Source organism: Lelliottia sp. (assembly GCF_045627565.1).
Classification (GTDB): Bacteria; Pseudomonadota; Gammaproteobacteria; order Enterobacterales; family Enterobacteriaceae; genus Enterobacter.
On record NZ_JAZQNX010000037.1, the window covers coordinates 1 to 57,671 of the forward strand.

Genomic DNA, 57,671 nt, shown 5'->3' on the forward strand with positions numbered 1-57,671 from the left:
TGTTAAAGAGCAGTGCAACGCGGCTTTCGCTCACCGTTGCGAGGTCCCGTATAATACGTTTTCCTCATTCAGAGTCAAGCGTTTATTTTCGCTTTTCTCTGCCGGCGTTCATCGCTGAACCCCGCTGACCCGGCGGCTTGTGTTCCGTTGTTCCGTGTCAGTGGAGGCGCATTATAGGGAGTTATTCTGAGGTGACAAGCATAAATTTCAAAAAAGTTTTCGTTCGCTTATTTTTCAAACTTTACGTTTATTAAACCCGCGCATTGGCCGTTAATTGTGCGATATCCCGCGCAAAACTGGCAACCTGCTGCCAGTCGGTATAGACCACTTCTTTACTTGTATCGGTTTCCCCACCCGTCATCTTCATAATTAAACGAATCATAAAACGGTCAAGCCAGCGATAACGAGGGTAACGCAGCGCGCCAGCAAACACGGCGCACAGCGTGGGTTGCCACGGAGAGCTCAGCAGGAACTTGCGCGTATAGCTGTTCGTCTGTGGCGTACGCTTCTCTGCTTTACGCGCTACAAGGTTCACAGAATAGAAAGCGCTCGGCAGCACATTCAGCGTGACAGCATGTTTCTTCACGAAGCGATCAACCGCGGGATGAAAATGTCCGTACCGAATCGACGCGCCGATCACCACACGGTCGTAGTCCTGCCACACAATCTCTTCCGTACGATTCAGATTCACTACGTCGGCATAAACGCCCTGCTCTTTTAATTCAGAGGCCAGATAAGAAGCAATCTCGCGCGTCTGCCCGTCTCGTGTGGAGAATAGTATTAATGTCTTCACCAAATACTTCCTTAATCGCGCCAGAATGTTGGGGTGAACAGCACCAGCAGCGTAAAGACCTCAAGACGCCCAAAAAGCATATTAGCAATCAAGATCCATTTCGCCACCGGATTCATGCTGGCAAAGTTGTCCGCTACGACGCCAAGCCCTGGCCCGAGGTTATTAAGCGTTGCCACGACAGAAGCAAACGCCGAGAAATCATCAACGCCCGTCGCAATAATGGCCAGCATGCTGACGATAAAGACCAGCGCATAAGCAGAGAAGAAACCCCATACCGCTTCGAGGATACGTTCCGGTAACGCGCGGTTACCGAGCTTAATACTGTATACCGCATTCGGATGCACCAGTCGTTTCAGCTCACGATTCCCCTGTTTAAACAGCAGAAGGATACGAATCACCTTCAACCCCCCGCCCGTGGATCCCGCACACCCGCCTATAAAAGCAGAGCATAAAAGCAAGACCGGCAGGAACAGCGGCCAGCGGGAAATACTGTCCGTCGTGAATCCCGCGGTGGTCGCCATCGACACAACCTGGAAGAACGCCTGGTTGACGGTGGTGACGGCCGAACTGTAAACATCGTGGAGCCATAAGACCGATGTACAAATCACCACCAGCGTTAGCTGCACCCCAATAAACATCCTGAATTCCGGGTCGCGCCAGTACACCTTCAAACTACGTCCACTTAATAAAGAGAAGTGAAGACCGTAGTTACAGCCGGAGATCAATAAGAAGACAGCAATAATGGTGTTGATGGTCGGACTGTCGAAATACCCCACGCTGGCGTCGTGCGTGGAGAATCCGCCAATCGCAATCGTCGAGAAGCTGTGTCCAATCGCATCAAACGCAGGCATCCCGGCAAACCACAGGGCCAGCGCGCAGGCAACGGTGAGCAACACATAGATGAACCAGAGGGTTTTGGCCGTCTCGGCGATACGCGGGCGCATCTTATTATCTTTAAGCGGCCCGGGCATTTCCGCGCGGTAGAGCTGCATCCCCCCGACACCCAGAATAGGCAGAATCGCAACGGCTAATACGATGATCCCCATACCGCCGAACCACTGCAGCATCTGACGATAAAAGAGAATCGCATGCGGTAACGAATCTAACCCCACCAGCGTCGTCGCGCCCGTGGTCGTCAACCCGGAAAAAGATTCAAAGAAGGCATCGGTGACCGTCAGATTTGGCTGTTCAGCAAAGATAAACGGCAGCGCCCCTACGCTTCCCAGCACGGTCCAGAACAGAACCACGATCAGGAAGCCTTCACGGGATTTCAATTCGCCCTTTTCACGACGGTTTGGCCACCACAGCATTGAGCCAATCACCAGCGCAGCAAAGAAGGTTTGTGTGAACGCCCGCCCTGCGCCGTCCCGATAGATAAGCGCCACCAGTCCAGGGAGAATCATTGTCCCGGAGAAGAGGATAACCAGCAGTCCAACGATTCGGGTTATGGCACGAAAATGCATCTCTGCCGTTTCCTTTGGTATTCAGAAAGTAAGGTGGGGATTATTCTTCAATCGGCAGCAATTGCAACGCACCGCGACTAAAATCAGCCAGTTTTGCTGAAAAAGCCGAGTGCTCCGCCAGAGGAAGTGCCACGCGTAATTGAACCGTCGCCTGGTAATCACTTTGCACAATCACGCCGTTAAATTGCTTAAGCAGCGTTTCGATGCCGGATAACTGAGCGTAATCACACAACAAAGTATATTCGGTTAATGGCGTTTTGCGGAGGGTGTTGAGCTGATTAAGCGCCTGCTGGACACCGCCGCCGTAAGCCTTAACCAGCCCGCCGGTCCCTAATAATATGCCGCCGTAATAACGAACGACGACCGCGGTAATTTCACCGACGCCACTCCCCATCAGCTGAGAGAGCATCGGTTTACCGGCCGTTCCAGCAGGTTCACCATCATCAGATAACCCCAGCTTTTGCGAATCGTTAGGTGCTCCGGCCACCCACGCCACGCAATGATGGCGTGCGTCGGGATGGTCTGCACGAACTGACTCAACAAACGCTTTCGCCGCCTCCACGCCATCGGTGTGAGCCAACAGCGTGATAAAACGGCTTTTTTTGATCTCTTCAGAGAAGGTGACCGGCTCGGCCGGTATCAGCCAACTGTCCATCACGCCAGCTTCTGATCTCGCGTCATGTTTTCGATATTGTTCTCGTGAACCACCACGTTATCTTCAATACGAATGCCACCAAAAGGTTTCAACGCATCAATTTTCTGCCAGTTGAAGTGCTTGCTGAACTGACCTTCACGCCATGGATTCAGCAGAGAATCAATAAAGTAGATGCCTGGTTCGATAGTCAACACCATGCGCGGTTCCAGCACGCGAGTGCAACGCAGGTACGGGTATTTAGACGGTGCCGCCAGATGCGTTCCCGTATCATCCTGCATAAAACCGGCCACATCATGAACCTGCAGACCCAGCGGATGGCCAATACCGTGCGGCATAAAAGGCCCGGTGAGATCGTTTTCGACCATCGCCTCTTCGCTCATATCCGTCACAATCTGATGCTTACGCAGCAGCTTAGCGATGCGCTGATGGAACTGAATATGATAGTCAACATAGCTCGTACCCGCTTTCATGGTGCTGATAAGCGCCAGCTGTTCGTCGTTCACGTCTTTAATCAGGTGCGCAAAATCGGTATCGCTGTTTGCCGCCCAGGTACGCGTCAGATCCGCCGCGTAACCGTTGTACTCTGCACCCGCATCCAGCAGGAAACTGCGAATTTCCGAAGGCGCGCGGTGATCCAGTTTGGTGTAGTGCAGAACGGAGGCGTGCTCGTTCAGCGCCACAATATTCCCGTAAGGCACGTCGGTATCACGATGACCCGTCGCCGTCAGGTAAGCCTGATTAATATCGAACTCGCTCATGCCGGACAGGAACGCTTCGTGCGCTGCCTGATGACCATTCACTGCGGTTTTCTGTGCTTCGCGCATGCAGGACAGTTCATAGTCGGTCTTATAAGCGCGGTAGTAATGCAAATAATCGATCACACCTTTCGGGTTGATTTTGTCTGCCGGAATATCCAGACCCAACGCGCGCTCAGGAACCGGACCGATGTAGGCGATGTTGCCACGCGCAGCAGGTAACTGGCTGCCAATACCGTCCGCTTTCGGCAGAGCGATCACATCCACTTCTTCCGTCCAGAATGTTGTCGGCAGCGGTTCAACGTTGTGCCAGTAATCGACCGGTAAATAGAACCACAGTTTCGGTTTGTTCACGCCATCAACCAGCAACCAGCAGTTTGGAACCTGCGTCACCGGAACCCAGGCTTTGAACTGTGGATTAACCTTGAACGGATAAGCATGGTCATCGAGGAAGACATTCAATAGCTCACCGGAGTGGATAAGCAGCGCATCGAGTTTAAAACGAGTCAGTACGTCGCGGGTACGTTCTTGCAACGTAACAATATGATTTTTATAAAGTGCTGCCAGTGAGTCCATCATTATTCCTTTCATGTTTGAGCTCTAGTCTTCGCATCTTAGCACACCTCACTTCTCCTGCGTGATCTCCGCCGAGCGTGATCCCTGCAGCAATTTCTTAATGATAAATTTGCATTTTATTAACATAAATCCCACACTCGGTTTCATCTGGTATGACCAGATCCACTTGCTGGATTCAGGAGACTGACATGCTCTACAAAGGTGACACCCTATACGTGGACTGGCTGGAAGATGGCATCGCCGAACTGGTGTTTGATGCCCCCGGCTCAGTCAACAAGCTCGATACTGCGACCGTAGCCAGCCTTGGCCAAGCGCTGGATGTACTCGAAAAACAATCTGACCTCAAAGGTCTGCTGCTGCGTTCTGAAAAAGCCGCCTTTATCGTTGGCGCGGATATCACCGAATTCCTCTCTTTATTCCAGGTCCCGGAAGAACAACTCAGCCAGTGGCTGCATTTTGCCAACAGCGTGTTTAATCGACTGGAAGATTTATCGGTCCCGACAATTTCGGCTGTTAACGGCTATGCACTCGGCGGCGGCTGCGAATGCGTGCTGGCGACCGACTACCGTCTGGCAACGCCAGATCTGCGAATCGGCCTGCCGGAAACCAAACTGGGTATCATGCCAGGCTTTGGCGGCTCTGTTCGTATGCCGCGCATGTTGGGTGCCGATAGCGCACTGGAAATCATTGCCGCCGGGAAAGACGTCGGCGCGGATCAGGCGCTCAAAATCGGTCTGATCGACGGCATCGTGAAAGCCGAAAAACTGCGCGATGGCGCAATCAGCATTTTACGTCAGGCGATCAATGGCGATCTCGACTGGAAAGCCAAACGTCAGCCGAAGCTCGAGCCACTGAAGCTCAGCAAAATCGAAGCGACCATGAGCTTTACCATTGCCAAAGGCATGGTGATGCAGACGGCGGGCAAACACTATCCGGCGCCGATTACCGCCGTGAAAACCATCGAAGCCGCTGCGCGCTTGGGTCGTGAAGAGGCGCTCAAACTCGAAAACCAAAGTTTCGTCCCGCTGGCGCACACCAATGAAGCCCGCGCGCTGGTTGGTATTTTCCTGAACGATCAGTTCGTGAAAGGCAAAGCAAAACAGCTGACAAAAAATGTTGAGATGCCAAAGCAGGCCGCCGTTCTGGGTGCGGGCATCATGGGCGGCGGGATCGCCTATCAGTCCGCCTGGAAAGGCGTGCCGGTGATCATGAAGGACATCAACGACAAATCCCTGACGCTGGGCATGACCGAAGCCGCGAAGCTGCTGAATAAACAGCTGGAGCGCGGAAAAATTGATGGACTGAAACTCTCGGGCGTCATTTCGACTATCCATCCAACACTGGAATACAGCGGTTTTGATCGTGTCGATGTGGTTGTCGAAGCCGTTGTTGAAAACCCGAAAATCAAAAAAGCGGTGCTGGCGGAAACAGAAGATAAAGTTCGTCCGGATACCGTTCTCGCGTCCAATACCTCTACCATTCCCATTGGCGAGCTGGCGAGCGTTCTGAAGCGCCCGGAAAACTTCTGCGGTATGCACTTCTTTAACCCGGTACACCGCATGCCGCTGGTTGAAGTGATTCGCGGAGAAAAAACGTCCGACGCAACCATCGCCAAAGTGGTGGCGTGGGCCAGCAAAATGGGCAAAACACCGATCGTGGTTAACGACTGCCCGGGATTTTTCGTCAACCGCGTGCTGTTCCCTTACTTCGCAGGGTTTAGCCAGCTACTACGCGACGGCGCGGACTTCCGCAAAGTCGATAAAGTGATGGAAAAACAGTTCGGTTGGCCGATGGGCCCTGCCTATTTGCTGGATGTGGTCGGGATTGATACCGCCCATCACGCGCAGGCGGTGATGGCCGCTGGTTTCCCGCAGCGCATGCAAAAAGATTATCGCGACGCTATCGACGCACTATTTGACGCCAATCGCTTCGGGCAGAAAAACGGCCTGGGATTCTGGCGCTATAAAGAAGACAGCAAAGGCAAGCCGAAGAAAGAAGACGATGCTGCGGTAGAGGGTTTACTGGCCGACGTCAGTCAGCCGAAGCGCGATTTCAGCGACGAAGAGATCATTGCGCGCATGATGATCCCGATGGTCAACGAAGTGGTGCGTTGTCTGGAAGAAGGCATTATCGCCAGCCCGGCAGAAGCTGATATGGCGCTGGTTTACGGCCTCGGTTTCCCTCCGTTCCACGGCGGCGCGTTCCGCTGGCTGGATACGCTCGGCAGCGCCAAATATCTCGATATGGCTCAGCAATATCAGCAGCTCGGTCCGCTATACGAAGTGCCGGACGGTCTGCGCAACAAAGCCCGCCATAACGAACCGTATTATCCGCCAGTTGAGCCAGCCCGTCCGGTCGGCGCGCTGAAAACGGCTTAAGGAGTCACAATGGAAAAGGTTGTCATTGTCGATGCAATTCGCACCCCGATGGGCCGTTCAAAGGGTGGCGCATTTCGTCACGTACGTGCGGAAGATCTCTCCGCGCACCTGATGCGGAGCCTGCTGGCGCGCAACCCGGCGCTGGAAGCAAGTGCGATTGATGATATTTACTGGGGCTGCGTGCAGCAAACGCTGGAGCAAGGTTTTAACATTGCGCGTAACGCGTCTCTGCTGGCGGAAATCCCACACTCCGTTCCGGCGGTTACCGTCAACCGCCTGTGCGGATCGTCTATGCAGGCCTTGCATGATGCGGCTCGCATGATCATGACCGGCGATGCGCAGGTCTGCATGGTCGGCGGTGTGGAACATATGGGTCACGTCCCGATGAGCCACGGCGTGGATTTCCATCCGGGCATGAGCCGTAACGTCGCCAAAGCCGCGGGCATGATGGGGCTGACCGCTGAAATGCTCTCACGCATGCACGGTATCAGCCGTGAAATGCAGGACCAGTTCGCCGCGCGTTCTCACGCCCGTGCCTGGGCCGCGACGCAATCCGGTGCATTTAAGAACGAAATACTGCCCACCGGCGGCCATGATGTTGATGGCGTGCTGAAACAATATTACTACGACGAAGTGATTCGTCCGGAAACAACGGTTGAAGCGCTTTCCGCCCTGCGTCCGGCATTCGATCCGGTAACCGGCACGGTTACGGCAGGAACGTCATCGGCGCTTTCCGACGGTGCTGCCGCCATGCTGGTCATGAGTGAAAGTCGTGCTCGTGAATTGGGTCTGACACCCCGCGCGCGAATCCGCTCCATGGCGGTAGTCGGCTGCGATCCTTCGATTATGGGTTACGGTCCGGTTCCGGCGTCAAAACTGGCGCTGAAGAAAGCCGGGCTGACCGCCAGCGATATCGACGTATTTGAGATGAACGAAGCCTTCGCCGCGCAGATCCTGCCGTGCATTAAAGATCTGGGCCTGATGGAGCAGATCGACGAGAAGATCAACCTCAACGGCGGCGCAATTGCGCTGGGGCATCCGCTGGGCTGTTCAGGTGCGCGTATCAGCACCACGCTGATTAACCTGATGGAACGCAAAGACGCTCAATTTGGTCTGGCGACGATGTGCATCGGGCTGGGTCAGGGGATCGCGACGGTATTTGAAAGGGTGTAAATAAAGAATTATCCCCTAAATCATTGGCGTTGCATCGCGGCGGCAACTGAGAGAATCCCCGGTCACATAGTTAACTATGTGACCGGGGTGACCGAAGGCAGCCAACAAAGAGGCAGCGCGAATTATGACGGGGAAGGTTTAGTTGCCGTTCTTCCCGCCTGTCAGGGGCGGGTTTTTTATTCTCAGATAAACGCAAACGCATCGCCGAACAGGCGATCTTCACGCGCATCACGTTCGTTACAGAACAGATCGCGGGCAATTTTTGCCATCTCAAAACGGCCTGCAATATAGATATCGTGTCCCGCCAGCGTGCCGTGATCCTGCAACACCGCCGTCAGAACCGTACCGCTGCGCCCACGCCATCCCTCTTCCGGCTGCTCAACCACTGGCTCGATGCGCAGATTTTGGTGGGTCACGCTCAACGCTTCCAGCTCAGACAAGTCGTACAGGTGTTTTTCTTCACGACCGCCCCAGTAGATGGTGATATCGCGGTCAGGATTCTGCGCCAGCGCGGTAAGCAGAATAGAGCGTACGTAGGAGAACCCTGTACCGCCCGCGATCAGAATCAGCGGACGGTCTTCGTCTTCACGCAGCCACGCTTCGCCGTGCGGAATGTCGACCTGAATTTCATGCTCTTTCAGGATGCGATCCATAACAGCCATGGCATAAAGATTAAGCTCTGACGCACCTATGTGTAACTCAATAAACTCCTGCTCCGCTGGCGTAGACGCCATAGAGAAAGGACGCTTATCACGCTCATCCATCACAACCATCAAATATTGGCCCGCGCGGAAAGAAAATGCCGCCTCAGGAACCAAACGGACGCGATATACGGTGTCGGTAATAGCATCTACCGAGGTCACTTTACAGCTTAAGGTTGTCATTCGCTCTCTCTGTCGGGAAGTCTATAGGGCTTAACGGTCAGTTCCAGGCTTACCGTTATTCATTATGGCCAGTTCGTCCCAGATCGCGTCGATTCGCGCCGTCACTTCTGGGTCTTTTTGAATCGGACGACCCCATTCGCGCGAGGTTTCGCCGGGCCATTTATTGGTGGCATCCAGTCCCATTTTTGAGCCAAGACCGGAAACCGGCGAGGCAAAATCCAGATAATCAATTGGCGTGTTTTCAACTAACACCGTGTCACGCGCCGGGTCCATCCGCGTTGTAATCGCCCAGATAACATCATTCCAGTCACGGGCATTAACGTCATCATCACAGACAATAACAAATTTGGTGTACATAAACTGGCGCAAGAAAGACCATACGCCCATCATTACGCGTTTGGCGTGACCCGCATACTGCTTCTTGATGGTTACAACGGCCAGGCGATATGAACAGCCTTCCGGCGGCAAATAGAAATCGACAATTTCCGGGAACTGTTTTTGCAGAATCGGCACAAACACTTCGTTCAGCGCTACGCCCAGTACGGCGGGCTCATCCGGCGGACGGCCTGTGTATGTCGAGTGATAAATGGCATCGTCACGCTGAGTAATATGGGTAACGGTAAACACAGGGAAATTATCGATTTCATTGTAGTATCCCGTGTGGTCGCCATATGGCCCTTCCGGTGCCATGTCGCCCTGTTCAATATACCCCTCCAGCACGATTTCCGCGCTGGCCGGCACTTCCAGGTCATTGGAAACACACTTCACCACTTCGGTTTTCGTGCCGCGCAGCAGGCCTGCAAAAGCATATTCCGAAAGGGTGTCAGGCACCGGCGTGACCGCCCCGAGAATGGTCGCGGGATCGGCCCCTAACGCGACAGAAACCGGGAAGCGTTCGCCCGGATGTGCCGCACACCACTCCTGGAAATCAAGCGCGCCACCACGATGCGACAGCCAACGCATAATCAGCTTATTTTTGCCGATTAACTGCTGACGATAAATACCCAGATTTTGGCGTTCTTTGTGCGGTCCGCGGGTCACCGTCAAACCCCAGGTAATCAGCGGCGCGGCATCTTCTGGCCAGCACTGCATGATCGGGATACGGGTCAAGTCGACCGCATCGCCTTCGAGGATTTTCTGCTGACACGGCGCGCCGCGCAGGCGTTTGGTTGGCATGTTCAACACTTGTTTGAACTGCGGCAGCTTATCGAACAGATCGCGGAAGCCTTTTGGTGGCTCCGGCTCTTTCAAAAATGCGAGCAATTTGCCGACTTCACGCAACGCCGACACGTCTTCCTGCCCCATGCCCATCGCCACGCGTTTAGGCGTGCCGAACAGGTTACACAGCACCGGCATGGAATAGCCTTTCGGATTTTCAAACAGCAGCGCAGGGCCACCAGCACGCAGTGTGCGGTCAGCGATTTCTGTCATTTCCAGATAGGGATCAACAGGAAGCGTGATGCGTTTGAGTTCGCCCTGCTTTTCCAGCAGCGCCAGGAAGTCGCGTAGATCGTGGTATTTCATGCAGTTAGTCATGGCCTCTCTGTAAGCGCTTCATTATACGGCGTTCGTCACCAGTACGCTGTAATTTTGTTAAATTAGCGTGAACTTCCACGTCATCATCCCCTTTTGGCCATTATAATCACCTTAGCGATCCCGACAGGGTTTTGATATGCTTGCGCCGCAAACAAAGGGAAAGGGTAATTATGCAAGCGTGGTATTTACTGTATTGCAAACGTGGGCAGCTCCAGCGTGCGCAGGAACATCTTGAGCGTCAGGCCGTTAATTGTCTGACCCCTGTTATCACGCTCGAAAAAATCCAGCGCGGTAAGCGCACTATGGTTAGCGAACCCCTTTTTCCGAACTACCTGTTCGTCGAGTTTGACCCGGAAGTGATTCACACCACGACCATCAACGCCACGCGCGGCGTCAGCCACTTCGTTCGCTTTGGTGCGCAACCCGCCACCGTTCCTTTTACGGTTATTCACCAGCTTTCTGTCTATAAACAGCCGGACGATATTACCGATCCCGACACGCCCTTCTGCGGCGATGATGTGGTGATCACCGAAGGCGCATTCGAAGGATTGCAGGCGATATTCTCTGAGCCGGACGGCGAAGCCCGCTCAATGCTGCTGCTCAATTTGCTGAACAAACAAGTGCTCCAGAGCGTTGCAAACACCGCCTTCCGCAAAGTTTAAAATGTTATCCCGAACAGACGACGCACGTTTTCATCGGTCTGCGCGTCAAGCCACTGCATATCTTCTCCGCGCCAGTGCGCAACACGCTCAACAATATGCCCGAGATAAGCCGGTTCATTGCGTCGCGACGCGGGTTTCGGCTTCATATCGCGTGGAAGAAGATACGGCGCATCCGTTTCGACCAACAGGCGATCGACAGGAATTACCGGTAATAGCTCGCGCAATTCGATACCGCGTCGTTCGTCACACACCCAACCGGTAATGCCCAGATAGAGCCCTCGATTCAGGCAATCTACCGCCTCCTGTCGCGAGCCGGTAAAGCAATGCAACACCGCGCCCGGCAGTTTATCCCGCCACGGCTCCAGCAAGGTCAGAAAACGCTCATGCGCATCGCGACAATGCATAAACACCGGCATTTCCAATTCGGCTGCGATGGCGAGCTGAGCGGTAAACGCCGCTGCCTGCTCAACGGGCGTGGAAAAGTTACGATTGAAATCAAGACCGCACTCGCCGATGGCAACGACTTCCTCGGTTTTCGCCAGCTTGTAGAGCGTTTCAGCACTTTCGTCAGTCCACTGGCTGCTGTCATGCGGATGGACTCCCGCCGTTGACCAGCAGCGCTCATAGCCTTGAGCCAACTGTTGTGCATGCTCACTTTCGTGAAGATTCGTTCCCGTTAGCAGCAGTCCTTTTACCCCTGCGGCAAACGCGCGCGCCACAACGTCATCGCGGTCGTTGGCAAATTGAGGGCTGGTCAGATTCAATCCGATATCAAACATGCGGTCTCCCATATGACAACCGCCCTTTCGGGCGGCTGGTTTTATTCTTCTGTCGTTTTTTCTGGCTCGTCTTCTTCGTCTTCCTGCGGACGTCGCTTGCCCACATAGAAGCGCGAGAAGAATACGCCGACTTCAAACAGACAATACATCGGTATGGCCAGCAGCGTTTGCGAGAAAACATCCGGCGGCGTCAGCAGCATGCCGACAACAAATGCGCCAACCAGCATATACGGGCGCTTCTTGCGCAGATCATCAGGCGTTGTCACGCCCATCCAGCACAGGAGAACGATAGCGACGGGCACTTCAAACGCCACGCCGAACGCCATAAACAGCGCCATGACGAAGCTAAGATAGCTGGCGATGTCGGTCGAGACCTGTACTCCTTCTGGCGCAGTATGCGTCAGGAAGCCAAACGCCAGCGGGAAGACCACGAAGTACGCAAAGGCCATGCCGATATAAAACAGCAGCGAACTGGAGACCAACAGCGGGATCACCAGCTTACGTTCGTGCTTATATAACGCCGGTGCCACGAATGCCCACACCTGATACAAAATGACGGGTGCGGAGGCGATCAGCGAAACCCAGAAGGTCAGCTTGATTGGCGTGAAAAACGGCGAGGCCACATCGGTCGCAATCATCGTTGCGCCCAGCGGCATTTGCTTAATCAACGGCGCGGAGACAATCTGATAGATGTCGTTCGCGAAATAAACCAGGCACAGGAAAATCAGCAAAACTGCAATGATGCAGTTTAACAAACGCTTACGCAGCTCAATCAGATGCGCAATGAGTGGTTGAGTATCATCTACTGCCATGTTTACGCTTTATCACTCGACGAGGGGGATGATTCGGAAGCGGGTGCGGTAGCTTTCACTTCTGCGGGCGTCACTTTCGCAACGGATTCTGCCGCAGGTAACGGCTCTTGCCCTTCAGGCGCTTGCGACGGTGCACTGGCCTGATGTTCTGCACCCGCAGGCGTCACGCCTTCATGCTGCGCTTCATTATCCTTCACCAGCGGATTACGAATGGTGTTGGCTTCGTCGCTCGCTTTTTCAGGATCGTTGACGCTGTAGGAACGTTTCATGGATTCCGCGGCCTCGCGCAACTCATCCATCGATGCTTTCAGCTCCGGCGATAAATTGCTCATGCTCGCTTTTTCAACCTTTTTCAGGCTGTCCTGAAACTCCTGCATTTTGAGTTCCTGCGCCAGTTCATTTTGAACCGTCGTCGCCAGCGAGCGCAGCGCGCGTACCCAGCCTGCAACAGTTTTTACTGCTACCGGTAAACGCTGCGGACCTAAAACGATAAGGCCGATCACGAATACCAGTACCAGTTCACCAAAGCCAATGTCGAACACGAATTACACCTGCTCTTTATCGTGGCGTTTAGCGTCTTCCTTTTTGGCTTCGTCTTGTTTATCAGCGATAGACTTGGCCGTGAAATCCGCATCCTGGTTGGATTTATCCTGCTTATCTTCATCATCACTAATGGCTTTCTTAAAGCCCTTGATGGACGCGCCAAGATCGGAACCGATAGAACCGAGCTTTTTGGTACCAAACAGCAGAACGACGATGACGGCAATGATCAACAATTGCCAGATACTGATACCACCCATACAACATCCTCGATAGATGATTAATTAATCAGGTCACATTATACGTATGCAACCCGGTGATAGCGACGCTAATTCAGCGCGTTTTTCGCCACCCAATAAGCCAAACCACAAGGCCGCCGGCCATCAACCAGGCGGGCATCATTTGCCAGTCTGGTCGATTAATGAGTAGCAATGTTCCGCTCAGCAGCAGGGTTGCGCCAATACCAAAGAGGTAGCGCGATTGCCCCTGCCGCACGCGGTTAGACTGAAGCTCGCGGGTGATTTTATCCATACTGTGCTGAAGGTTCTTGCTGTGACGCAAACTGTCATAAATCAGCTCAGGAATCTCCGGCATTTTTTCAATCCAGAACGGGGCTTTCTCTTTAAAAGAGCGCACCAGCGCAGGCAGCCCGACCTGATCCTTGATCCATGACTCAAGGAAAGGTTTCGCTGTTTTCCATAAGTCTAACTGAGGATAGAGCTGTCGGCCTACGCCTTCGACGTAAAGTAATGTTTTCTGAAGTAAAACTAATTGCGGTTGTACTTCCATATTAAAACGTCGAGCCGTGTTAAACAGATTCAGCAGGACGTGACCAAAGGAGATTTCGGAAAGCGGTTTCTCAAAAATGGGCTCACATACGGTGCGAATCGCAAATTCAAACTCTTCAACGTTGGTATCGGGCGGAACCCAACCGGAATCAACGTGCAACTCTGCCACCTTGCGATAATCGCGATTGAAGAAGGCGATAAAGTTCTCTGCCAGGTAGCGCTTATCTTCTTTGTTCAACGAGCCGACGATACCGCAGTCAATGCCAATATATTTCGGATCTTCCGGGTGCTCGTAACTGACAAAGATATTTCCTGGGTGCATGTCGGCATGGAAAAAGCTGTCGCGGAAAACCTGGGTGAAGAAGACCTGCACGCCACGTTCGGCCAGCAGTTTCATGTTCGTTCCCTGGTTTTCAAGCGCCACGATATCCGACACGGGAATACCGTAGATACGCTCCATCACCATCATATTCTGGCTGCAATAGTCAGAATACACTTCCGGCACATACAGCATTGGGCTGTTTTCAAAGTTACGACGCAGCTGGATGGCGTTGGCAGATTCGCGCAGCAAATTCAGTTCATCGATGAGCGTTTTTTCATACTCGCGCACCACTTCCATCGGGCGCAGTCGACGGCCATCCGGCAGCAAACGCGGAACCCAGCGCGCCAGGCGATAAATCAGCTTCATGTCCGCTCTGATAACCGGCAGGATATCCGGGCGAATCACTTTAATAACGATCTCTTTGCCGTTCTCTTTCAGGCGCGCGGTATGAACCTGCGCAATGGAAGCGGACGCTAAAGGCTTAATATCAAAATCATCAAACCAGGTTTCGACGGGGATATTGCCCATCGCCTCTTCGATCTGCTGCTTAGCCCGCGCACCGTCAAAGGGAGCAACGCGGTCCTGAAGCAAGGCCAACTGATCGGCGATTTGTGGCGGGAAAAGGTCGCGACGAGTGGAAAGCATCTGCCCAAACTTAATCCATACCGGGCCAAGCTCCTGTAATGCCAGTCGTAACCGTTCGCCCAGCAGCTTGTCCTTATGACGATTAGGCATCCAGAACAGCATGCGCCGCCAAATCCGCAACGGCAGAGTGATTCGCATTTTGGGAATGAGTTCGTCGAGCCCGTAACTTAAAAAGGTGCGAACGATAAAATAGAGGCGCCGAATTTCACCAGGCGTCATTTGCCCTCCAGTTTTTCCAGCCGTTTGGTTAGCGCGTCGACGGCACGTTCAACGGCAGACGTTTCTTCCGCAAACCATGCTAATTCCAGCGTGCCTGGCGCCATACGCCACTCTTCAGTAATCACCTCAGCAACATAGCGTTGCTGGCGCTGTAACCCTTTACGCAGGAATGACGAGCCGCCACGAAGGACCTTGCTAATGCTTTCGGCCGCAATGTCGCCAATGTAGGGCGCCAGCAGTTCAGCCGGATCAAACTCGGCCAGATCGGCAAGGGCGACAAAGTTCTGCACGACCTGCAGATCGCCTTCCACTTCCAGTTCGCCACTGCGAATCAGCGCGGTGAGTTGCTGACGGTCGCGTAACTTCGGTAACACGCTCATATGGGTGATGACTGAGCAGTCGGCCTCGCCTTCCCACTCGCCGACCACATCAAGCTGACGTTCACTAAAGACCAGCACCAGCGGCGTGGAGAACTCCTTCAATACAATGCGAAGGACCTTACCGTTCAGACGCTGGCGAGCCGTTTTTAGCGCCGGAGAGCGATACAGAAACGTGTTCAGGACATTTTCGATGCCTGCGGTGACTAAGGGTTTAATAGGCATAGGCCGCTTCCACTCAGAACTTGTAGCCGCGATGCAAGGCAACAACACCGGCCGTCAGGTTGAAATACTCAACGTTCTCAAGCCCAGCATCCTGCATCATCGCTTTTAGGGTGTCCTGATCAGGGTGCATACGGATAGATTCCGCCAGATAGCGGTAGCTTTCGCCATCGTTTGCCACCATTTCACCGATACGCGGTAAAACGTGGAATGAATAGGCATCGTAGGCTTTGCTCAGCGGTTCGATAATAGGTTTGGAGAATTCGAGCACCAGTAAACGTCCACCGGGCTTAAGCACGCGATACATAGAACGCAGCGCTTTTTCTTTATCGGTGACGTTACGCAGACCAAAAGAAATAGTGATGCAGTCAAACGTATTGTCCGGGAATGGCAGGGCTTCGGCATTTGCCTGAACATATTCAACGTTGCCGACAACGCCAATGTTACGCAGCTTTTCACGCCCCATTTTCAGCATGGAGTCGTTGATATCTGCCAGCACTACGCGGCCAGTGTCGCCAACCATGCGGGAGAATTTCGCGGTTAAATCACCTGTACCACCCGCCAGATCCAGCACGGTTTGACCACGACGAACGCCGCTACAATCGATAGTGAAGCGCTTCCACAAGCGATGTATTCCGAATGACATCAGGTCATTCATAACATCGTACTTTGCCGCCACGGAATGGAATACGTGGGCAACCATGTCAGCTTTCTGCGCTTTGGCGACAGTCTGAAAGCCAAAGTGTGTTGTATCTTGTGAATCGTCAACCATCTCAGTGCCTGCTAATCCGTCAAATGTTCGTGAAGTGTAACAGATTGGGCGCGTTTGCCCTACGATTCAACCACCCCGAAAGAATCGGTCTGCCTGCGTTTCGGACGACGCTTGTGCAGCTAAATCGTTGTCTTGATTGCCTGTATTTTGCTCACCTGCCCCGTCACGCAGGCGATATTCTTCGTCCTGAGCCGTGGCCTGCTCCGCCAATTCCGGATTAATCTCGCGCTTGACTTCAACACCCAGGCTGCGAAACGCTTCAGCTTGCGAAAGCAGATTTCCTCGGCCAGACGAGAGTTTTTTCATCGCCTGGCGGTAATTATCCTGCGCTCTGTCCAGGCTTTGCCCAACGGATGACATGTCGTCTACAAACAGGCGCATTTTGTCGTACAGCTTGCTGGCGCGATCGGCAATTTGCTGCGCGTTACGGCTTTGATGCTCGTAGCGCCACAGGTTAGCGATGGTGCGCAGCGCCACCAGCAGCGTAGTGGGGCTGACGAGCATAATATTATTTTTCAACGCTTCGGTGATAAGTTCAGGTTGTCTGTCGAGCGCCAGCAAAAATGCCGGCTCGACCGGAATAAACATCAGCACATAATCCAGCGAGCGTAAGCCTGGCAACTGCTGATAATCTTTTCGCCCCAGCAGGCGAATGTGATTTCGCATGGAGGCGATGTGCTCCAGGAGCGCGGATTCTCGGGTGAAGTCATCTTCGGCATTGAAGTAACGTTCGTAGGCCACCAGCGTCATTTTGGCGTCAATCACCACGTCTTTACCTTGCGGGAGACGCACGATGACATCAGGCTGCATCCGCGACCGAGTGTCGGTTTCTATGCTGACCTGCGTTTCGTATTCGTATCCCTCTCGCAGACCAGAGGCTTCCAGCACGCGGGTAAGCACCACTTCGCCCCAGTTACCCTGCGTTTTATTGTCGCCCTTGAGCGCACGGGTCAGGTTGACCGCCTCTTGCGCCATCTGCGCATTCAGTTGCTGGAGGTTACGGATCTCATGCGCCAGCGTGTGGCGTTCGCGCGACTCCTGGCCAAAGCTGTCCTGCACCTGGCGACGAAAACCATCCAGTTGTTCACGCAAGGGGGTCAGCAAACCATTCAGGCTCTGGCGATTCTGCTCATCAACGCGGCGATTGCTCTGCTCAAAGATACGGTTAGCCAGATTTTCAAACTGCTCGCTCAGGCGCTGTTCGCTGTTGATCATCTGACGGATTTTGTCTTCAGCATGCAGCTGGGTGGATTCCAGACGGGTGGTGACTTCGCGCAGATCGGCTTCTAAAGAGGTGTTGATATCACGCAGATTACGCAATTCGTTGTTGAGCAATTCGCACTCATCACGCCAGTGTGCGCTCTGGGTAAGCTGTTGTTTTGCAGCGCTGAGCTCAGCCACCATCTCTTCACGATCGGCCAGCTGATCGGCTTTATGTTGCGCATGCTGGTAACTGGACATCAGCCAGCCCACACCCGCGCCCACCAGCGCAATCACTGCATAAATTAGGATTGAGATATCCACAACGCCCCCTGCATCAAACCATTACCCGCACAAAATAGAATTGTGCTGTATAAACGTCCAGTTTGAAAGGGGTTTCCTGCGAGGCGCTACGCAAAAAGAAAAGGCCGAACGCGTCGGCCTTTTCTCTGAAAGGGGAAACTAGATCAGGCGGCGAGCCGCTTCAACCACGATTTTCACCGCATGGCTTTCGGTTTTCTTCATGGTTTCTGCATTTGGAATTTCTTGCTGGGTGCGGTTAACGATAACACCCGCCACCATACCGGCACGCAGACCCTGGCTTGCGCACATGGTCAGCAGCGTTGCAGATTCCATTTCGTAGTTCATTACGCCCATGGACTGCCACTCTTCCATTGAACCCTTGAAGCGGTTCACTACGCGACCGGAGAAGGTGTCGTAACGTTCCTGGCCTGGGTAGAAGGTATCAGAAGAGGCGGTCACGCCGATGTGGGTCGTTGCGCCCACGGATTTCGCGGCTTCAACCAGCGCAGTGGTACATTCAAAGTCCGCTACGGCTGGATATTCCATTGGCGCAAAGTGCAGGCTTGCCCCGTCCAGACGCACAGAAGCCGTGGTCACCAGCACGTCGCCGACGTTGATATGCGGCTGAATAGCGCCAGTCGTCCCGATACGCAGGAAAGTACGAATGCCCAGCTGTGCCAGCTCTTCAACAGCGATAGAAGTAGACGGGCCGCCGATACCGGTCGAACACACGATAACCGCTTTGCCATCCAGCTCAGCACGCCAGGTGGTGAATTCGCGATGCGCAGCCAGCTTAACCGGCTTATCCATCAGCGCGGCGATCTTTTCCACACGCTCAGGATCGCCAGGGACGATAGCCAGCGTAGCCCCTTGTAAATCGTTTTTAGTGAGGCCGAGATGAAAAACATCAGACTTAGACATAGGTGACTCCTCTGTGGGTCGGGTTGTCAGAAGAAGTAAAACGGTACTTTACAGAAGCACCGGGTACATTTTCGTGACAGACCTCACCACGAATGAAAATGATTGCAGTTAATTACCATAAAATAGTGACATGAATCACACTAACAAGTTATATCGTTTACTACTGCACAAAAGATAGCCCGTTTCGGGCACTGTGAATTGTTAACTTGAGGTCTATATTTATTTGCACCAACGGGTACGGAGAATACCATGACTCAAAAAACGAATTTTGCACCTGCCGCCGCCCCTCTCGCGTCAACCATTGTTTCAACGTCTGAAGACGCCATCACGGCAGGCGAAACCTCGATCCCCTCACAGGGTGAAAACATGCCCGCGTATCACGCGCGTCCAAAGAATGCGGACGGGCCTTTGCCGATCGTCATTGTGGTTCAGGAGATTTTTGGCGTTCACGAACATATTCGGGACGTCTGCCGTCGCCTGGCGCTGGAGGGTTATCTGGCCGTCGCGCCGGAGCTGTACTTCCGTCAGGGCGACCCCAATGAATACAGTGATATCCCCACCCTGTTCAGCAATCTGGTCAGCAAAGTACCGGATGCACAAGTGCTGGCCGATCTCGATCATGTCGCCAGTTGGGCGGCGCGTAACGGCGGCGATGCGCATCGATTAATGGTTACGGGTTTCTGCTGGGGCGGACGTATCACCTGGCTCTACGCCGCGCACAATCCGCAATTGAAAGCCGCCGTGGCCTGGTACGGCAAGCTGGTTGGCGAAAAAACGCTGAATTCACCTAAGCATCCGGTGGATATCGCGGTCGATCTCAACGCGCCCGTTCTTGGCCTGTATGGTGGCGAAGATACGGGGATTTCGCTGGAGAGCGTGGAGACCATGCGTCAGGCGCTGCGAGCCGCAAATGCCAAAGCAGAAATCGTGGTTTATCCGGAGGCGGGACATGCGTTTAATGCCGATTATCGCCCAAGCTATCACGAAGAGTCTGCCAAAGATGGCTGGCAGCGAATGCTGGCGTGGTTTCGGCAGTATGGCGCGAAAAAGAGTTAAGCCGCTCACAATTTAGCGCACGAAGCACAACGGTTGTTTGACTTTTAAACAGCTTTTGGCCGTTATAAAAAGCACAGGCGTGTCACTACGTTCCGTAGGCAAGACCTGAAGCCCATTTCTCCTCCCCGGGGGAAATGGGCTTCAGGTCTTTTTTTTTGCTCTGGAGACAGGGGCCAGACATGAATCATTTGCAGACAGCACTGGACGTCATCGCCCATGTGGGTGGCGCTGAGAATATCGAACATATCGAACATTGCTCTACCCGCTTGCGGTTGAGCCTGTACGACAACAGCAAAGTGAATGAAACCGCGCTGGCGAAAATTGACGGCGTGCTGGGCGTGCGCGTCAACGTGCAGTGCCAGGTGATTATCGGACATGAAGTGGTTCAGGTTTTTGAGGCGGTGCGTTCTCTGGTCGGCACGACGCAGGGAAGTGCCCACCCACACGCCAATAAACCCAACCGCTGGGCGCAAGCCGTTGATTTTGTGATCAGCGTTTTCCAGCCTTTGGTTCCCGCCATTGCCGGCGGCGGCGTACTGAAATCACTGCTGCTGTTGCTGGATGTAGTGGGTTGGCTCAGCCGCGACAGCTCCACATACAAAGTGCTGGATAATATCGGCTCTGCCCCACTCTATTTCCTGCCAATCCTGGTGGCTATCACCACCGCAACCAAGCTCAAGGTCAACGTGCTGGTTGCCGTCTCAGCCGTTGCGGTCATGGTATTACCAGCGATGACCAAACAGCTGGCCGATGGTGCAGAATTCATGTCCTTCGATCTGCGCAACGTGGCCTATGCCTCGCAGGTTTTCCCGGCCATTCTTTGCGTGCTGTTTTATGCTCAGACGGAAAAATTCTTCAACCGTTACTCACCCGGCGCGCTGCGCATTTTCCTTTCGCCAATGCTGTCGTTACTGGTCACCGTTCCCGTCACACTGCTGATTTTGGGGCCGTTAGGTTATGAACTCGGCGCGGGTCTGGCAACGGTGATTCTGTGGCTTTACGGAAAATTAGGGTTTGTGGCGACAGGATTACTCGCCGCCGCCCTACCGTTTATGGTCGCGTCCGGAATGCACAAACCAATGCTGCCCTACGCCGTGGCATCCATGAGCCAGTTTGGCCGCGAATTGCTGTATCTCCCCGCGTCGCTGGCGCACAACATTGCTGAATCGGGTGCGTGCCTGGCCATTGCGCTGAAAAGTAAAGACAAGGTCCTGAAATCGACCGCGTTTTCGGCGGGCATTTCCGCGCTGTTTGGCATTACGGAACCCGCGCTTTACGGAGTCACGCTGCTGAATAAAAAAGCGCTCTACAGCGTGATCCTCGGCAGCATCGTGGGGGGCGCTTTTATCGGCTGGATGGCGGTTGAAGCCTTTGCGATTGTGGGGCCAGGCCTCGCCAGTATCTCCATGTTCGTCTCGCCAGATAACCCACTGAACATCCTGTGGGCGTTTGCCGGTGCGGGTCTGTCATTCGCCATCGCCTTTATCAGCGCCCTGCTGTTGTGGCGCGATAAAGTCACTGAGCAAACCAAAGAACTGACGTTCACCCGTCCGATAGAAGGGCAAATCATTGCGCTGGAAAACGTGAATGACGATGTTTTCTCACGCAAAATCATGGGTGATGGTATCGCGATTGTCCCTTCTCAGGGCGTGCTGCGTGCCCCGGCGGACGGCACCATCGTTAACGTGTTTGAGAGCGGCCACGCACTGAGTCTACTCACCGATGCGGGTGTGGAACTGATTTTCCACATCGGGATCGACACCATCAAGCTGCAAGGCGAAGGGTTTTCCCCAAAAGTGCAGGAAGGCCAACACGTCAAAAGCGGCGAAACGCTGATTGAATTCTCTCTGGATACCCTCACCGCAGCAGGTCTCGATCCGGTGGTAATAATGGTGGTCACTAACGGCGAACGTTTCTCGCTCACGCCACATAGCCACAACGACAACAATCCAAATCCTCACATCATCATGACGCTAAAGGAGTCCGTGTAATGGATAAATCCCTCCCGTTCCCGCAAGGTTTTTTATGGGGCGGCGCAATTGCCGCCAATCAGGCCGAAGGGGCCTGGAACGTTGATGGCAAAGGACCGTCGGTGGCTGATGCCATCACCTGGAAACCCAATCTGTCGCTGAAAGATTATGACGGCCACATGGCGCTGACGGATGAAAATATTCAGGATGCGTTTGAAGGCAAAAATGACACACTTTATCCGAAGCGTCGCGGCATCGATTTCTATCACCACTATAAAGACGATATCGCGCTGTTTGCCGAGATGGGCTTTAAAGTGCTGCGCGTGTCCATCGCCTGGTCGCGTATTTTCCCGGATGGCGAAGACGCGGCGCCGAATGAAGCGGGCCTGAAATTTTACGAAGAGATGTTCCGCGAACTGCGTCGCCATCACATCGAGCCGCTGGTGACGCTTTCTCACTACGAAATGCCGCTGGCGCTGAGTGAACGATATAACGGCTGGGTGCACCGCAACGTGGTGGACGCGTTCGTACGCTTCAGCAATGTCTGCTTCGACCGCTATAAAGATCTGGTGCGCTACTGGCTCACGTTTAACGAAATCGACAGCATCCACCGCCACCCGTTTACCACCGCCGGTATCCGCGAAGAGAAAAGCGCGCCGGGCAAAGCGAAACAGGATATTTATCAGGGGCTGCATCATCAGTTTGTCGCCTCGGCGCTGGTCACGCGTGACTGCCACGCCAAAATCCCTGGCAGCCAGGTCGGGTGTATGCTCACCAAACTCACCACCTATCCGCACAGCTGCCGCCCGGAAGACGTTGAAGCGACGCTGAAAAAGAATCTCGAAAACTATTTCTATGCGGATGTGCAGGTCTTTGGGGAATATCCGCCGCTGATCCTGCGCGATCTGGCGAGCCGCGATATTCAGATTGAAATGCAGGCCAACGATCAGCGCATTTTAAAAGATCATACCGTCGATTTCGTCTCGTTCAGCTACTACATGTCGCTGACCGAATCGACGCAACCGGACGTTGAACGCATCCCAGGCAACACCATTCTTGGGGTGAAAAACCCGTATCTGCCTGCGTCTGAGTGGGGATGGCAAATCGATCCGGTCGGGCTAAAAATTTCCTTACTCGAACTGTACGACCGTTATCAAAAGCCGCTGTTTATCGTTGAAAACGGGCTGGGTGCGAAGGATATCGTTGAAGATGGCCAGATTCACGACAGCTACCGCATCGACTATTTCCGCGCCCATTTCGAGCAAACTTTGGCGGCTATCAATGAAGGGGTGGATGTGATGGGATTCACCACCTGGGGATGCATCGACATTATTAGCGCAGGCACGTCGCAGATGTCCAAACGCTATGGCTTTATCTATGTCGATCAGGATGACGAAGGCAACGGCACGTTAAAGCGCCTGAAAAAAGATTCTTTTGGGTGGTATCAGAAAGTGATCGCCAGCAATGGCGCTGACATGAGCTAAACGGCCAGGCCGCAGGAATAACCGTGATTACGATAAAAAAATCGCTCAATAACAGCATGCTGCTGGTCGACAACGATCAGCGGGAGATGATTTTGTTTGGCAAAGGGATTGGCTTTGGCGCGAAAGCGGGGAGCCAAATCGACCTAGCGCAGGTGGAGAAAGTCTTCCTGCCGCTGAGCGATCTCAAGTCCCGTCACTTTTTATCGCTCACGGACACCATTCCTGCGGCATTCTTTGAAATAAGCCACGAGATTTTGACGCTCGCCCGCACGCTATGCGGCGACAAACTCAACTCGGTGCTGCTTTTCACTCTCGCAGAGCATCTGCACTTTGCGGTAGAACGCAGCCGCAGCGGGCAGGTGATTCTCAATAAGCTGAGCTGGGAAGTGAAGCGCTACTACCCGCAAGAATACAGCGTTGGGATGCAGGCGCGGGCAAACGTGAACGCGCAGTTTGGCGTTGGCCTGCCGGAGGACGAAGCGGTGAACATCGCTTTTCACCTGATTAATGCCAGCGGTCAGACTGACGACAATTCGGCGCATCAGCAGGTTGAGTTGGTCAATCGCATCGCCGAGATCGTGCGCTATAAATTGAGCAAAACCATTGATACGCAGTCGGTCAACTACATGCGGTTTATTACCCATCTGCGCTACTTTGCCGAGCGGGTATTGACCGGGAAAATTGTGGTAAGCGAGACCGAGGATTTTTATCAGGAATTAATGCGTCATCGCCCGGATGCCATGACCGTGGCGTGGGTGATTCGCGATTATGTACAGGAAAAATATCAACTCACGCTGCCAAAAGATGAACTGACCTGGCTGAGCATTCATATTAGCCGATTGATGGAAGGCCAGGCGTAGGGCTGGCGTTTTCGCCCCCTGCCGCCTGTTTCCCCTCCTCCCAAAGAGGAGAGGGTCATTCGGGCAATTAACCCTGACGCAGGTTCTGCGCGGCTTTCACCATATTCGCGAGCGCGGCGCGGGTTTCCGGCCAGCCACGGGTTTTCAGGCCGCAGTCCGGGTTCACCCACAAGCGCTCTGCCGGAATACGCTGAGCGGCTTTCGCCAGCAACGCCTCGATCCATTCTACGCTTGGCACATTCGGCGAATGAATGTCGTACACGCCCGGACCGATTTCGTTCGGATAGTCGAACTCTTCGAATGACTCCAGCAGTTCCATATCGGAACGCGAGGTTTCGATGGTGATCACATCGGCATCCAGCGCTGCGATGGAATCCATGATGTCGTTAAATTCGCAGTAACACATATGGGTATGAATCTGCGTATCGTTCTTTGCCACCGCGGCGTTGATGCGGAAAGCCTCCACGCCCCATTGCAGGTAAGCGTCCCAGTCGCTACGGCGCAGCGGCAACCCTTCGCGCAGGGCCGGTTCGTCAATCTGGATGATGCCGATGCCTGCGGCTTCGAGATCCGCCACTTCGTCACGCAGCGCCAGTGCGATCTGCCTGGCGATGGTTTCACGCGTCACATCTTCACGCGGGAATGACCAGCAAAGAATGGTCACCGGGCCGGTCAACATGCCTTTCACCGGTTTGTCGGTCAGAGACTGCGCGTACTTCGCCCACTCCACGGTAATCGCTTCCGGACGACTGACATCGCCAATCACGACCGGCGGCTTCACGCAGCGGGAACCATAGCTCTGCACCCAGCCGTTTTGGGTAAACACAAAACCGTCGAGGTGCTCACCGAAGTATTCCACCATGTCATTACGCTCGGCTTCGCCGTGCACCAGCACGTCCAGACCCAAACGTTCCTGCTCGATAATCGCCTGTTTGATATGTTCCGCAATGCCGGTACGGTAGTTGTTAGCGTCGAGATTGCCTTTTTTGAAGTCCAGACGCAGGCCGCGGATTTCAGTGGTCTGCGGGAATGAACCGATCGTGGTGGTCGGCCACGCAGGCAAGTTAAAGCGCGCACGCTGTGCTTCGGCACGAACTTCATAGGCATTTTCACGTTGGCTGTCTTTCGCGGTGATCGCCGCCAGACGTTTTTCTACCGCCGCATTATGCACACGAGTCGAATGACGGCGTGCCTGAATCGGCGCACTCCACTCGACCAGGTTCGCGGTGTCGCCGCTATTCAGCGCATCGCGCAGCAGAGCCAGTTCTTCACATTTTTGCAGGGCGAAGGCGAACCAGCTTTTCACTTCCGCATCCAGTCGCGTTTCGACGTTCAGATCGATCGGGCTGTGCAGCAGAGAGCACGAAGAGGCAACCCACAGATCGCGTTTGCCTACGATGTCTTTAATCTGCGCGTATTTCTCGGTCAGATCGGCGCGCCAGACGTTACGCCCGTTCACCAGGCCCGCAGACAGTAGCCAGTCGGACGGCAGACGTTTGTTGAGTTCAGCCACCTCATCTTTGCCGTGAACCAGATCCACGTGCAGACCCTGCACTGGCAGCGCGGTGATGGTATCGAGATTCGGCGTGACGCCTTCGAAATAGGTGGTCAGCAGCAGTTTGGTCTGGCCCGTTAGTGCGTCGTAAGCTGGTTTAAACGCATCCAGCCATTCCTGCGGCAACTCCAGCACCAGCGCGGGTTCGTCGATTTGTACCCACTCAACGCCGCGTTTTGCCAGTTCAGCCAGCACCTGTTGGTACACCGGCAAAATGTCGCTCAGCAGGCTCAGGCGGTCAAACTGCTCGCCTTTCACTTTACCCAGCCACAGATACGTGACCGGTCCGAGCAGAACCGGTTTAATGCTGTGGCCCAGCGCCAGCGCTTCGTCAACTTCATCCAGTAGCTGCGTCCAGGTCAGTTTGAACTGCTGGCCTTTCACGAACTCTGGAACCATATAGTGATAGTTGGTGTTAAACCATTTGGTCATTTCTGCCGCCGCCGCTGGCTCGCCGGTTGGCGCACGTCCACGGCCCAGGCGGAACAGGGTGTCGATATCCACCGATCCATCTTTGTTCTGATGACGAGCCGGCACGTTGCCAAGCAGCAGGCTGGTGGTCAGAACATGGTCGTACCAGGCAAAATCGCCCACCGGCAGCAGATCAATCCCCGCCTGTTTTTGCTGATCCCAGTGGCGAGCACGCAGCTCGCGGCCAACGGCCAGCAGCTCTTCGCGGGTGGATTGACCCGCCCAGTAACTTTCTTGTGCTTTTTTCAGTTCGCGGCGCAAGCCAACACGAGGGAAACCGAGAGTGTGGTTGATTACAGTCATGTGTCATTCCTCTAAGAATTCATTGAATCTGAAGGCAAACTCTAAACAGTTCGGCTGGCAGGAAGGCGGCCCCGCAGCGCATCCCCAGGAGCTTACTGAAGTAAGTGACTGGGGTAAGCGAGGACGCCAACGCATCTGCAAGTCGAAATATGACGAGTTTGGACGTCCAGATGTTTACACATCCATAATTGGCGGTTACTGTATATTCCTCAAGCGCAAAATACTCATGCCGAAGTGAAGGACTTTCATGATCGAGATAAAACACCTGAAAACGCTACAAGCGTTGCGGAATTGCGGGTCGCTCGCTGCGGCGGCGGCCACGCTGCATCAGACGCAATCTGCGCTGTCACACCAGTTCAGCGATCTGGAACAACGCCTTGGCTTTCGCCTGTTCGTGCGTAAGAGTCAGCCGCTGCGCTTTACGCCGCAGGGTGAAATTTTGCTCCAGCTCGCCAATCAGGTGTTGCCGCAGATCGCCACCGCGCTGCAGTCCTGCAATGAGCCACAGCAAACGAAATTGCGCATCGCCATTGAGTGTCACAGCTGTATTCAGTGGCTGACGCCCGCGCTTGAGAATTTCCGCCAGCACTGGCCGCAGGTGGAGATGGACTTTAAATCGGGAATGACGTTTGACCCCCAGCCGTCGCTTCAGCAGGGCGAACTGGATCTGGTGATGACATCCGATATTCTGCCGCGCAGTGGGCTGCACTACTCACCGATGTTTGATTATGAAGTGCGTCTGGTGTTGGCTCCGGACCATCCGCTGGCGGCGAAAACGCGCGTCACGCCGGAAGATTTGGCGACCGAAACGCTGCTGATTTATCCGGTACAGCGCAGTCGTCTGGATATCTGGCGGCATTTCCTGCAGCCGGCGGGCATCAGCCCGAATCTGAAAAGCGTCGATAACACGCTGCTATTGATTCAGATGGTGGCGGCGAGAATGGGTATTGCGGCGCTGCCGCACTGGGTGGTAGAGAGTTTTGAGCGCCAGGGTCTGGTGGTCACCAAAACCCTGGGCGAGGGATTATGGAGCCGGCTGTACTCCGCCGTGCGCGATGGCGAGCAGCGTCAGCCGGTCACGGAAGCGTTTATTCGTTCAGCGCGGAATCACGCTTGCGACCATCTGCCGTTTGTTCGGAGCGCGGAGCGACCCAATGGCGATGCACCCACAGTGAAGCCAGGATCACCGTTCCCCCAATGATAAAGCTCGGCCAGTGCGGCTGTTCCTGCCAGATGGCCAGGTTCACCAGCAGGCCTGCGGGCACGTGAACGTTGTTCATAATACCCAGCGTTCCGGCGTCTACCTGCGTAGCGCCGTAGTTCCACATAAAATAGCCCAGCCCCGACGCGACCACGCCCAGCCAAATCAGCACGCTCCACTGCACCGTGGTAGTTGGCAATTTCTGCGGATTACCCAGCATGAACCACGCAACAACCGCGACAATAAGCGCCCCCATATAGAACCACGCAAAGGCATTGTGCTGCGGCATCGGGCGGGTTTCCATCAGGCGTTTATAGCCAACCATGCCAATCGCAAAGCTGATGTTCGCGAGCTGAACGAACATCAGCCCGGTCCAGAAGTGATCGCTCACTTTGTCGTAGCGAATAATCGCTGCGCCCGCCACGGCCAACAGCGCGCTCAGCACGTAGCCCCAGCGTAAGCGTCGCTTGCTCAGCAAATCATAAATGAGCGTGATATAGAGCGGCGTCAGCACGGTGAACAGCAGGAATTCTGATACCGACAGATAGACATACGCGCGGAAGCTGAACAGATACATGATGCCGAGCTGCATCGCGCCCACCAGCATATACAGCAGAATGGTTTTGAACGTTTGCCCGCGCAGACGCAGAAAGGGCAGGAACACCAGCGCCGCCAGCCCTACGCGCATCAGCACGGAGAAATAGCTATCGACATGCCCGGCAAGATATTCACCGATCAGGCTGAACGAGAAGGCCCACAGAATAGTGGTGATAATGAGTAGCGCCACAATGCTTGTCTCTCAGGAAGAAGGACAGGCATTGTAGCGGACTCTTCGGTTGACAACTGAGCGTTAATTAGTCAGTTATGACGATTATTCAAGAAACAGCTTACGCAGATAATTCGGTACGGCGTTGTCGCCGTTGGTGCCGATCACTTCCAGCTCCGGGTGCAGATCTTTCAAACGCTGGTGCGCGTTTTCCATGATGCAGCCTTTGCCCGCCATGGAGAGCATTTCAGCGTCGTTCATGCCGTCGCCAAAGGCGATGCAATCTTTCAGCTCAAAGCCCATGCGTTTGGCAACCGCTTCCAGGGCATGGCCTTTAGACACACCGCCCGCCATCACTTCAAGACAGGTCAGCGTGGAGAAGCTAACGTTCACGCGGTCGCCCCACCGCGCGTTAATCGCCTGCTCCAGCGGCAGCAGCTCTTCGTGGGTTTCGCAGACGAAAAACACTTTACTGATCCCTTCCGGCTCCAGTAACGCTGGCTCATACAGCGTGTAGTTAAACACTGCTTCTTTGAAGAAACGCATCTCATCCGGGCGATGACGGTTCATAAACCAGTCGTCGTTGCGATAGACGTTAGTGACGATATTCGGGTTGTCATGCACAACGCCGAACAGATCGGCAGCGATATCGCGATCCAAATCGTGAGTGAAAATCAAATTGCCATCGGTATCGTGCACGCGCGCACCGTTGGAGGTGATCATGTACGCCTTAATCTCCAGGCCGTCGCGGATTTGACCGACGTCAACATGGTGGCGACCTGTCGCGAAGACAAAATTCACGCCACGCGCGGTCAGGAGTTTTAAGGTCTCTTTCGCGTACGGCGATAGGGTGTGATCGGGGGAAAGCAACGTGCCATCTAAGTCAGATGCAACAACCTGGTACATAGGGAAATTTAACCTCAATAGAAAATCAGTTATGCCTGTCGAAAAATTCAACAATGGCGTTTAGCGCGACTGAGCGCATGGCGTCCTTTTCAAAAAGGATCTCATGGAACGCACCGTGTATAACCAGCGGTTTTCCCCCTTCGCAAGGGTGACCCGCCGCAGCGCGCAGTTCGCAAAAGCGTTCATGCATGCGGTTATCCACCACACGCTCCTCTTCTGCCTGAATCAATAGTGTCGGCGTATTATCGTCACCCACGCCTGCCAGCGCAGACTCACCCGCGAGAATACCTTCACGCACCCAGTGATACGTTGGGCCGCCCACGCGCAAACGCGGTTCATCGGCATAGAAACGCAGATTTCGGCGATAACGTTGCCGACTGTGTGTCAGCACGTTAATCGCAAAGGGCAACGCGCGCCAGCGTCCGGTTCCGATAGCGTAGCCCTCGCGAATGCGCTGATGGCCCTCAGCCCAGTCGAGAATATGGCGCACCATCCAGTCTGGAAAGCGCATGACGATGCCGAACATGGGCGCCGAGAGCGCAATGGCGTCGCACTGATGATGGGGAAAGCGCTGTAAAAACAGCGTGGCGATCGCGCCGCCCATAGAGTGCGCAAGAATATAACGTTTACGCCACGGGCCTGGCTGCACTTCCTGCTGCCAGAACGCGGCGAGATCGTCGACATAATCACTGAAATGATCAACGTGGCCGCGATGCGAGTCCGACAGCAAACGCCCGGACCGCCCTTGCCCACGATGGTCGATAATCAGGACATCAAAACCCTGATGGAACAGGTCGTAAGCCAGTTCAGCGTACTTGACGTAGCTTTCAATACGACCGGGGCACACGACGATCACGCGATCGTTTTTGCTGTCCCGAAAACGCACAAAGCGAACCGGGACATTGTCCACGCCCATGATCTCGGCTTCTTCGCGCTGACGCCAGAAATCGGTCAGCGGCCCCATGGAGAAAGCAGCAAATGCGTTCTCGCGTGTTTCCCAGTCCTTTTTCTGCTGAAACATTGGGTTTCCACCCCTGTAAGCCATGGAATATCGTTTTTTCGTGACGCATCACAAAATGCGCTAACAATAGCGTATTGTGGCATAAAAATAGACGATTCGGGAGTTTCAAATGACCTTCGAGTGGTGGTTCGCTTACCTGCTGACATCCATTATCCTGAGCCTTTCACCGGGTTCTGGCGCAATCAATACCATGACCACCTCTATTAGCCACGGTTATCGCGGCGCAGCGGCGTCAATCGCCGGTTTGCAGACGGGCTTGGGGATCCATATCGTGCTGGTCGGCATCGGTTTGGGCACGCTTTTCTCGCAATCGATTCTGGCCTTTGAAGTACTGAAATGGGCGGGTGCGGCCTATCTGATTTGGCTGGGCATCCAGCAGTGGCGCGCGGCGGGCTCCATCAACCTGAATACGCTCGCTCAGACGCAAAACCGCGGTCATCTGTTTAAGCGCGCGGTGTTCGTCAACCTGACCAACCCGAAAAGCATCGTCTTTTTGGCCGCGCTGTTCCCGCAGTTTATCGTCCCGCATCAGCCGCAGGTGATGCAATACGTGGTGCTCGGGGCGACGACCATCATTGTTGATATTATCGTGATGATTGGTTATGCGACGCTGGCGCAGCGAATAGCGGCATGGATTAAAGGGCCTAAGCAGATGAAGGCCCTGAATAAAGTCTTTGGTTCGCTGTTTATGCTGGTTGGCGCGCTGCTTGCGTCAGCGCGTCATGCTTAGCGAGAGATGATGAGATGAATGCCAAAGCCGGCGAACAGTGCGCCGGCAAAGCCGTCGATCCATTTCGCCAGGCGCTGATAGCCACGACGCATTGTCGGGAGCGCGAACAGACTTGCCACCACGGTAAACCAGGCGAACGTTTCCACCACGATCAGCAGGAAAATCCCCCAACGCGCACCTGCTCCCACGTCATCACCGACAAACAGGGAGAAGACGGAACCAAAATAGATAATCGCTTTCGGGTTCGCCAGATTGGTCAGCAGACCTTTCAAAAAGCTGCGGCCACCCGTTGCCAGTTCGACATGAGGTTCGTCCGCCACTTTCTCTTCTTTCTTCAGCGCCCCGCGCAGCATCTGATAACCCATCCAGCACAGGTACAATCCGCCGCCGACCATAATAATGTTATGCAGCCAGGCCATTTTGGCGAGGATCAGATTCAGGCCAAGCAGCGCGACAGCGGCCCACACCATAACGCCCATGGTAATGCCGAGCACACCCATCATTGCTTCTTTGCGGGAACGGCTGACGGCGGTCTGGGATACGAAGAAAAAGTCTGGGCCAGGGCTCATCAGCGCAACGATATGCACCAATGCCACGGTGAGAAAAAGCATTAACATAGTTAACTCGCGGGGAAATAATTCACAGAGCAATCATCCTGGCACTTTTTCGCCGGTCTGACTACTCCTCATCATCACCGTCGGCATGCGAACGAATCAGCGCCATAAACTCTTTACCAAAGCGCTCGAGTTTGCGCGTGCCGACACCGTTGACGCTGAGCATTTCGCTGGCGCTGAGCGGCATCTGCTCGGCCATTTCGATAAGCGTTGCATCGTTGAACACCACATACGGCGGAATGTTCTCTTCATCGGCAATGGCTTTACGCAGCTTGCGCAGTTTGGCGAAAAGCTTGCGGTCGTAGTTTCCGCCGTAGGATTTCTGCATCACGCGTGGTTTCAGGGCGATAACGCGCGGCACGGCGAGCTGTAGCTCAATCTCACCGCGCAGCACCGGACGTGCGGCTTCGGTCAGCTGAAGCGCAGAGTGCTGGGCAATATTCTGTGTCGCGAAACCCAGGTGAATCAGTTGGCGAATAATGCTCACCCAGTGCTCGTGGCTTTGCTCTTTGCCGATGCCGTAGACAGGCAATTTATCGTGGCCCATCTCGCGAATACGCTGATTGTTTGCGCCACGCAGGACTTCTACCACGTAGCCCATCCCGAAGCGCTGATTGACGCGCCCGATAGTCGACAGCGCCTTACGCGCATCCATTAAGCCATCGTACTGCTTCGGCGGATCGAGGCAGACATCGCAGTTGCCGCACGGCTCCTGACGCCCTTCGCCAAAGTAGTTGAGCAGCACCAGACGGCGGCAGGTTTGTGCTTCGGCAAACGCACCCATCGCGTTGAGCTTGTGACGCTCGATATCCAGCATTTGCCCTTGCGGTTTCTCTTCAAGACAGCGACGCAGCCAGGCCATATCCGCCGGATCGTAAAACAGCATCGCTTCCGCAGGCAGGCCGTCACGCCCGGCACGGCCCGTTTCCTGATAGTAGGATTCGATATTGCGCGGGATGTCGAAATGCACCACAAAGCGCACGTTGGGTTTGTTGATCCCCATCCCGAAGGCGACCGTTGCAACCACGATCTGCAGGTCGTCGCGCTGGAATTTCTCCTGCACGTCGGCACGGATGTGGTTCTCTAACCCTGCGTGATAGGCCGCGGCGCTAAAGCCACGGGTTTGTAAACGCGCGGCGGTGTCTTCCACCTTCGCACGGCTATTGCAGTAGATGATGCCCGATTTGCCGCGCTGCTCCTGCACATAGCGCAACAGCTGATCCAGCGGCTTGAATTTTTCCATCAGCATGTAGCGGATGTTGGGGCGGTCAAAGCTGCTGACCTGGATAAACGGATCGTTAAGTCCAAGAAGACGGACGATATCCTGACGGGTTGTGTCGTCAGCCGTGGCGGTAAGCGCCATAAACGGCAGTTCGGGGAAGCGCTGACGCAGCTGACCGAGGGCGGCATACTCCGGGCGGAAATCGTGCCCCCACTGCGAGATACAGTGCGCTTCATCCACCGCCAACAGAACCGGGTTCCAGTGCGCGAGATGATCGAGGAAGTTATCCAGCATCAGGCGTTCCGGCGCGATATACAGCAGGCGGATCTGCCCGGTGCGACAACCCGCCATCACCTCTTGCTGCTGCTCGCGAGTTTGCGTCGAGTTCAGACAGGCCGCCGCCACGCCGTTGGCGAGGAGCTGATCCACCTGGTCTTTCATCAGAGAAATAAGGGGAGAGACCACAACCGTCAGGCCATTAAGCACCAGCGCGGGCACCTGATAGCAGAGCGATTTCCCGCCACCGGTCGGCATCACCACCAGGCAATCACGGCCTTCCAGCACGGTTTCAATGATGGTTTCCTGGCCAGGACGGAACTGCTGATAGCCAAAGGTTTCCTGCAAAACCTGTTTAGCCAGCGATTCCTGATTCAATACTTCCGCCTGCGCCACGTTAACTCCATATGCCAGAAATAAGACTTTGAACGAGCAAAAATCATCCCAAAGGACGAGCATGATAAACGCTCGCCAGAAGAATATCGACTTGGTTTTGACTCAAAGCAGAAATTTGCGAGGCCGCAAGCATCGGGTCACGCGCCTCGCGTGACGCATCAAACCCTGCTCACAAAAGTATTCGCCATACATATTTAACCAACTGATTTATATTAAATTTTGATAACACAAAATGGTTACCTTATATGATGGATTTGGGCGTTTATTACTCATCTTTATTGCCTGTAGAAAGGACAGATTATGAGATGGAACCCTATTAAAGCATCGGACTATGCCAGGCAACATGCGATGAGTTCATCCCACAGATTATGCGCGACTTACGTGCGTCACGCACTTCAAGCTGGTGGAATTATTATCTCTGGGGTGCGCTTAGCGAAAGATTATGGACCAGCTCTGGAAAGCGCGGGGTTTGTTGCGATGGGACCAGGGCAAACCCTGTTAGCTGGCGATATCATCGTCATTCAACCCTAGCCTGGAGGGAACCGCGCGGGGCATATCGCAATTTATGATGGGAGTACATGGTACTCAGACTTTAAACAGCGTGATATGTGGGCAGGCCCCGGCTACAGAACGACTCGCCCCCCGCACAAAATCTACAGGAAAAAATAATGTTAAAAGGACTTTTCCTCACCGTGCTGTCGCTAATGTTGTTTGCCTGCGGTAGTTATCAAAACGATAATCCCGAAACCACAACGCGATTGTTTTACCAGCAGTACCTACATGCGTTTGCCGATTTTGATCCCGCGGATGCGGAACATTCCCCCCTGGCCGATAACTCGCCCCTCCTCAGAGAGTTTGTAGCCTCTGATACACGATCCAGGATCGCTGAGATTCAACAGATTTACGAACAGGAGATTCTGGAAGCCGATTATTTCACTTACAGTCAGGACTACGCGCCAGAATGGGTTGAACTGCTGGAGGTTGGTAAAGCACATATGCAGCTCGGAGGGGCTACTCTTCAGGTCAATCTTGGGATCGGTGAAAAAAAGCCACTACAATTAATGGTCTATCTCAGACGAGAGGACGACAGGTGGAAAATATACCGGGTCAGAGACATCACCAATAATTACGAACAGACTATTTTTGACGATGCTGCAATCAAGGCTGCCAGAGCTTATTCACGATAACGCCCGGAGGCGCTGCGCTTACCGGGCCTACGATTTCATATCCAGGCCGGGCAAACACACCGCCTCACGGGTGCTCTCTGTCAGAAAATATCGTTCAGCATTACGCCCACACCCACACGGGTCTGGTTGAAGTTATAGTCGATGAGCGATTCACCGTAACCGCTGTAAACCTGCGTGTAGATGCGCATATGCCTGGTCACCGGATAGCTCAGGCCCAGTTCCGCGCCGCCGTAGCCAGTGTTCCAGTTATATTGCCCCTTCGCACTCAGTACCGCATCACCCAGCTGATAGCCCACTTTAAGTTGATAGTAGCCCATGTACTTGGTGATATCTGGATTATCGTCGGTGCTTCCCAGCACGTACCACGGCTTAACTTCCAGCATCCAGTTACCGTTTTGCGCCATCAAACGCGTATAGAGACGGTTCCAGCTGCGGGAAGTGGGGTCGGCGCGGCCATTCGAATCGTGGTTATAACCAAATTCAACGTCGCGTAAGGTCCAGCCAGCAAACTCGTCATCCGTTGCAAAACCAAGGAACAGCTGTGGCTCGTAGTTGGTTTCGCGGAAGGGGGAAGACTCACCGCTGTTAGACAGCTGCCACCAGGATTTCTGCGTGTAAGACGCGCCCAGCACTGAACTCGGCCCTAAAATACCGCGCCAGAGCGGAAACGCCAGGCTGAGCTGGAATTTAACTTCATCTTTACGCGCATTATCTGACCAGCTGTAAGAGCTAATGGCCTCTTTATTGATGTCGCTGGTTTGAGTGTAAATCAGATAATTAGTGTCATACGGGTAAAGCGTGAACGGATTGTCATGCTCCTGAAGAAGGTTCGCAATAATGCTGCCGTGAACGGCGGGCTTATCATGAACTTCCTTAATCGTGGCTTCCTGCGCAAATGCCGTAAAAGGCAGCGCAATCGCCGCCAGTAACCAACCCAGATACGTCCGCATCGGTGGTGCTCTCCTGCGAAATAAAATTTTGTGAATATTATGAGCAGCTCATTCTACCTATTTCTTCGTTTACGTCTCCCCCTCGTTTCCGAAAGTGGAAATTCGTATGTCAGAAGCATAAAATCAACATCTCATTAACAATAAGGATGTGATTTCTGATGTCAGCCACGCTTACCGCTGAAGACGCTTTGAAACTTGTGGGCGAGATTTTTGTTTACCATATGCCTTTTAACCGTGCGCTCGGGCTTGAACTGGAGCGTTACGAGAAAGGGTTTGCCCAACTCAGTTTCAACAATCAGCCCATGATGGTCGGCAACTGGGCGCAAAGTATTTTGCATGGTGGCGTGATCGCCTCCGCGCTGGATGTCGCCGCAGGGCTGGTTTGCGTCGGCAGTACGCTGGCGCGTCACGACACCATCAACGAAGATGAGTTGCGCCAGCGCTTATCAAGGATGGGCACCATCGATTTACGCGTGGACTATTTACGCCCAGGCCGTGGCAATCGCTTCACCGCCACCAGCAGTTTGCTGCGCGCGGGCAATAAAGTCGCCGTCGCCCGCGTCGAATTGCACAATGAAGAACAAGTTTACATCGCCAGCGCAACGGCCACTTATATGGTGGGTTGAGGCGCCAAAATCGGGTAAAATTACTTCACTTTCTTGTCACGGATTTTATCGATGGATGCTAAACAGACGCGGCAGGGCGTTTTACTCGCTCTTGCCGCTTATTTTATTTGGGGTATCGCACCCGCCTACTTCAAGCTGATTTACTACGTACCAGCCGACGAAATCCTTACCCACCGCGTAATCTGGTCATTTTTCTTTATGGTGGCGCTGATGAGCGTCAGCCGCCAGTGGTCAGGCGTGAAAAAGCTGCTGCAAACGCCGAAGAAAATTTTTCTGCTCGCCCTTTCAGCAGTGCTGATTGGTGGAAACTGGCTGCTGTTTATCTGGGCGGTTAACAATCATCACATGCTCGAAGCCAGCCTCGGTTACTTTATCAACCCGCTGGTGAATATCGTGTTGGGGATGCTGTTCCTCGGCGAACGTTTCCGCCGCATGCAGTGGGTGGCAGTACTGCTGGCGCTGTGCGGCGTGCTGGTTCAGCTCTGGACGTTTGGGTCGCTGCCGGTCATCGCGTTGGGCCTGGCGTTTAGCTTTGCATTTTATGGTCTGGTGCGGAAAAAAATCGCCGTCGAAGCGCAAACCGGGATGCTGTTCGAAACCTTGTGGTTGCTCCCGCTGGCAGCGATTTACCTGTTCGGGATTGCCGACAGCAGCACCAGCCATATGGGCAGCAATCCGTGGTCGCTGAATTTGATGCTGATCGCCGCCGGGGTGGTCACCACCATTCCGCTGCTGTGCTTTACCGGCGCGGCGACGCGTTTGCGCCTGTCCACGCTGGGCTTCTTCCAGTATATCGGCCCAACGCTGATGTTCCTGTTGGCGGTAATGTTCTACGGGGAAGTGCCGGGGGCCGATAAAATGGTGACGTTTGCGTTCATCTGGGTCGCGTTGGCGGTATTCGTTGCCGATGCGCTTTATACCCAACGCAGAATGAAGAAAGGATTGTAGGGTTTAGCCCTCTCCTGCTCGGGAGAGGGCATCTGCCTTAAAGCCAGTTGCGGCGCTTGAAGTACAGATACGGCGCCAGCCCGGCAAGCAGCATAAAGATAATCGCGCCAGGGTAGCCAAAGCTCCACTTCAGTTCCGGCATAAACTCAAAGTTCATCCCGTAGCTGGATGCCACCAGCGTTGGCGGCAGGAACACCACGGAGACCACCGAGAAGATTTTGATGATGCGGTTCTGCTCGATGTTGATAAAGCCCATCGCCGCCTGCATCAGGAAGTTCACCTTCTGGAACAAGGATTCGTTGTGTGGCAACAGGGATTCGATATCGCGCAAAATTTCACGCGCCTGCTCAAGCTGACCACTCGGTAAACGCGCCTTACGCACCAGGAAGTTCAACGCACGCTGGGTATCCATCAGACATAAACGCACTTTCCAGCCGATATCTTCCTGCTCCGCCAACGTCGACAGCGCTTCGTCATATTCATCGCCCTGATGGCCTTCCATGATCACGCGGCTCAGCTTTTCCAGATCGCTGTAGATGTTTTCGATTTCATCCGCCAGCTGTTCAATTTTGGTTTCGAACAGATCGAGCAGCAGCTCGTAGGCGTTGCCGTCGACCATCGCCTGGCTACGGGCGCGCATGCGGTAGAGCCGAAATGCCGGCAGTTCACGCTCACGTAAGGTGAACAAGCGGCCATCGCGAATGGTAAATGCCACGGTGGAGTTACCGGCGTGGTCGTCCGCATCTTCATAAAAGAAAAAGGAGTGAATATGCAGGCCGTCTTCGTCTTCAAAAAATCGCGCGGATGCTTCGATATCTTCCAGTTCAGGACGGGTTGCCAGGCTTTGTCCGAGTTCTGATTGTACGCGCAAGCGTTCATCGTCGTCCGGCTCGACCAGATCCACCCATACGGCATCAATGAGGGGCTGTGACTCTTCAGCTTCAAGCCGAATCAGTCGGTTTTTTTCGAGTTGAAATGCGCTCAACATGACCGGGACTCCCAATGCAAAAAATATCGGACAGTTCGGTGGGCACACAGAAACAATAAGGGTTTCAGACCATTAAACAGCCTGACTCAGCGCGACGGGAAAAAACAGATCGCTGACAACCACTAAGGCCATCAGCAAGAGGAGATAGCCTTAGGAGTTGTTCCTGGATGACAGGGAATTGAGCCAGTATGTACTGGGTGTGTCCAAGGCGAATGTCCTCTTAGCGTAATCGTGCGCGCATGTTACGCCAGCTATAATAGTGGCGTCAACACGCAGCGGAACGCTGAAGGGCATTTAATAGCCGCCAGCTATTAAGGCTAGCAGATTATTACAAAATAATGATATTTTTCTGAACGTTACACATTTTCCAGCCGCGCATAAGCGGCGACCAGCCATTTGATACCCTGTCCCTGGAACGCCACCTGCAGGCGACTGTGTTCGCCGCTCCCTTCCAGATTCACAATAGTGCCTTCACCAAATTTCGAATGGCGGACGCGCTGGCCAAGCTTGTAGCCGGTGTCATTTTCCGAGATCGGCGTTCCCATCCGCTGATGGTTAACCGGACGGCTGATGCTGGCGCGCAGGCGCACCTCTTCGACGCAGGCTTCCGGTAGTTCGCCGATAAAGCGCGACGGACGGTGATAGACCTCTTTGCCATACAGACGACGCGTTTCGGCGTAGGTCAGCGTCAGCTTCTCCATCGCACGCGTCACGCCCACATAGGCCAGACGACGCTCCTCTTCCAGACGTCCGCCTTCATCCAGCGACATCTGGCTCGGGAACATCCCCTCTTCCATCCCGACAATAAACACTTGCGGGAACTCCAGCCCTTTGGCGGAGTGCAGCGTCATCAATTGAACCGCATCCTGCCAGGTATCCGCCTGCCCTTCGCCCGCTTCCAGCGCCGCGTGGGAGAGGAATGCCTGCAGCGGCATCAAATCTTCGTCTTCTTCGTTGTAGCTGAACTGACGCGTTGCCGTCACCAGTTCCTCTAAGTTCTCGATACGCGTCTGGCCCTTTTCGCCCTTTTCCTGTTCATACATCATGCGCAGGCCCGAATCCTTCACCACACGGTCCGTCTGAACGTGCAGCGGCATATCGGCGGTTTCTTGTGCCAGGGCGTCAATCAGTTCAATAAAACGCTGTAACGCGCTAGCTGCGCGCCCGGCCAATGCTTTTTCCTGCAATAGCTCGCGGCAGGATTGCCATAGCGTGAGCTGGCGCTCACGAGCAGCCTGACGCACCACGTCCAGGGTGCGATCGCCGATTCCGCGCGTTGGGGTATTCACGACACGCTCAAACGCCGCATCGTCGTTACGGTTAGCAATCAGACGCAGATACGACAGCGCGTCTTTGATTTCCTGACGTTCAAAGAAGCGCATGCCGCCATAGATGCGGTATGGCATGCTGACTTGCAACAGCGCCTCTTCGAGCACGCGCGACTGGGCGTTACTGCGATAGAGAATGGCGCATTTTTCCAGCGCGCCGCCGTTGTCCTGCCAGGTTTTGATGCGATTAACCACAAAACGCGCTTCGTCCAGTTCGTTGAACGCGCAGTAGATTGAAATCGGTTCGCCGTCGACGCCGTCGGTCCACAGCTTTTTGCCCAGTCGCCCGTTGTTATTCTCAATCAGGGCGTTGGCGGCGCTCAGAATATTGTTCGTCGAGCGGTAGTTTTGCTCCAGACGAATAGTTTCTGCGCCAGGGAAATCATTGAGAAAGCGCTGAATGTTTTCGACCTGCGCGCCACGCCAGCCGTAAATCGACTGGTCATCATCGCCCACGATCATCACTTTACCGGTGTCACCCGCCAGCATGCGGATCCACGCGTACTGAATGTTGTTGGTATCCTGGAATTCATCCACAAGGATGTTGGTAAAGCGTTCGCGATAATGCTGAAGAATATGCGGCTTGTTCAGCCACAGCTCATGCGCGCGCAGCAGCAGCTCGGCGAAATCCACCAGACCCGCACGATCGCATGCTTCCTGATAAGCCTGATAAACCTTCTGCCAGGTTTGCTCAACCGGATTGCCAAAGCTCTGAATATGGTGCGGACGCAGCCCTTCGTCTTTTTGACCGTTGATGTACCACATCGCCTGACGCGGCGGCCATTGCTTCTCGTCGAGGTTCATCGCCTTGATCAGACGTTTCAGCAAACGCAGCTGGTCTTCGCTGTCGAGGATCTGGAAATCCTGTGGCAGATTAGCGTCCATATGGTGCGCACGCAGCAGTCGGTGCGCCAGCCCGTGGAACGTGCCCACCCACATGCCGCCTTGGCTGGTGCCCATCAACTGGGCAATACGATGGCGCATCTCCGCCGCCGCTTTGTTGGTAAACGTCACGGCCATAATGGAATACGGCGAGCTGTTTTCTACGCTCTGCAACCACGCGATGCGGTGAACCAGAACACGCGTCTTACCACTGCCCGCCCCTGCCAGCACCAGCATATTGGTCCGCGTCGCGGCGACCGCTTCACGTTGTTTGTCATTAAGGCTGTCGAGCAGGTAAGAAACGTCCATTGGCACCGCCAGAAGTCATCTGCCCGGCGGCGTTTTATCTGCCGGACATACTGTTGATTTATACAATACTGCTGGTGATTATATCAGCGTGGTGAGGGATGCCAACCGCGAAATTTCTACGTGTGGTAACAGGCGGCTGTCGACGGTCTGCATCAGGTCGGCGTTTTCAGGTTTGATCCAGCAGGCCTGCATGCCGCAGCGGATCGCCCCGGCGACATCAGTCGTCAGATCGTCGCCGACGTGCAGAATTTCGCCCAGCGGCAACGCCAATTTTTCTGCCGCCAGATGATACATATCGCTAAACGGTTTTGAACGCCCGTGCGGACCGGCGCGGAAGACAAACGTAAAATAGTCGCCAAGCCCGAACAGCTCCGGCTGGGCGTTGCCGTTGGTGATCGCCACCAGCGGCCATTTTTCGGCCAGTTTCGCCAGCGTGTCGTGCGTCTCTTGCGGCACGTCGATTCGGCTGCGCCATTTGGCAAAATTGGCCATTGACGCTTGCGCGCCCAGCGCGGCTTCGGCTGCCGTGAGACCCGCATTGATCATCGCCTGTTCCACCGCACGACGACGCCATTCGGTCACATCGTGATAAATGTCCGGCTCCGTCTCGCGCAACGCCTGACGCAAACGCTGAAAATCGGTGTTTTGCAGGGTTTTTAAGGAAGGATGATAATTTTGTACAAACGCCAGCGCTTCCTTTTCGGTGCGTAAAATCACCTGACGGTTGTCATAAAGCGTGTCATCAAGATCAAAAGTCAGCGCAGAAATCTGACCTAATAGGCGGTAAAAACGCATTATTTCCCCCGTTTGGCGCGCGGATGCGCCGAGTCATAGACTGACGCAAGATGTTGAAAATCAAGATGGGTATAGATCTGGGTGGTGGATAAATTGGCGTGACCTAACAGCTCCTGCACGCCGCGCAGGTCACCGCTGGATTCAAGCATATGCGTCGCAAACGAATGGCGCAGTTTGTGCGGATGGACATGGCTGTTCAGCCCCTGCTTTATGCCCCACTCGGCAAACCGTTTTTGCACGTTGCGCGCCGAAATTCGCTTCCCCAGCTTCGAGAGAAACAGCGCGTTTTCCTCTGCGCCAAACAGCCCACGCAGATCCAGCCAGTGTTCAATCCAGGCCACCGCATTGCGGCCAATCGGCAAGCGTCGCTCTTTGCTGCCTTTGCCCATTACCCACACTTCGCCGGTATCCAGATCGAGGTGTTTGAGATCTAAATTCACCAGTTCAGACAGACGCAATCCCGCACCGTACATCACTTCCAGCATGGCGCGATCGCGCACTGCCAGCGGATCGTTAAGGTCGATATTGAGCAGGCGATTCACATCATCAACGTCGATATTTTTCGGCAGATGACGCGGGGCTTTGGGGGTAGAAATACCTTTTGCCGGATTGGCTTTGAGTTCGCCCTGGCTGACCAGCCAGTCGAAGAAACTGCGCAACGCCGACAGACGTAGCGCCAGGCTCGCCGGACCCAGACCTTTACGACGACTGCGCACAACAAGCGCCCGCACGGTCGCGGCATCGCATAGCGGCCAGCTTTTCAGGCCAATCTCTTCCGCCAGCTGCATGATCGCATCCAACTGGCGCTGATAGTTCAGCAGCGTAATCGGGCTGAGCTGGCGTTCGACGCCGAGATAGCGCAGAAAACGCGCGACGAAGGAGCTAAGAGGAGCGTCCGTCATACGCGCTCAATCCAGCGCTCCAGCAGCTCCGGCAGCATCAGGGCAATTTCCTGCAGCAAATGCGTGCCCTGCCCCTGTTCGTAATGGTGCGCGTCGCGGCTGGTGAATAACATCACGCCCAGATCCCCTTCGCGCCCCATCAGCGACATCGCCACTGAGCCAATCGCTTTGGCTTCCGGCAGTACCACCAGCAGCTCAGGTCCGTTCAGTGGCCCAAGATAGTGATGCTCATGCCCAAGACGCTGGATGCGCAGCGGTTCAAACGTTTGACGATTCAAGGCCAGATGGGTAAAACCGGACGGCGCGCCGATGCGCCAGCGATCGGGGAACAGACGAATGGTCGCCCCCGCCAGGCCTATTTCGCGCGCCCAGCGGTGGAAACGGCTGAGAAACTCTTCCAGGCTGTGCGCCGACGCCAGCCGCGCCTGCAAATTCAGCAGACGATAAAACAGGCTTTCGTTATTACTGGCCTGTTCCATCAGCAGCGTCATGTTTTCTTCGAGTTGATCGATGTGTTTACGCGAACGCGCCATGTGCCATTCAACCAGCGACACGGTATCGCGCACGGGATGCGGCACGCGCATTTGTTCAACCACGCGTGCATTGCGGATAAAAAACTCAGGATTGCGCAGCAGATAATCAACAACAGCCCGGTCATCCAGTTCCGTCATTATTTCCTGCAGTTCTTCCCCTGGTTGTTTCATAGATGGATAAACCCGTCATAAACATGTGCCGCCGGGCCAGTCATAAACAGCGGATGACCCGGACCTTTCCAGGCGATATCAAGACGACCGCCCGGCAATTCCACGCGAACCTCTTCTGCCAGTAAACCTTGCGATATACCAACAGCCACGGCCGCACAAGCGCCGCTGCCACAGGCCCGCGTTTCGCCCGCGCCGCGCTCGTAGACGCGCAGGCGGATGTGTTCACGCTTCATCACCTGCATAAATCCGATATTCGCCCGCTCCGGAAAGCGCTCGTGGCTTTCCATGATGGGGCCGAGGATTTCCACGGCGGCCGTATCAACATCATCCACCTGAATCACGCAGTGGGGATTTCCCATCGAGACGACGCCGCACAATACTGTCTGCTCGGACGCGCGCATAATATAGGTCTTTTCCGCTTTGATGGCGCGAAACGGTACGGCTGATGGCTCGAAGTTGGGCTCGCCCATGTTCACGCGCACCAGCTCATCGTCTGTGACGCTTAATACCATGCGGCCATTCGCCGTGCTCACGCAGATATCGCGCTTGTTGGTCAGGCCTTTCAGACGCACAAAGCGGGCGAAACAGCGCGCGCCGTTGCCGCACTGCGAGACTTCACTGCCGTCAGCATTAAAGATGCGATAGTGAAAATCGAGATCCGGATCGTACGGCGGTTCGACCACCAGCAGTTGATCAAAACCGACGCCCACATGCCGATCCGCCAGGCGGCGAATCAGCTCTGGTGAGAAAAAGACATTCTGCGTTACCGCGTCGACGACCATAAAATCGTTGCCAAGGCCATGCATTTTAGAGAACTGCATCATCTACTCCATTGCGCGGGTACCGAAACTGGTTCTCAGTAATTGACCTGGCTTGGGCCACCGTTATCGCCGCGATCGTTGCTCACAGGCGTGGATGACTCAATCTGGCTGTTCACCGGTTTCGTCGGCGGTGGCGCGGATTTATCCGCAGGCGGGAAATAGAGCGGTCCCTTCAGTCCACAGCCGGTCAGGCTAAACAGAGTGACGAGAACGGCAAGCGTTCGAAAAACGTTTTTCATTAGTGGTGGCCCGTAAGTTCATGCTTTCTGTTTCTATCATCGCAGGAGAAGACACAAAAGCAAGAGTTTGCCGCTTTCCTGCAACGGGATTTATTTAGCGTTATACTCCCGCCATCACGAAAAACAGGAACAAAACCATGAATGACAGTGAATTTCATCGCCTTGCCGATAACTTGTGGCAGACCATTGAAGCGCGTCTGGACGACTGGGAGGGCGACAGCGATATAGATTGTGAGATCAACGGCGGCGTGCTGACACTAAGCTTTGAGAACGGCAGCAAAATTATTATTAATCGCCAGGAGCCGCTTCATCAGGTGTGGCTGGCAACAAAACAGGGCGGCTACCATTTCAATCTGAAAGGGGACGACTGGATTTGCGACCGTAGCGGCGAGATGTTCTGGGATTTGCTGGAACAGGCGGCGACGCAACAGGCAGGCGAAGAGATCAGTTTCCGAGGTTAACAGTCACGAGCTTCTCGTCAGAGACGGTTTTTGCTGTTAGCACCCTCTCCCGTGGGAGAGGGTCGGCCCGCACTCAGGAAAAATACTGCTGTAACAGCGGCTGGTTTTCGTCCAGGTTCTCCGGAGGGGCTGCAACCATCTGATTGCGGAACGGAAGCACCTGTGCCCGCCCATCGACTTTCACGATCTGATAGAACTGCGGCAGGTTGAAGTTGATGAAGCTTGAGCCGTAGGTAAAGCGATCGTGCGATGACGAATAGAAGCGGCTCACATCGCGAACCAAATCTTCTTTGCTCCCTTCGCAGTGGTGATAAACCTCTGCACGGTTGGTCTCATCCAGAATGTAAATGTTAAATCCAGATTGATCATCCGCTTCTTCGAAGAAGAACTGAATAATCCCTTCGCTGGCAAAGCCATCCACCACCTGCGGCAGACTCACTGGATTGGTTTCGACCTGAACGGACAGGCTGTGCAGCTTGTTGTGCGATATGGCACCATAAAACTCGATCGCGTTTTCCAGTTTTTGCACGGACACATTCAGGCGTTCGAAGAACAGGCCCCAGGTCTGGCCGGAAACGCGCAGCGCTTTGAAACGCCCGGTTTCATGGCGGGTGCTCGAAAGGCGCAGTTCAATACACTCAGAGACGAGCTGCTGGACGCGAGTACGGATCAGGCCCCGCAGATGCTGGCTGTAGCAGAACACTTCGACGCTGTCTGGCGGCGCGGCATCCTGATGCATCTTCCCGAGAATCGTTTTTAACGCCTCAATCATCGCCTGCTCGCCGTTGAAATGCAGGGTTCGTACTTCGTTCCACGAGTTGCGATACAGCAAGTCAACGCTGCCAATCAGGCAATTTTGCTGCTCGCCAAAGCTGAAGACATCCAGCTTACGGAAATCAAAATGGACTACCTGATTGCGGAATGCCGCCGTCGGGTCGTATTCCAGGTTGACGATAATCGCCAGATGACGAATTTCACACGGGCTGTAGAGCGCCTTCGGCGTCGGCGCAGGCAGACGCAGCGGGAAGTGATGCGACACGTCCGCGACCATCTCCTGCAGCTTGGCTAAATCAACAACGTCGTTGCCCTTAATAAACAGGCGAGTGCGAGAGGTCAGCAGGCCGTTAAACCAGGCCCAGGCCACCAGCTTGTTAAGATAGCGGTTATATTCCAGCGGCTGATGGCTAACGATCGAATCCATGCTTGGCGCACGGTTGTAGAGATACCAGCCGGTGCGGTTCGCGCGACCTGGCGGGACATAAATAAAGGTCAGATTAAGCTCTGAAAGATCCGGTGAAATCTGCGGGTTAACCAGCGTGACTTTGCCAGGCAGCGCTTCAAACGCCGCGTACAGTTTACGGGTCAAAACACCGATATCCTGCGGGCTGGCGGAAACACTGAGGTTATTGCGGCGGGCAAAGCGAATCAGGTTACGGTAGCTCTGCATCATCGCATCAAGCAATTCGTTGTGCGCTTCACGTACCTGATCGATTTTCCAGTTGGCGCGGTTATCGAGCATGGACAGACGTTCTTCGTCCCATCCCCACTCTTTGACAAGCTGACTGACCACTTCACGACGCCAGCCAACGCATGCGCGTTCGCGGCTGAGTTTTTCACAGACTTTGAGATAGAAACATCGACGCACCAGATCGAGACGCGTGTGGTCATCGATGGCTTTCAGGTATTCGGTGACGCGTTCCAGCATCATGCAGTAGGCATCAAGCCCGAAGGAGACAATTTCCCCATCATGCAGACGCTGTTTGATATCTTTTGCCAGCAGGCGTGGCGTGGGGTATTCCCAGGAATACGCCTCAAGCAGCAGCGTTTTTAACACCGCTTTGTACGGTGAATCGATACTTTTATAGAGCTGCCACAGGCTTGCGCCAAAGTATTCTTCAGCAGACAGGGAGCTTAAGCCGCCCAGATCCAGCCATTCGTTTGGCGTTAATACACCCTGCGAATAGAGCGACATGACGTAATCGTCGTAATGCTCTTCTTCTTCGCACGGCACCATATTCCACAGAATACGCTTACCGGCGAGGCGCACAGCACTGCGATAAAATTCATCCAGCAGTAAAATGTGCTGCGTTGAGCCGCAGTCTTCACCACCCAGACTGCCACTTTCATTATGGCGGAAACGGTTTTCATCAATCAGGAAGAAACTGACTTCCACACCCAGCGACGCCGCCCAGCTTTCGAGCAGGCTGCATTTACGCTGCAACAGCTGACGCTCTTCGTTATCAAGCCAGGACTGATGGCAAACCCAAATATCCAGATCAGAAGAACAGCTTTGCCCTACCGATGAGGTACTCCCCATGGTGTAAATGCCGGTAATAGGCAACTCACCTTCTGGAGATTCCTGCGTCGGCATACCGCGGTAGAGTTCGAGTTCGCTGAGGTAATGCTGTTGGGTTTCATCAGGCGTGTAGATGCAGATGCCCTTGGGAACGTTACCGTCAAGGTAGCCCGGCATCAGCGGATGGTGGTAGTGCAATAATGTAGGCAGCAGACTGTAAACCTGTTGGAAAGCAGGCCCCATGGCAGCAAGCGCACGATCCACGCGCAATTGATTTATGGCATCCAGTCTCTGTTTCAGAGTCTCAATATAGAGGTACAAGACATATCGCCTGATGTTTCCGGACGTAGCAACCGTTCAATAAAGCGAAAGATTACGAGCCCGCAGTATTTCAAAAAAGAACCGTTACCCTTTTTCGTCCTTATCATTATGGTGGCACAGACGAAAAAATGGTCTAAAACGTGATCAATCTAACACCTTGCCGATTGACCGTAAAGAAAGATGCGCTACAGACAAGTGTAGCATCGATCTTAACGTGTAAATTCCTTAATACGGCTGCGGATGGGCAGAGCACCGCCTCGTCCCTCTCCCCCTCATCGACCGTAAAACTGACATCCCAGAGTCAACAATGTTAGGATGGGCGGCGGACGATAAGGACGGTAACAAGCATGTTAGACAATGTTTTGAGAATTGCCACACGCCAAAGCCCACTCGCGCTTTGGCAGGCACAATATGTTAAGCAGCGCCTCGAAGCCTGCCATCAGGGGTTGCGTGTTGAACTGGTACCGATGGTGACGCGCGGCGATGTGATTCTTGATACGCCACTGGCAAAAGTGGGCGGAAAAGGCTTGTTTGTCAAAGAGCTGGAAATCGCACTGCTTGAGAACCGCGCCGATATCGCTGTCCATTCTATGAAGGATGTTCCGGTCGAATTCCCAGAAGGATTAGGGCTGGTGACAATTTGCGAGCGCGAAGATCCCCGCGATGCTTTCGTTTCAAACCACTACGCTTCCCTGGACGATTTGCCGGCAGGAAGCGTGGTTGGCACGTCAAGTTTACGCCGTCAGTGTCAGCTGGCTGAACGCCGCCCAGATTTGGTTATCCGCTCTCTGCGCGGAAACGTCGGAACGCGCCTCGGCAAGCTCGATAATGGTGATTATGATGCCATTATTCTGGCGGTCGCTGGCCTTAAACGCCTTGGGCTGGAATCACGAGTTCGCGTCGCGATGCCACCAGAACTGTGCCTGCCCGCCGTCGGTCAGGGCGCCGTGGGGATTGAATGTCGTCTCGATGACGACCGCACCCGCGCGCTGCTCTCTCCGCTAAATCATGATGAAACCGCCATTCGCGTCCAGGCTGAGCGGGCAATGAATATGCGTCTTGAAGGCGGCTGTCAGGTTCCGATTGGCAGCTATGCTGAATTGATTAACGGTGAACTTTGGCTGCGCGCATTAGTGGGCGCGCCGGACGGAACACAAATGGTGCGCGGTGAGCGCCGCGGCTTGCCACAAGATGCCGAAATCCTGGGTGTATCACTGGCCGAAGAGCTGCTTGATAACGGCGCGCGCGCGATCCTGGCAGACGTTTATAACGGAGAACCCCCAGCATGAATATTCTCGTCACCCGCCCGTCTCCCGCAGGAGAGCAATTAGTGAGCCGTCTGCGCGCACTTGGGCAGGTGGCATGGAGCTTTCCGCTGATTGAGTTCTCCCCGGGTCGCGAGCTTTCCACGCTCGCCGACTCGCTTTATGCCCTGCAGGAAGGCGATCTCGTTTTCGCTTTGTCACAACATGCCGTGGAGTTTGCGCATGCCCAGTTGCAGCAAGAAAACACGCGCTGGCCGACTGCACCGCACTATTTTGCCATCGGGCGTACCACCGCTCTGGCATTGCATACCGTCAGTGGAATTGACGTTCGCTATCCATTAGATCGGGAAATCAGCGAAGTCTTGCTACAATTACCTGAATTACAAACTGTTGCTGGAAAGCGCGCGCTGGTTCTTCGCGGAAACGGTGGGCGTGAATTATTGGGCGAAACCTTAACGGATCGCGGCGCAGAGGTCACTTTTTGCGAGTGCTATCAGCGCTGTGCGAAATATTATGATGGGGCAGAAGAGGCGATGCGCTGGCACCTGCGCGGCGTGGATACGCTGGTGGTCACCAGCGGCGAAATGCTGCAACAGCTCTGGTCGCTGATTCCGCAATGGTATCGTGAAAATTGGTTACTCCGCTGCCGACTGCTGGTCGTCAGTGAGCGTCTGGCGAACCTCGCCCGGGAATTGGGCTGGCAAGAGATTCGGATCGCTGATAACGCCGACAACGATGCGCTGCTGCGCGCATTACAATAACTCTCATAATGGGAAGCCATAATGACGGAACACGAAAAATCCTCCGCCGTGGTTGAAGAGACCAGGGAGACTGTGGAGATCACGCCACAGCCAGAGACGACTGAGAAAACAGTTGAGAAGAAAAACGGCAATAACAAAACCAGTCTGGCGCTGAGCGCTATCGCCATTGCCATTGCGCTGGCGGCAGGCGTTGGCTTGTATGGCGTGGTGAAAAAACAAGCGACAAATCAGTCGGCGACCAGCGATGCGCTGGTGAATCAGATAACGGCCCTGCAAAAAGCGCAAGAAACGCAGAAAGCCGAGCTGGAAAGCGTGATTAAGCAGCAATCAACGCAGCTTGCCGAAGCGAATACGAAGCAAGAAGAGCTGACCAAACAGCTGGGTGAAGTGCAAGAAAAAGTCGCGACGATTTCGGGAACGGATGCCAAAACCTGGCTGCTTTCGCAGGCGGATTTCCTGGTGAAACTGGCCGGGCGCAAGCTGTGGAGCGATCAGGATGTCACCACTGCTGCTGCGCTGCTGAAGAGCGCGGACGCCAGCCTGGCTGACATGAACGATCCGAGTCTTATCACCGCTCGCCGTGCCATTACCGAAGATATCGCCAGCCTGGGTGCCGTCTCGCAAGTTGATTACGACGGTATTATTCTCAAAGTCAATCAGTTGTCGAATCAGATAGATAATCTGCGTCTGGCCGATAACAACGACGACGACACCCCGATGGATTCTGACGGCACTGAGCTGTCGAGTTCCCTGAGGGAGTGGCGCATCAACCTGCAAAAAAGCTGGCAGAACTTTATGGACAGCTTCATTACTGTCCGCCGACGTGACGAGACCGCCGTGCCGCTGTTAGCCCCGAACCAGGATGTCTATCTGCGCGAAAACATTCGTTCCCGCCTGCTGGTCGCCGCACAGGCCGTACCGCGCCATCAGGAAGAGACGTACAAACAGGCGCTGGATAATGTGTCTACGTGGGTACGTGCTTACTACGACACCAGCGATGCCACCACGACGGCGTTTTTGGATGATGTTGATAAGCTGAGTCAGCAGAACATCACAATGAACGTGCCGGATCAGCTCGAAAGCCAGCCAATTCTGGAAAAGCTGATGCAAACTCGCGTGCGTAACTTGCTGGCACAGCCCGGCGTTGCCGCACCGCAGGATGCAGCAGCCCCTGCGCCCGAAAGCGCGCCTCAAGGAGAGTAATCATGTTAAAAGTCTTATTACTCTTCTTATTGTTGATCGGCGGGATCGTCCTGGGCCCGATGCTGGCAGGCCATCAAGGCTACGTGCTGATCCAGACCGATAACTACAACATCGAAACGAGCGTCACGGGGCTGGTGATCATCTTGATCCTCACCATGGTGGTGCTTTTTGCCATCGAATGGATCCTGCGCCATATTTTCCGCACGGGTGCACATACCCGCAGTTGGTTTGTTGGCCGCAAACGCCGTCGCGCACGCAAGCAGACCGAACAGGCGCTGCTGAAACTGGCTGAAGGCGATTATCAGCAAGTTGAAAAGCTGATGACCAAAAACGCCGATCACGCTGAGCAGCCGGTGGTTAACTATCTGTTAGCCGCAGAAGCCGCCCAGCAGCGCGGCGATGAAATGCGTGCCAATCAGCATCTTGAGCGTGCGTCCGAACTGGCTTCTAACGACCAGATTCCGGTTGAAATTACACGCGTGCGTCTGCAACTGGCGCGAGGTGAAAACCACGCAGCGCGTCACGGTGTTGACCGTCTGCTGGAAATCACGCCACGCCATCCGGAAGTGTTGCGTCTGGCAGAGCAGGCGTATATCCGCACCGGCGCCTGGGGTTCATTACTGGATATTATTCCTTCCATGGCGAAAGCCGATGTGGGCGATGATGAACACCGCGATGCACTGCAACGTCAGGCGTGGATTGGTTTGATGGATCAGGCGCGTGCCGATCTGGGTAGCGACGGTCTGAAAACCTGGTGGAAAAATCAGAGCCGTAAGACGCGCCAGCAAGTTCCATTGCAGGTGGCGATGGCAGAACATCTCATCGAATGTGACGATCATGACACCGCGCAGGCGATCATTCTTGATGGCCTGAAGCGTCAGTATGACGATCGTCTGGTGATGGTGATCCCGCGTCTCAAGACCAACAATCCTGAGCAGATGGAAAAAATGTTACGCCAGCAGATCAAGACGGTGGGCGATCGTCCGCTGCTATGGAGTACGCTGGGTCAGTCGCTGATGAAGCACGGCGAATGGCAGGAGGCGAGCCTCGCCTTCCGCGCTGCGTTAAAACAGCGCCCGGATGCGTTTGATTATGCATGGCTTGCCGACTCGCTGGACAAACAGCACAAGCCAGAAGAAGCCGCAGCGATGCGTCGTGATGGCCTGCTGCTCACGTTGCAAAATAACGGCAGTCAGGTTTAAGCATCCATCATGTGTAAACATTCAAAGGGAGGCCAAACGGCCTCCTTTTTTTATTCCCTTTCTCCTGCTACATTCTTTGCAACGTCATTAGAGAACTCTCCCGCCAATGTAACGATGTCTTTTCATTAACTTTTTTCCCTACACGCGCATTCTGCTGCGTGGAATAAATCGTTCTTGAAAGGACCGTTTTTATGAACACCCTTTTGTATGCGCTCTTTGAAGCGCTGCGACGCCATCGTTGGCTTCGCATGCTGGCCTGTGCGTTCGTCTTTACCTCTCTGGGGAATGGCTTAACGCAGGTCGTTATCTTTGGCTTGCTGTTGAGCTGGAAAGCGCCCGCCTCATTGCTCACAGTCGCTTATCTTTTCGCGACCTTACCGGGATTTATTGGCAGCCTGATAGGGGAAAAACTCTGCCGGTTTTACTCACCTGTTCATCTGTTGATACTGACGGAGCTTTTAGGCCTGACGGCTCTACTCTTTCCCCTGCTGGGCATTCATTATCACAGCGTGACGGCGTTATTAGCCGTTCAGTCAACGGAAGCTCTGCTTACCGGGATGAGCTGGCCTGCCCTCACCCTGCTGTTCAAGCGAGCTTTAACCGCAGACGAACTCCCTGCCGCAACCTGTCTGGAAAATGTGATTTTTGCTTCGCAAGTGCTGTTAGGAATGGGGTTGGGGATTGTGCTGTTTGACTATCTGTCGGTACTGACACTGTTGGCAATAGACGCCGCCAGCTTTGTCGGTTCTCTCGTGATGTTATCGCTGGCGGGAAGCGCGCTGACGGTAACTGCTACGGATCCTGTAAAAATCACGACGCCTGACCCGTTGCACTGGAAGAGACTTTCCCGACGACAAAAACGTAGCCTCCTGCTGCTTCCGGCTCTGGCAGCCGTGGGTGCGCCCGCGATGGCACTTCTACCGGCGCTCGCGCAGCAAATCCACCCGACCAACGCCGCGGGGCTAGCACTCCCCTTGCTGTTCGCCCGTAGCCTCGGGCAACTGTGCGGACCGATGCTGTTGAATAGAGACAGCCTTCCGCGCTACGCAAATCGCAATCGTCCTTTGCTAACCTGCCTGAGCATCTTTTTACTGGCTTATGGACTGCTCCCGCTTTTTGCGGAAGTGCAGACGGCGGCCCTCGGGATGATTTTTGTCGCGCATCTGGCATCAAACATTGTGTTTGCAGCCGGAACGTACGGGGTATTGAGCCATTTTGAGACGCGACAGGTTTCAGCCGCGAGCGGTAAGGCATGGCGATGGCAAACCCTTAGCGCGTCAGTGTTTACCTGTTTTGCAGCAACGCTTGCCTCAACGCTTGGGGCGGTTCAGGCGTTGTATATCGTGTCCGCCAGCGCGTTAATAATGGTGGCAGCAGTGATGGCGTGTTACCGGGAATAATCCATAAAAAAACGCCTGCTAAAAAGCAGGCGTTAAACAGATCTATTCGACAACATATTTGGTGCTTCACTCAACGTTGTGTCCATGGTGTTTGATGAGGCCGAAGCGACATCTGTCGGTGGACGATAAGCACCGTAAATGGCTCTGCGTCATTCCTGAGTTTATGAGGCACTAAGGCGAACATAAGAGGTGGAATGAGCATCTACATGTATATTATTGCATGTTACGTGCCAGGGTTGCATCCAGAACTTATTCGTTTTGCAACATTTTAAGAATTAAGGAATTTTTTCTTTTTGGAGTGAGTACGTACAGAAAGAGAGAGCGCAAAGCTAACCAAGATGTCTCCTGGCAGAGACACTATAATCCAGTTATGATAATTACCTTATAAATCAGATAATTATGCGTCTCTGAATGGCGACAAACCGTGATAACGTTGTCGGGAATTGACTACAGATGAAGGAATCGCAGAAAACAAAAAACCCCGCCGAAGCGGGGTTCAAAATTGGTCGGCGAGAGAGGATTCGAACCTCCGACCCACTGGTCCCAAACCAGTTGCGCTACCAAGCTGCGCTACTCGCCGAAATACTGCTTTTTTTGAATTTCTAGTTCAACTCTTTAAGTCGTGGTGCGAGGGGGGGGACTTGAACCCCCACGTCCGTTAAGACACTAACACCTGAAGCTAGCGCGTCTACCAATTCCGCCACCGTCGCATGTCACAACTTATAATAATGGGGTGGCTAATGGGACTCGAACCCACGACAACTGGAATCACAATCCAGGGCTCTACCAACTGAGCTATAGCCACCACAACTTATTCTTTCACGCGGTTCTGTCTACTTAACAGACCACCGCAGCTCTAGCACCGGGTAAATGGTGCGCCCGACAGGATTCGAACCTGAGACCTCTGCCTCCGGAGGGCAGCGCTCTATCCAGCTGAGCTACGGGCGCTTAGCGCCGTTGCGGGGCTGGATATTACGGAGGTCTCGGCCTGCTGTCTAGTGCTTTTTCAAAATAAATGCGCGTTTGGTTATGCTTTGCGCATTTTGCTGTTTCTAACGCTACTTTTTAGCGTTGAGCGTGTCGACTCAGTCCAAAAAGCTTATACGCGACCGATACCGCAGCCATGAAGATCATGCCGACAAACAGCGACATGCGAGTGTCTTCATTGAAATACATGCCGATCAAAACGCAAACCAGGAATGCCATCGTTAAATAGTTCGCCCACGGGAACATAATGGAGCGGAACGGGTGGCTGGCAATCGCATCTTTATGCGCCTGGCGGAAACGCAGCTGGCTGATCAGGATAACAAACCACGGCACCATGCCCGGCAATACGCTTGCGCTATAGACGTAGACAAACACGCGCTGCGGATTCGGAATAATGTAATTCAGGCACGACCCTATCAGCAGAATGGCAATAGAAATAGCCACGCCCGCAACCGGTACGCCAGCGCGAGAGACTTTTCCGACGGCTGCCGGAAGCTGACGATTGTTGGCTAATGTGTAGAGCATACGCCCGCAGCTGTACATTCCGCTGTTGCAGCCTGAGAGCGCCGCAGTCAGCACCACAAAGTTAATGATACCTGCTGCTGCAGTGATACCGATTTTGGCGAAGGTCAGCACAAACGGGCTGCCGGTGGTGCCAATTTGGTTCCATGGGAAGATCGTGACGATAACGAAAATCGCGCCCACATAGAAAATCAGAATACGCCACAGAACTTTGCCCACTGCGCTGCGCAGCGTGACCTGTGGGTTTTTCGCTTCACCGGCGGTGATCCCAATCAGCTCTACGCCCTGATAGGACGCAACCACAATGCAGAGCGCCGTCAGGAAGCCTTTCCAGCCGCCCGCAAAGAAACCGCCGTGCTCGGTCAGATTGCCAAAACCAATCGCCTGACCGCCGTTACCAAAGCCGAAGAAAATCACGCCAAGGCCCACGACAATCATCACGATAATTGTCGTGACCTTGATCATCGCAAACCAAAACTCAATTTCACCGTATAAACGCACGGCAGCGAGGTTCGCTAATGCCACCAACCCCACGGCTATCAAGGCGGGTATCCACTGCACCATATCCGGGAACCAGAACTGGACGTAGACCCCTATCGCGGTAATTTCTGATATCCCCACCGCCATCCACATAAACCAGTAGGACCAGGCCGTGAGATAGCCAAAGAAGGGGCTCATGTAGCGATGTGCGTAGACGGCAAATGACCCGGCAACCGGCTCAAGGAACAGCATCTCGCCCATCGATCGCATGATAAAGAAGACGAACAGCCCGGCGACAATATACGCCAGCAAAACGGACGGACCAGCCCATTTCAGCGTACTGGCGGAGCCCATAAACAGGCCAACGCCGATGGTGCCGCCAAGCGCTATTAATTCAATGTGTCGAGCTTCCAGCCCACGCTGTAGCTCAGGTTTTTTCTCTGCCATAAATCCTCGGTTGTGTTTGCTTCTTCCGGGCCTACGCCGGTTATTGTTATGGGTAAAGATTTCGCCATAACAGGCCATGCGGCACCGACCGTCGAAATTAACGGTAGGCGCAAAAACACCATGGCACTGCGATGAGCGTGAGAATGGTTTCTTAAATTCTGCCAAATGGCAAACGATGCATTAAATAAATGAATGCATTGCACACAAACGCAGCAGTTTTGCAGGGGAGTTGCAGCGCGAATAGCATATCGCGCTACATTTTGATTACATTTTGCCGGTGTAATGCCAGGCGAGGTATCGCAGGAGTTTAATCTGTCGTGTGATGCGGCTTGGCTGAGATAAGAGACGATACAGCCACTCAAGCCCTAAGTTTTGCCACACTTTCGGTGCACGCTTTACATGACCGGTAAAGACATCGTACGTACCGCCCACGCCCATATAGAGCGCATCGGGGCAAATCAGCCGGCAGTCGCGCATCAGGATCTCCTGACGCGGTGAGCCCATCGCGACGGTCACAATCTTTGCACCGCTGTCACGGACGCGTTCAAAAAGCGCCAGACGATCTTCCGGTTTGAAGTAGCCGTCCTGACTTCCGACGATATTCACGTTCCACTGCGCACGCAGTTTTTGCTCTGTTTGTGACAGCACCTCTGGCTTGCCACCGATAAGGAATACTGGCGTATTGGCAGCGCCGGCACGTGCCATTAACGCTTCCCACAGATCCGCGCCTGCCACGCGCGAGACGCGTGCCTGCGGGTATTTCTTACGTATCGAGCGCACAACGCTGATGCCATCGGCATATTTGAACTCTGCCGCCTCGATGAGGCCTTTCACTTCAGCGTTATCCTCAATGGCCAGCATCTTTTCCGCGTTAATCGCCACCAGCGTACCGGATTTAATCTGTCCATCTGCAGCGCATAAAAAATCCAGCGCATGCTGCATATCACGCCAGCCAATGAGTTGTAGGCCGCGCAACGTGTACATTGGCGCAGAAGTATTGTCAGTCATTATTATCCTTACTCAGACTTGGGAAAGCGTCCTGGCAGGCCGCAGCTCACGTTTGTGAACCAGACCAGCAACGTCAAACAGCCAGTACAACAGCTTCGCCAGTAGCAGGCAGACGCCGAAAACCACCATAAAGAACACCACGCGCGAAACGAATGAATCCAGCCCTTCACGCGCCAAAACAATCATATTGAAAATGGCACCAAAGCAGAAACTGTGCAAAATCGCTGCCTTGTAGCGATTTGGCTCCTCGTTTCCACGGAGGTATAACCAGTCAAACCATTTGATGATTAGACCGACCGCCACCGCACCGGGCAGGATAAACCAGACGCCTCCCATGACGACCAGAGAGCCGATTAACGTGGGGGAGATCGCCAGCCCAGAGTGGTTGTTCAGCACTTCCCAGGTGAAATAATTCGCCGTGTTCAGCACAATTCCTGGTCGGTCTGGCCATAGCCAGGTGGGGATGAAGACGTAGAAATCGCGCACGATTGGCGCCAGCCCCTGAAATTCGATTTTGTCGTAATTTTGCAGCAGCAACGCCAGGTTTTCCCACGGAGAGAAAGTGTCACGGGTGAGGTACAGGAAGGTATAAAACGCTTCGTCACCGCTCACGTCCAGGCTATAGCGTTTCAAGGCGAGCCAGAACATCCCGACAATGCCAAATACGCCTGCCGCGACCAGCATCCACAGTGAAATCCAGCCGCGAATGATGCCGATAAACAGGAAGATGGCGAAGGCGATGATGATGTTTGCGCGTGTGCCGCCGACAATCATGTAGGTGAGCATGCCAAATGCCACGGTGCTGACCAGGAAAAACAGCCACGCCTTGCTGTCCTGACGCAGAAAATAGACCACCAGCATCGCCGGAATGAAGAAGTAGAAGAAGCGCTTAAGCGCTACGCCGGAGACTTCTGCGGAGAAAATCTGGCTATACGAATGCAGCTTAAACAGCAAAAAGCCGTTATGCATAAAGAAGATACCGACGCTAACCAGCGCGATAATCATCAGCATTACCCACGTCAGGTGCGTTTCC

52 protein-coding genes, 4 tRNA genes and 1 pseudogene (1 of these 57 running past the window's edge) are annotated in these 57,671 nt (G+C 54.1%); 19 read left to right on the top strand and 38 right to left on the bottom strand.

The window, feature by feature from the left end:
• Positions 1-250: 250 nt before the first annotated feature.
• From hemG to pepQ, 4 genes are read right to left on the bottom strand one after another with little or no spacing between them, the layout of a single operon-like run.
• On the bottom strand, positions 251-793 hold the full coding sequence (hemG, locus tag ACKI5T_RS17770; RefSeq protein ID WP_407439159.1) for a menaquinone-dependent protoporphyrinogen IX dehydrogenase: 543 nt from the start codon (positions 791-793) through the stop codon (positions 251-253).
• An 11-nt stretch (positions 794-804) separates the two neighbouring features.
• A complete protein-coding gene (trkH, locus tag ACKI5T_RS17775) occupies positions 805-2,256 on the bottom strand; it encodes a Trk system potassium transporter TrkH (RefSeq protein ID WP_015960906.1) in 1,452 nt (483 codons plus the stop codon).
• Between the two features lie 40 nt (positions 2,257-2,296).
• Positions 2,297-2,911, bottom strand: coding sequence for an IMPACT family protein (locus ACKI5T_RS17780; protein WP_407439247.1), 615 nt, complete (start codon positions 2,909-2,911; stop codon positions 2,297-2,299).
• Positions 2,911-4,242, bottom strand: a complete 1,332-nt coding sequence (pepQ, locus tag ACKI5T_RS17785; RefSeq protein ID WP_015960908.1) for a Xaa-Pro dipeptidase — start codon at positions 4,240-4,242, stop codon at positions 2,911-2,913. Before pepQ ends, ACKI5T_RS17780 begins: the two co-directional genes overlap by 1 nt.
• A gap of 188 nt (positions 4,243-4,430) precedes the next feature.
• Here pepQ and fadB point away from each other — a divergent pair, with 188 nt between their 5' ends.
• Positions 4,431-6,620, top strand: coding sequence for a fatty acid oxidation complex subunit alpha FadB (fadB, locus tag ACKI5T_RS17790; protein WP_407439161.1), 2,190 nt, complete (start codon positions 4,431-4,433; stop codon positions 6,618-6,620).
• 9 nt (positions 6,621-6,629) lie between these two features.
• The gene (gene fadA, locus ACKI5T_RS17795; protein ID WP_407439163.1) at positions 6,630-7,793 is read left to right on the top strand and encodes an acetyl-CoA C-acyltransferase FadA; all 1,164 of its coding nucleotides are present in this window, start codon (positions 6,630-6,632) and stop codon (positions 7,791-7,793) included.
• 182 nt (positions 7,794-7,975) lie between these two features.
• Here fadA and fre read toward each other — a convergent pair whose 3' ends face one another.
• Positions 7,976-8,677: an NAD(P)H-flavin reductase gene (fre, locus tag ACKI5T_RS17800; RefSeq protein ID WP_015960911.1), complete on the bottom strand. Its 702-nt coding sequence runs from the start codon at positions 8,675-8,677 to the stop codon at positions 7,976-7,978.
• Between the two features lie 30 nt (positions 8,678-8,707).
• Positions 8,708-10,213: a 4-hydroxy-3-polyprenylbenzoate decarboxylase gene (ubiD, locus tag ACKI5T_RS17805; RefSeq protein ID WP_407439165.1), complete on the bottom strand. Its 1,506-nt coding sequence runs from the start codon at positions 10,211-10,213 to the stop codon at positions 8,708-8,710.
• Between the two features lie 170 nt (positions 10,214-10,383).
• On the opposite strand from ubiD, the gene rfaH reads away from it, so the two are divergent.
• Entirely contained in the window at positions 10,384-10,875 is a 492-nt protein-coding gene (gene rfaH, locus ACKI5T_RS17810) for a transcription/translation regulatory transformer protein RfaH (protein ID WP_407439167.1), read from the top strand.
• Here rfaH and tatD read toward each other — a convergent pair.
• The 9 genes from tatD to udp all read right to left on the bottom strand — a co-directional run bounded on the left by tatD (position 10,872) and on the right by udp (position 18,775).
• The gene (tatD, locus tag ACKI5T_RS17815; RefSeq protein ID WP_407439169.1) at positions 10,872-11,654 is read right to left on the bottom strand and encodes a 3'-5' ssDNA/RNA exonuclease TatD; all 783 of its coding nucleotides are present in this window, start codon (positions 11,652-11,654) and stop codon (positions 10,872-10,874) included. The genes rfaH and tatD overlap by 4 nt on opposite strands.
• Positions 11,655-11,695: 41 nt before the next feature.
• The gene (tatC, locus tag ACKI5T_RS17820) at positions 11,696-12,466 is read right to left on the bottom strand and encodes a Sec-independent protein translocase subunit TatC (RefSeq protein WP_015960915.1); all 771 of its coding nucleotides are present in this window, start codon (positions 12,464-12,466) and stop codon (positions 11,696-11,698) included.
• A gap of 2 nt (positions 12,467-12,468) precedes the next feature.
• Positions 12,469-13,008 carry a Sec-independent protein translocase protein TatB gene (gene tatB / locus ACKI5T_RS17825; protein WP_407439172.1) on the bottom strand — a complete coding sequence of 180 codons (540 nt, stop codon included), beginning with the start codon at positions 13,006-13,008 and terminating at the stop codon, positions 12,469-12,471.
• A gap of 3 nt (positions 13,009-13,011) precedes the next feature.
• On the bottom strand, positions 13,012-13,266 hold the full coding sequence (gene tatA, locus ACKI5T_RS17830) for a Sec-independent protein translocase subunit TatA (RefSeq protein ID WP_015960917.1): 255 nt from the start codon (positions 13,264-13,266) through the stop codon (positions 13,012-13,014).
• A gap of 73 nt (positions 13,267-13,339) precedes the next feature.
• Positions 13,340-14,980 (bottom strand): ubiquinone biosynthesis regulatory protein kinase UbiB, encoded by a 1,641-nt coding sequence (gene ubiB, locus ACKI5T_RS17835; RefSeq protein WP_015960918.1) that lies wholly within the window; start codon positions 14,978-14,980, stop codon positions 13,340-13,342.
• Positions 14,977-15,582 (bottom strand): ubiquinone biosynthesis protein UbiJ, encoded by a 606-nt coding sequence (gene ubiJ / locus ACKI5T_RS17840; RefSeq protein WP_015960919.1) that lies wholly within the window; start codon positions 15,580-15,582, stop codon positions 14,977-14,979. Before ubiJ ends, ubiB begins: the two co-directional genes overlap by 4 nt.
• 13 nt (positions 15,583-15,595) lie before the next feature.
• Positions 15,596-16,351: a bifunctional demethylmenaquinone methyltransferase/2-methoxy-6-polyprenyl-1,4-benzoquinol methylase UbiE gene (gene ubiE, locus ACKI5T_RS17845; protein ID WP_015960920.1), complete on the bottom strand. Its 756-nt coding sequence runs from the start codon at positions 16,349-16,351 to the stop codon at positions 15,596-15,598.
• A gap of 66 nt (positions 16,352-16,417) precedes the next feature.
• On the bottom strand, positions 16,418-17,875 hold the full coding sequence (gene rmuC / locus ACKI5T_RS17850) for a DNA recombination protein RmuC (RefSeq protein ID WP_407439175.1): 1,458 nt from the start codon (positions 17,873-17,875) through the stop codon (positions 16,418-16,420).
• Positions 17,876-18,013: 138 nt separating this feature from the next.
• Positions 18,014-18,775 carry a uridine phosphorylase gene (gene udp / locus ACKI5T_RS17855; RefSeq protein WP_015960922.1) on the bottom strand — a complete coding sequence of 254 codons (762 nt, stop codon included), beginning with the start codon at positions 18,773-18,775 and terminating at the stop codon, positions 18,014-18,016.
• Positions 18,776-19,024: 249 nt separating this feature from the next.
• Between udp and ACKI5T_RS17860 the strand changes: the two genes are divergently transcribed.
• The 4 genes from ACKI5T_RS17860 to ACKI5T_RS17875 all read left to right on the top strand — a co-directional run bounded on the left by ACKI5T_RS17860 (position 19,025) and on the right by ACKI5T_RS17875 (position 24,145).
• A complete protein-coding gene (locus ACKI5T_RS17860; protein ID WP_407439177.1) occupies positions 19,025-19,831 on the top strand; it encodes a dienelactone hydrolase family protein in 807 nt (268 codons plus the stop codon).
• A 179-nt stretch (positions 19,832-20,010) separates the two neighbouring features.
• Positions 20,011-21,822 (top strand): beta-glucoside-specific PTS transporter subunit IIABC, encoded by a 1,812-nt coding sequence (locus ACKI5T_RS17865; protein WP_407439179.1) that lies wholly within the window; start codon positions 20,011-20,013, stop codon positions 21,820-21,822.
• Complete coding sequence (locus ACKI5T_RS17870; RefSeq protein ID WP_407439181.1) at positions 21,822-23,285, top strand: glycoside hydrolase family 1 protein; 1,464 nt, start codon at positions 21,822-21,824, stop codon at positions 23,283-23,285. Before ACKI5T_RS17865 ends, ACKI5T_RS17870 begins: the two co-directional genes overlap by 1 nt.
• A 23-nt stretch (positions 23,286-23,308) precedes the next feature.
• Positions 23,309-24,145: a PRD domain-containing protein gene (locus ACKI5T_RS17875; protein ID WP_407439182.1), complete on the top strand. Its 837-nt coding sequence runs from the start codon at positions 23,309-23,311 to the stop codon at positions 24,143-24,145.
• A 67-nt stretch (positions 24,146-24,212) separates the two neighbouring features.
• Here ACKI5T_RS17875 and metE read toward each other — a convergent pair whose 3' ends face one another.
• Positions 24,213-26,474, bottom strand: a complete 2,262-nt coding sequence (gene metE / locus ACKI5T_RS17880; protein WP_407439183.1) for a 5-methyltetrahydropteroyltriglutamate--homocysteine S-methyltransferase — start codon at positions 26,472-26,474, stop codon at positions 24,213-24,215.
• A gap of 247 nt (positions 26,475-26,721) precedes the next feature.
• Between metE and metR the strand changes: the two genes are divergently transcribed.
• Complete coding sequence (gene metR / locus ACKI5T_RS17885) at positions 26,722-27,675, top strand: HTH-type transcriptional regulator MetR (RefSeq protein ID WP_015960928.1); 954 nt, start codon at positions 26,722-26,724, stop codon at positions 27,673-27,675.
• Here metR and ACKI5T_RS17890 read toward each other — a convergent pair.
• The 3 genes from ACKI5T_RS17890 to pldB form a co-directional block, all read right to left on the bottom strand.
• Entirely contained in the window at positions 27,563-28,462 is a 900-nt protein-coding gene (locus ACKI5T_RS17890; RefSeq protein WP_015960929.1) for a carboxylate/amino acid/amine transporter, read from the bottom strand. The genes metR and ACKI5T_RS17890 overlap by 113 nt on opposite strands.
• A gap of 84 nt (positions 28,463-28,546) precedes the next feature.
• A complete protein-coding gene (yigL, locus tag ACKI5T_RS17895) occupies positions 28,547-29,347 on the bottom strand; it encodes a sugar/pyridoxal phosphate phosphatase YigL (RefSeq protein ID WP_015960930.1) in 801 nt (266 codons plus the stop codon).
• A 25-nt stretch (positions 29,348-29,372) separates the two neighbouring features.
• Positions 29,373-30,368: a lysophospholipase L2 gene (gene pldB, locus ACKI5T_RS17900; protein WP_407439185.1), complete on the bottom strand. Its 996-nt coding sequence runs from the start codon at positions 30,366-30,368 to the stop codon at positions 29,373-29,375.
• A gap of 109 nt (positions 30,369-30,477) precedes the next feature.
• On the opposite strand from pldB, the gene rhtB reads away from it, so the two are divergent.
• Positions 30,478-31,098 (top strand): homoserine/homoserine lactone efflux protein, encoded by a 621-nt coding sequence (gene rhtB / locus ACKI5T_RS17905; protein ID WP_407439187.1) that lies wholly within the window; start codon positions 30,478-30,480, stop codon positions 31,096-31,098.
• Here rhtB and rhtC read toward each other — a convergent pair.
• Positions 31,095-31,715: a threonine export protein RhtC gene (gene rhtC / locus ACKI5T_RS17910; protein WP_407439189.1), complete on the bottom strand. Its 621-nt coding sequence runs from the start codon at positions 31,713-31,715 to the stop codon at positions 31,095-31,097. The two genes, rhtB and rhtC, sit on opposite strands and share 4 nt — an antisense overlap.
• A gap of 61 nt (positions 31,716-31,776) precedes the next feature.
• Positions 31,777-33,606 (bottom strand): ATP-dependent DNA helicase RecQ, encoded by a 1,830-nt coding sequence (gene recQ / locus ACKI5T_RS17915; protein ID WP_407439191.1) that lies wholly within the window; start codon positions 33,604-33,606, stop codon positions 31,777-31,779.
• A 300-nt stretch (positions 33,607-33,906) separates the two neighbouring features.
• Here recQ and ACKI5T_RS17920 point away from each other — a divergent pair.
• Both ACKI5T_RS17920 and ACKI5T_RS17925 read left to right on the top strand, forming a co-directional pair.
• Positions 33,907-34,275, top strand: a pseudogene (locus tag ACKI5T_RS17920) (hypothetical protein).
• Positions 34,275-34,793, top strand: coding sequence for a YbjP/YqhG family protein (locus ACKI5T_RS17925; RefSeq protein ID WP_407439193.1), 519 nt, complete (start codon positions 34,275-34,277; stop codon positions 34,791-34,793). The pseudogene ACKI5T_RS17920 and the gene ACKI5T_RS17925 overlap by 1 nt, the downstream one beginning before the upstream one ends.
• A gap of 80 nt (positions 34,794-34,873) precedes the next feature.
• Here the strand turns inward: ACKI5T_RS17925 and pldA are convergent, their stop codons facing one another.
• Entirely contained in the window at positions 34,874-35,743 is an 870-nt protein-coding gene (gene pldA, locus ACKI5T_RS17930; RefSeq protein WP_407439194.1) for a phospholipase A, read from the bottom strand.
• 158 nt (positions 35,744-35,901) lie between these two features.
• On the opposite strand from pldA, the gene yigI reads away from it, so the two are divergent.
• Both yigI and rarD read left to right on the top strand, forming a co-directional pair.
• Positions 35,902-36,369 carry an acyl-CoA thioesterase YigI gene (gene yigI, locus ACKI5T_RS17935; protein ID WP_059180722.1) on the top strand — a complete coding sequence of 156 codons (468 nt, stop codon included), beginning with the start codon at positions 35,902-35,904 and terminating at the stop codon, positions 36,367-36,369.
• Positions 36,370-36,420: 51 nt separating this feature from the next.
• Positions 36,421-37,317 (top strand): EamA family transporter RarD, encoded by an 897-nt coding sequence (rarD, locus tag ACKI5T_RS17940; RefSeq protein ID WP_407439196.1) that lies wholly within the window; start codon positions 36,421-36,423, stop codon positions 37,315-37,317.
• A gap of 37 nt (positions 37,318-37,354) precedes the next feature.
• On the opposite strand, the gene corA is transcribed toward rarD, so the two are convergent.
• The 8 genes from corA to lptM all read right to left on the bottom strand — a co-directional run bounded on the left by corA (position 37,355) and on the right by lptM (position 44,285).
• On the bottom strand, positions 37,355-38,305 hold the full coding sequence (gene corA, locus ACKI5T_RS17945) for a magnesium/cobalt transporter CorA (protein WP_015960938.1): 951 nt from the start codon (positions 38,303-38,305) through the stop codon (positions 37,355-37,357).
• 150 nt (positions 38,306-38,455) lie between these two features.
• On the bottom strand, positions 38,456-38,599 hold the full coding sequence (gene ysgD, locus ACKI5T_RS17950; protein ID WP_407439197.1) for a YsgD/CorL family protein: 144 nt from the start codon (positions 38,597-38,599) through the stop codon (positions 38,456-38,458).
• 62 nt (positions 38,600-38,661) lie between these two features.
• Positions 38,662-40,824: a DNA helicase II gene (gene uvrD / locus ACKI5T_RS17955; protein WP_015960939.1), complete on the bottom strand. Its 2,163-nt coding sequence runs from the start codon at positions 40,822-40,824 to the stop codon at positions 38,662-38,664.
• Positions 40,825-40,902: 78 nt separating this feature from the next.
• Positions 40,903-41,619 (bottom strand): 5-amino-6-(5-phospho-D-ribitylamino)uracil phosphatase YigB, encoded by a 717-nt coding sequence (gene yigB / locus ACKI5T_RS17960; protein ID WP_407439199.1) that lies wholly within the window; start codon positions 41,617-41,619, stop codon positions 40,903-40,905.
• Positions 41,619-42,521: a tyrosine recombinase XerC gene (gene xerC, locus ACKI5T_RS17965; RefSeq protein WP_407439200.1), complete on the bottom strand. Its 903-nt coding sequence runs from the start codon at positions 42,519-42,521 to the stop codon at positions 41,619-41,621. The genes yigB and xerC overlap by 1 nt, the downstream gene beginning before the upstream one ends.
• Positions 42,518-43,225, bottom strand: a complete 708-nt coding sequence (locus tag ACKI5T_RS17970; RefSeq protein ID WP_015960942.1) for a DUF484 domain-containing protein — start codon at positions 43,223-43,225, stop codon at positions 42,518-42,520. Before ACKI5T_RS17970 ends, xerC begins: the two co-directional genes overlap by 4 nt.
• A complete protein-coding gene (gene dapF / locus ACKI5T_RS17975; RefSeq protein ID WP_133632684.1) occupies positions 43,222-44,046 on the bottom strand; it encodes a diaminopimelate epimerase in 825 nt (274 codons plus the stop codon). The genes ACKI5T_RS17970 and dapF overlap by 4 nt, the downstream gene beginning before the upstream one ends.
• 35 nt (positions 44,047-44,081) lie before the next feature.
• Complete coding sequence (gene lptM, locus ACKI5T_RS17980; RefSeq protein WP_059180729.1) at positions 44,082-44,285, bottom strand: LPS translocon maturation chaperone LptM; 204 nt, start codon at positions 44,283-44,285, stop codon at positions 44,082-44,084.
• A 137-nt stretch (positions 44,286-44,422) separates the two neighbouring features.
• Between lptM and cyaY the strand changes: the two genes are divergently transcribed.
• Entirely contained in the window at positions 44,423-44,746 is a 324-nt protein-coding gene (gene cyaY, locus ACKI5T_RS17985; RefSeq protein ID WP_407439203.1) for an iron donor protein CyaY, read from the top strand.
• A gap of 73 nt (positions 44,747-44,819) precedes the next feature.
• On the opposite strand, the gene cyaA is transcribed toward cyaY, so the two are convergent.
• Positions 44,820-47,363 carry a class I adenylate cyclase gene (gene cyaA / locus ACKI5T_RS17990; protein ID WP_407439205.1) on the bottom strand — a complete coding sequence of 848 codons (2,544 nt, stop codon included), beginning with the start codon at positions 47,361-47,363 and terminating at the stop codon, positions 44,820-44,822.
• Positions 47,364-47,710: 347 nt separating this feature from the next.
• On the opposite strand from cyaA, the gene hemC reads away from it, so the two are divergent.
• The 5 genes from hemC (at position 47,711) to ACKI5T_RS18015 (ending at position 53,194) form a co-directional block, all read left to right on the top strand.
• The gene (gene hemC, locus ACKI5T_RS17995; protein WP_407439207.1) at positions 47,711-48,652 is read left to right on the top strand and encodes a hydroxymethylbilane synthase; all 942 of its coding nucleotides are present in this window, start codon (positions 47,711-47,713) and stop codon (positions 48,650-48,652) included.
• Positions 48,649-49,389 carry a uroporphyrinogen-III synthase gene (gene hemD, locus ACKI5T_RS18000; protein ID WP_407439209.1) on the top strand — a complete coding sequence of 247 codons (741 nt, stop codon included), beginning with the start codon at positions 48,649-48,651 and terminating at the stop codon, positions 49,387-49,389. Before hemC ends, hemD begins: the two co-directional genes overlap by 4 nt.
• Positions 49,390-49,410: 21 nt before the next feature.
• Positions 49,411-50,592, top strand: coding sequence for a uroporphyrinogen-III C-methyltransferase (gene hemX, locus ACKI5T_RS18005; protein ID WP_407439210.1), 1,182 nt, complete (start codon positions 49,411-49,413; stop codon positions 50,590-50,592).
• Positions 50,593-50,594: 2 nt separating this feature from the next.
• Positions 50,595-51,794 carry a protoheme IX biogenesis protein HemY gene (gene hemY, locus ACKI5T_RS18010; RefSeq protein WP_407439212.1) on the top strand — a complete coding sequence of 400 codons (1,200 nt, stop codon included), beginning with the start codon at positions 50,595-50,597 and terminating at the stop codon, positions 51,792-51,794.
• A gap of 191 nt (positions 51,795-51,985) precedes the next feature.
• On the top strand, positions 51,986-53,194 hold the full coding sequence (locus ACKI5T_RS18015) for an MFS transporter (RefSeq protein ID WP_407439214.1): 1,209 nt from the start codon (positions 51,986-51,988) through the stop codon (positions 53,192-53,194).
• A 503-nt stretch (positions 53,195-53,697) separates the two neighbouring features.
• On the opposite strand, the gene ACKI5T_RS18020 is transcribed toward ACKI5T_RS18015, so the two are convergent.
• From ACKI5T_RS18020 to wzyE, 7 genes are all read right to left on the bottom strand, one after another.
• Positions 53,698-53,774, bottom strand: a tRNA-Pro gene (locus tag ACKI5T_RS18020).
• Between the two features lie 43 nt (positions 53,775-53,817).
• Positions 53,818-53,904: transfer RNA gene (locus ACKI5T_RS18025), tRNA-Leu, on the bottom strand.
• A gap of 19 nt (positions 53,905-53,923) precedes the next feature.
• A tRNA-His gene (locus ACKI5T_RS18030) sits at positions 53,924-53,999 on the bottom strand.
• A 66-nt stretch (positions 54,000-54,065) separates the two neighbouring features.
• Positions 54,066-54,142: transfer RNA gene (locus ACKI5T_RS18035), tRNA-Arg, on the bottom strand.
• Between the two features lie 117 nt (positions 54,143-54,259).
• Entirely contained in the window at positions 54,260-55,630 is a 1,371-nt protein-coding gene (locus ACKI5T_RS18040) for an amino acid permease (RefSeq protein WP_407439215.1), read from the bottom strand.
• 264 nt (positions 55,631-55,894) lie between these two features.
• Entirely contained in the window at positions 55,895-56,638 is a 744-nt protein-coding gene (wecG, locus tag ACKI5T_RS18045) for a lipopolysaccharide N-acetylmannosaminouronosyltransferase (RefSeq protein ID WP_407439216.1), read from the bottom strand.
• 12 nt (positions 56,639-56,650) lie between these two features.
• Positions 56,651-57,671, bottom strand: the 3' portion of a protein-coding gene (gene wzyE / locus ACKI5T_RS18050) for an ECA oligosaccharide polymerase (RefSeq protein WP_407439218.1). The gene runs 329 nt beyond the window's last position; only the last 1,021 of its 1,350 coding nucleotides appear in the window; its start codon lies beyond the right edge, outside the window — the gene reads right to left on this strand; its stop codon occupies positions 56,651-56,653.

Excerpts from the sequence above, each read along its gene's own strand:
- ysgD (WP_407439197.1), bottom strand. The coding sequence starts at position 38,599 with ATGCCCTTCAGCGTTCCGCTGCGTGTTGACGCCACTATTATAGCTGGC.
- hemY (WP_407439212.1), top strand. The coding sequence starts at position 50,595 with ATGTTAAAAGTCTTATTACTCTTCTTATTGTTGATCGGCGGGATCGTC.
- fadA (WP_407439163.1), top strand. The coding sequence starts at position 6,630 with ATGGAAAAGGTTGTCATTGTCGATGCAATTCGCACCCCGATGGGCCGT.
- dapF (WP_133632684.1), bottom strand. The coding sequence starts at position 44,046 with ATGCAGTTCTCTAAAATGCATGGCCTTGGCAACGATTTTATGGTCGTC.
- wecG (WP_407439216.1), bottom strand. The coding sequence starts at position 56,638 with ATGACTGACAATACTTCTGCGCCAATGTACACGTTGCGCGGCCTACAA.
- ACKI5T_RS18015 (WP_407439214.1), top strand. The coding sequence starts at position 51,986 with ATGAACACCCTTTTGTATGCGCTCTTTGAAGCGCTGCGACGCCATCGT.
- ACKI5T_RS18040 (WP_407439215.1), bottom strand. The coding sequence starts at position 55,630 with ATGGCAGAGAAAAAACCTGAGCTACAGCGTGGGCTGGAAGCTCGACAC.
- pldA (WP_407439194.1), bottom strand. The coding sequence starts at position 35,743 with ATGCGGACGTATCTGGGTTGGTTACTGGCGGCGATTGCGCTGCCTTTT.
- ACKI5T_RS17780 (WP_407439247.1), bottom strand. The coding sequence starts at position 2,911 with ATGGACAGTTGGCTGATACCGGCCGAGCCGGTCACCTTCTCTGAAGAG.
- hemC (WP_407439207.1), top strand. The coding sequence starts at position 47,711 with ATGTTAGACAATGTTTTGAGAATTGCCACACGCCAAAGCCCACTCGCG.
- tatC (WP_015960915.1), bottom strand. The coding sequence starts at position 12,466 with ATGGCAGTAGATGATACTCAACCACTCATTGCGCATCTGATTGAGCTG.
- ubiE (WP_015960920.1), bottom strand. The coding sequence starts at position 16,351 with ATGGTTGACGATTCACAAGATACAACACACTTTGGCTTTCAGACTGTC.
- rhtB (WP_407439187.1), top strand. The coding sequence starts at position 30,478 with ATGACCTTCGAGTGGTGGTTCGCTTACCTGCTGACATCCATTATCCTG.
- ACKI5T_RS17865 (WP_407439179.1), top strand. The coding sequence starts at position 20,011 with ATGAATCATTTGCAGACAGCACTGGACGTCATCGCCCATGTGGGTGGC.
- xerC (WP_407439200.1), bottom strand. The coding sequence starts at position 42,521 with ATGACGGACGCTCCTCTTAGCTCCTTCGTCGCGCGTTTTCTGCGCTAT.
- rhtC (WP_407439189.1), bottom strand. The coding sequence starts at position 31,715 with ATGTTAATGCTTTTTCTCACCGTGGCATTGGTGCATATCGTTGCGCTG.
- pepQ (WP_015960908.1), bottom strand. The coding sequence starts at position 4,242 with ATGGACTCACTGGCAGCACTTTATAAAAATCATATTGTTACGTTGCAA.
- ubiD (WP_407439165.1), bottom strand. The coding sequence starts at position 10,213 with ATGACTAACTGCATGAAATACCACGATCTACGCGACTTCCTGGCGCTG.
- tatA (WP_015960917.1), bottom strand. The coding sequence starts at position 13,266 with ATGGGTGGTATCAGTATCTGGCAATTGTTGATCATTGCCGTCATCGTC.
- fre (WP_015960911.1), bottom strand. The coding sequence starts at position 8,677 with ATGACAACCTTAAGCTGTAAAGTGACCTCGGTAGATGCTATTACCGAC.
- metE (WP_407439183.1), bottom strand. The coding sequence starts at position 26,474 with ATGACTGTAATCAACCACACTCTCGGTTTCCCTCGTGTTGGCTTGCGC.
- yigL (WP_015960930.1), bottom strand. The coding sequence starts at position 29,347 with ATGTACCAGGTTGTTGCATCTGACTTAGATGGCACGTTGCTTTCCCCC.
- ACKI5T_RS17870 (WP_407439181.1), top strand. The coding sequence starts at position 21,822 with ATGGATAAATCCCTCCCGTTCCCGCAAGGTTTTTTATGGGGCGGCGCA.
- rarD (WP_407439196.1), top strand. The coding sequence starts at position 36,421 with ATGGATGCTAAACAGACGCGGCAGGGCGTTTTACTCGCTCTTGCCGCT.
- fadB (WP_407439161.1), top strand. The coding sequence starts at position 4,431 with ATGCTCTACAAAGGTGACACCCTATACGTGGACTGGCTGGAAGATGGC.
- cyaY (WP_407439203.1), top strand. The coding sequence starts at position 44,423 with ATGAATGACAGTGAATTTCATCGCCTTGCCGATAACTTGTGGCAGACC.
- hemX (WP_407439210.1), top strand. The coding sequence starts at position 49,411 with ATGACGGAACACGAAAAATCCTCCGCCGTGGTTGAAGAGACCAGGGAG.
- ubiJ (WP_015960919.1), bottom strand. The coding sequence starts at position 15,582 with ATGCCTATTAAACCCTTAGTCACCGCAGGCATCGAAAATGTCCTGAAC.
- corA (WP_015960938.1), bottom strand. The coding sequence starts at position 38,305 with ATGTTGAGCGCATTTCAACTCGAAAAAAACCGACTGATTCGGCTTGAA.
- trkH (WP_015960906.1), bottom strand. The coding sequence starts at position 2,256 with ATGCATTTTCGTGCCATAACCCGAATCGTTGGACTGCTGGTTATCCTC.
- udp (WP_015960922.1), bottom strand. The coding sequence starts at position 18,775 with ATGTCTAAGTCTGATGTTTTTCATCTCGGCCTCACTAAAAACGATTTA.
- tatD (WP_407439169.1), bottom strand. The coding sequence starts at position 11,654 with ATGTTTGATATCGGATTGAATCTGACCAGCCCTCAATTTGCCAACGAC.
- ACKI5T_RS17925 (WP_407439193.1), top strand. The coding sequence starts at position 34,275 with ATGTTAAAAGGACTTTTCCTCACCGTGCTGTCGCTAATGTTGTTTGCC.
- yigI (WP_059180722.1), top strand. The coding sequence starts at position 35,902 with ATGTCAGCCACGCTTACCGCTGAAGACGCTTTGAAACTTGTGGGCGAG.
- hemD (WP_407439209.1), top strand. The coding sequence starts at position 48,649 with ATGAATATTCTCGTCACCCGCCCGTCTCCCGCAGGAGAGCAATTAGTG.
- pldB (WP_407439185.1), bottom strand. The coding sequence starts at position 30,368 with ATGTTTCAGCAGAAAAAGGACTGGGAAACACGCGAGAACGCATTTGCT.
- metR (WP_015960928.1), top strand. The coding sequence starts at position 26,722 with ATGATCGAGATAAAACACCTGAAAACGCTACAAGCGTTGCGGAATTGC.
- uvrD (WP_015960939.1), bottom strand. The coding sequence starts at position 40,824 with ATGGACGTTTCTTACCTGCTCGACAGCCTTAATGACAAACAACGTGAA.
- yigB (WP_407439199.1), bottom strand. The coding sequence starts at position 41,619 with ATGCGTTTTTACCGCCTATTAGGTCAGATTTCTGCGCTGACTTTTGAT.
- ACKI5T_RS17970 (WP_015960942.1), bottom strand. The coding sequence starts at position 43,225 with ATGAAACAACCAGGGGAAGAACTGCAGGAAATAATGACGGAACTGGAT.
- rfaH (WP_407439167.1), top strand. The coding sequence starts at position 10,384 with ATGCAAGCGTGGTATTTACTGTATTGCAAACGTGGGCAGCTCCAGCGT.
- lptM (WP_059180729.1), bottom strand. The coding sequence starts at position 44,285 with ATGAAAAACGTTTTTCGAACGCTTGCCGTTCTCGTCACTCTGTTTAGC.
- ubiB (WP_015960918.1), bottom strand. The coding sequence starts at position 14,980 with ATGACGCCTGGTGAAATTCGGCGCCTCTATTTTATCGTTCGCACCTTT.
- ACKI5T_RS17860 (WP_407439177.1), top strand. The coding sequence starts at position 19,025 with ATGACTCAAAAAACGAATTTTGCACCTGCCGCCGCCCCTCTCGCGTCA.